The following is a 55,278-nucleotide window of genomic DNA, read 5'->3' as shown; positions in this document are numbered from 1 at the left end:
CCTTTGACCCCTTATTCCCGGTGCGTCGGCAGCGGCGGGTCACTAGCATCAAAGCCTGCACTTTTGTGAAGGAAACCGCCATGGACCTGCGAATCAATGCCCTGCCCAGCCAGGCCCTGACCGGCGTGGGCCAGACCGCCTTCAAGCGACCCGCCGCGGGCGCGGCCGGCGGCGTGGGAGGCGGTTTTGCCGACAACTTCAAGAGCGCGCTCGACTCGGTCAGCAAGGCCCAGAACGACGCCTCGCGCCTGCAGAACGAGGTGCAGAAGGGCAACCCCAATGTGAGCCTGGAAGAAACCATGCTCGCGATGCAGAAGTCGCAGATCGGGTTTCAGGCCACCTTGCATGTGCGCAACCGCATGGTCCAGGCCTACACGGACATCATGAACATGAGTGTCTGAAGGCTCCCCCCGCGCCGCCTGCGGCGTCACCCCCCAGGGGGCGGCACTGGCGGCCCGGCAAAGCCGGTTCCGCGGTGCCCTGGGATCAACTTCCCCTCCGACGTGAGGTGCCTTCACCCAGGATGCGGTGGAACCGGCTTTGCCGGGCCACTCGCATCGCCCCCTGGGGGGTGACGCCGCAGGCGGCGCGGGGGGCATGTCAATGCACCTGTTTGACGTCCATCAGCTGTTCTAAATCGCTGAGCCAGGGCTCGGCCAGCACGCGGATCTCGGCGTCGGCGCGCAGGATGCGGTGCATGATGCGGGTCTTTTCCTTGCGCTCTTCGGGGGCCAGCGACACGCTGCGCGACTTGTGGCGCAGCTGGGCGATGAGCACGGCGCAGGTGCCTTCGAGGTGGACGATCTGGTCCCAGTTTTCGGTCTGGGCCGCTTCCAGCATTTTCTGGCTCGCGTTTTCGATGGCTTTGTAGTAGTCCAGCAAACTGTGCTCCATGGTCAGGCTCCTTGGCCCAGGACGGGATGAAGGTGGGTGGGCCCCTGGCCCTTGATCTGCTTCCAGGATTCGGCCACGGGCTCGATCAGCCGCGCCACCTCTTCCAGTGCTTTTTCGTCGTTGCGCAGGTTGGCCTGTGTCAAGCGCAGCGTGCTGTAGCTGTAGAGCTGGCGCAGGTTGGCGGCGATGTCCCCGCCTTCACGCAGGTTCAGCCCCGCCTTGAGACCTTCTTCCAGGATGCGCACGGCCTTGCCGAGGGACGCGCCCTTGGCCACCGTGTCGCCGCGGCTCATGGCGCCGCGGGCCTCGGCGATCGACTGCAGCAGCGCGTCGTAGAGCAAACCCACCAGCGTGTGGGGGTCGGCGCTTTGCACGCTGGTTTCGACGGCAACGCGTTTGTAGGCGGATGCTGCGCGGGAGTGGACCGAGGTGAACATGGTGTCAATTCCTTGTTGCTGATGCCTTTTTTTATCGGCATCGGCGCCCGGGACTGTAGTACTTGACGTGTTCATTTTCGTCAGCTCTTGTTCCACATCGTGATCTGCTGGCTGACGAAGGCACTCAGGCTGTTGAGCTTGCCCACCGAGGCGTCCATGGCGTTGTACTGGGCCAGCAGGCGCTTCTCGGAGCGCGCGGCTTTGTCGTTGACGCGCTCCTGATTCAGGGTGTTGCGTTTGATGGAGGCCTGGATGGCTTCGGTCTTGTTGGTCACCGTGCCATCGGAGTCGATCAGGCCCTCCGCAAAGGTCTTGATCTTCCATCCGAAGCCGACCGCCGTGGGGTCGCTGCCGGTGGTGGTGAACAGGGCCTTGAGGTCGTCCAGGTTGTCCATCGCGGCGTCCATCTTCGTCGCGTCGATCTCCAGCTTGCCGCCGGATTTCAACTCGATGCCAACGTCGGACAGGCGGCTGTAGGGCGTGCTGCTGGACACTGAGCGCATCATGCCCCGCAGCGCGTTCTGCAGGCCCACCGTGGTGGAGTCGCCTTGCAGGGGGCCGGCGATCTTGGTGGCCTCGTCGTAGCGGGTGGCGGTGGCCAGCGTGGTGTTGAGCGCGTTGTACGCGTCGACAAAGGCCTTGACGTTGGCGTTGATGGCCTCGGTGTTGTTGCTGACCTCGATCTCGACCGGCGCGGTGGTGACCTGGCTGAGCTGCATCGTCATGCCGGTGAGGGTGCCGGAGAGCGTGTTGCTGGCCGAGCTGACGCTCACGTTGTTGATCGTGGCCAGGGCGTTTTCGGCGCTTTGTGAACGCGACATGCCGTTGGCGTTGCCCACGCTGAAGGCCAGGCGCGAGAGGCCGCTGGCATCCGCGTCCTCGCCGTCGTCGTCGGCCACCGTGATGCGGAAGGCGTTTTCCACGCCGGTGTCTTTCGAGCGCATCAGCAGGCGTTCGCCCGAGGCGTCCTTGAGCACCGTGGCGCTCACGCCCGCGTCGGATTCGTTGATCTTGGCTGCGATTTCGGCCAGCGAATCTTCGCCCGCGGCGATGTCGATCGTGACCGGTGTGCCACTGCCGGCGGCAAAGCTGCTGCCGGTCCATTGGCCGAGTTCGATGGTCATGCTGCCCGTGCCCATGGCGGTGCCCGTGGGCACGGCGGTGGAGGCGGTGGACTGGGCTTTGGCGAGGTTCTGCACCGTCATGGTGACCGAGGTGGCCGGTGCGCCGGCCTTGACCGTCACCCCGATGGCGGAGGGGTTGGACGAGGTGGCCTTGACGGCGTCCCAGCCGGTGTTCTTGGACAGCTTGGCCGCCGCATCGCCCAGCGCAGCCACCTGCGACTTGATGGTGCCCATGGTCGATAGCTTGGTCTGGAAGGACGTGGCCTGCGACTTGAGCTGGGTCAGGGGCGCTTTCTCCAGCGCGACGAGCTGCGAGACGATGCTCTGGATGTCCAGGCCGCTGGCGATGCCTGGGGAAGAGATGCTGGCCATGGGGGCTCCTTGTCATCCACGACGGGATGTCCCCATCGCACGCGGGCTGCATGCGATGGGGACATGCCTCGAAAGACAACGCGGCGGGGCACCGGGGTGCCGCCGCCGCCGTCCCGCCCCACCCGGGGGTGTGGCGGATCGGTGTTGTGAATCAACGCAGCAGGGACAGCACGCCCTGGGGCAGCTGGTTGGCCTGGGCGATCATCGCGGTGCCGGCCTGTTGCAGGATCTGGCCGCGCGACAGGTTCGAGGTTTCCACCGCGAAGTCCGCGTCCATGATCCGGCCCCGCGAAGCGGCGAGGTTCTCGGACGACACCTGCAGGTTGGAGATCACCGAGTCGAAGCGGTTCTGCTTGGCACCGAAGGACGCACGGGCGGTCGTCACTTCGTCGATGGCGGTGTCCAGGTTGTCCATGGCGGTCAGCGCGTTCGCACGGGTGCCCACACCGCCGGCCACGACGGCCGTGATGCCCGAACCGGCGGTCAGGTTGGTCGTGTTGATGGCGATCTGGTCGGTGGTCACGTTGTCGGCGCCGACCTGGAAGGTCAGACCGGCGGAGGCGTTCAGCAGGTTGGTGCCGTTGAACTTGGTGCCTTCCAGCACGCGGGTCACTTCCAGTGCCAGTTCCTGGTATTCCTCGTCGAGGTTGGCGCGGTCGGCATCGGAGTTGGAACCGTTGGCCGACTGCACGGCGAGTTCACGCATGCGCTGCAGCGAGTCACCGACCTTGCCCAGTGCGCCTTCAGCGGTCTGCGCCAGGGAGATGCCGTCGTTGGCGTTGCGGATCGCCACGTTCATGCCCTTGACCTGCGCGTTCATGCGCTCGGCAATCGCCAGACCGGCCGCGTCGTCCTTGGCGGTGTTCACACGCAGACCCGAGGACAGGCGCTGCATGGAGGTGGACAGGGAACCGGCCGACTGGGCCAGGTTGCGTTGTGCATTCAGGGACTGCACGTTGGTGTTGATGGTGCTCATCGTTAACTCCTAAAAAATTGAACAAAGTAATCCGGCATTCCTGCCAATCCCAACGCCAGCCAGGAGGCTGGCCGCCATGACCGGGGCTGGCTGCTGCGCGTGCCGGCTGGGTCCTGGGACCTCTGACCGTCTCGCCGCTTCTGCTTGCCGGACGACGAACCTTTTTAGAAGTTCGTTGAGTTCAATTTCGGTGGTCCCGCCATATTCTTTAGCCCTGCAACACATTGAAATGGTTTGAATAGCGTGGGAGGCGCATCCCAGTTCTCGCCTTAGTCGGCGCAGGGCGCGAAACCTTGAGGACCGGTTCAAAGGTCCCGGGGCGGGAGCAGGCCCGCACAGGCAGGACCCGGATGAATACCAACGATGTAGGAAAAAACCTGACAAGGCCGGGGTGTGCGCCTGACAGGCCAAACAGCCATTCGCCGATTCAAGAAATTTTTACGATCGACACAATTGCATACATCGGTCAGCAGATGTAAGCACCCCGCCCGCATCGATGACCCGGAACCGCAAGGAGCACCCCATGGACAGCGAACAACTTTTGGCCGAGATCCGCGAAGCCAACCTGACCTACCTGATGCTGGCTCAGAACCTGATCCGTCGGGACCGCGCCGAAGCCCTGTACCGCCTGGGTCTCACCGAAGAAGCGGCCGACCTGCTCGGCATGCTCTCCACGGCCCAACTGCTGAAGATCGCATCGAGCAACATGTTGCTGTGCCGCTTCCGCGTGGACGACGACCTGGTGTGGAACCTGCTGACCAGCCACAACGTGAAGAAGGTGGACAACACCACCACCACGCAACTGCACGCCTCCATCCTGATGGCTGGGAAGTTTGCGGAATCGATGAGCACGGCTCACTGATTGGTGCCCCCCGCGCCGCCTGCGGCGTCACCCCCCCAGGGGGCGGCGCTGGAGGCCCGGCGGAGCCGGTTCCTCGGCGCCCTCGGTTTGTAGACATCTCTTCTCTCCTACGGAGTTCGCATCATGGCCACCCAGAAAAGCATCTTGAACGAATCGCGTGACATCGAGCGCGCTGTCGCTTTGATCCAGCTGGGTGCGCGCCTGCAGGTGCTGGAGTACGAGACCAGCCTGTCGTACGAGCGCCTGCTGCGCCTGTACAAGGAAGTGGCGGGCAAGAGCCCCTCGAAAGGCCAGTTGCCTTTCTCCACCGACTGGTTCCTGACCTGGCAGCCCAACATCCACGCCTCGCTGTTCCTGAACATCCACGAGTACCTGTCCAAGACCAGCGACCTCGAAGAGATCGACACGGTGATCAAGGCCTTCCGCCTCTACACCGAGCAGATGCAGGCCAGCGTGATCGAGCCCCTGTTGTCGGTGACGCGTGCCTGGCGCCTGGTGAAGTTCGTCGACAACGGCATGCTGACGCTGACCAAGTGCTCCTGCTGCGGCGGCAACTTCGTGACCGAGCCCTACGAGAACGCCAAGAACTTTGTCTGCGGCATGTGCGAGCCACCGGCACGCGCTGGCAAGGGCAGTGCCAGCGGAGGCCTGCGGTTGCACTGATCCCCCCGCGCCGCCTGCGGCGTCACTCCCCAGGGGGCAACGCGAGCGGCCCGGCGAAGCCGGTTCCACCGCGTTCCGGGCTCAGGCACTTCGCGCCGGGGAGCCCTCTCACCACAACTGTTCTCCCTGTTGTCAAGCTTTGAAAAGGACCCCTCCGTGGGTCCTTTTCGCGTTCATGGGGGGCTTCAATCGCCCCTAAAGTTGACCGATAGATAGATCAGTTTCCAGATGCCTTTCCTGTGGCCGGATCGCGGTAGCGCCGCTGGCCAGACCCTCGCGGAACCGGCTTTGCCGGGCCGCAGAGGGTGCCCCTTGAGGGGTGACGCCGAAGGCGGCGCGGGGTGGGCTCATACACAGAGGTCAAGAGCATGTTTGTCATTGTGGGTTTCCTGGTGTCGATGGCCTGCATCTTCGGCGTCTACATCGTGCACGGCGGCAACATCGGCGTGATCCTCAAGGCCTTGCCGTTCGAGCTGATCACCATCCTGGGTGCCGCGATGGGTGCGTTCGTGATGAACAACCAGATGAAGGTGGTGAAGGCGTCGTTCGCGGGCCTGGCCGGCTGCTTCAAGGGCAGCAAGTACACCAAGGCGCGCTACATGGAGCTGCTGGCGCTGCAGTTCGACATCCTGCAGAAAGCCCGCAAGGAAGGCCTGATGGCCATCGAGCAGGACGTGGAGAACCCCAGCCAGTCGCCCCTGTTCAAGAAGTACCCGACCGTGGGCAGCGATCACCACGTGACCGAGTTCATCACCGACTACCTGCGCATGATGGTCTCGGGCAACCTGAACGCGCACGAGATCGAGTCGCTGATGGACGCCGAGATCGAGACCCACCACCAGGAGGCGCACGCCCCGGTGGCCGCCATCGCGCGACTGGCCGGCGGCCTGCCGGCCTTCGGCATCGTGGCGGCGGTGCTGGGCGTGGTCAACACCATGGGCTCGGTGGGCCAGCCGCCGGCGGTGCTCGGCGGCATGATCGGCTCCGCCCTGGTCGGCACCTTCCTCGGCATCCTGCTGGCCTATGGCGTGGTCGAACCCATGGGCGGCCTGATGGAACAGAAGATGGAAGAGAGCGGCAAGGAATTCCTGTGCATCAAGACCACGCTGCTCGCCTCCATGCAGGGCTACGCGCCCAGCACCGCCATCGAGTTCGGCCGCAAGGTGTTGTTCTCCGACGTGCGCCCCAGTTTTGTTGAGCTGGAAGACCACGTGAAAGGCAAGAAATGAGCGCCCCCCCGCGCCGCTTCGCGTCACCCCCCCGAGGGGGCGACATCTCGGTCCGGCAAAGCCGGCCCCTCGCTGTCACTGGGTGGGATGTCGCTCCGGAGCGCGTGACTTGTTCCAGGGCACCGCGGAACCGGCTTTGCCGGGCCGCCAGTGCCGTCCCCCTGGGGGGAAGCCGCGCAGCGGCGCAGGGGGGGGCACACCGTGGCTGACGGAAAGAAACTGCAGCCCATCATCATCAAGCGGGTCAAGACGAGCGGCCACGTGGCGCACGGGGGTGCCTGGAAGATCGCCTACGCCGACTTCGTGACGGCCATGATGGCGTTCTTCCTGCTGATGTGGTTGCTGGGGTCCACCGCCAAGGGCGAGCTCGACGGCATCGCGAGTTACTTCAATGCGCCGTTCAAGGTGGCGCTGATGGGCGGCGAAGGTTCGGGCAACAGCGACAGCATCCTGTCCGGCGGCGGGCGTGACCTCAGCAAGGCGGTGGGCCAGGTGGACGGCGGTGACGCCAAGCGCGCCGAAAAGATCGTGGGCACGCAGATGGCCCGCGCCGAGCTCGCCCAGCAGGACCAGGCGCGCATCGCCGCCCTGCAGAAAAAAATCACCGAGCTGATCGCCAGCAGCCCCGCGCTGCAGGAGTTCGGTGCCCAGATCCGCATGGAGCAGACCGGCGACGGCCTGCAGATCCAGATCGTCGACGACCAGAACCGCCCCATGTTCGATGTGGGCAGCGCGCTGGTGAAACCCTACATGCGCGACATCCTGCGCGAGCTCGGTGCGGCCATCGGCACGGTGGAGAACCGCATCACGCTCTCGGGCCACACCGACGCCACGCCCTACGGCAGCGGCGACCGGGGCTACAGCAACTGGGAGCTGTCGTCCGACCGGGCCAACGCGTCGCGGCGCGAGCTCGTGCTGGGCGGCCTGCCCGACGAAAAACTCGCTCGCGTCGAGGGCCTGGCGTCGAGCCGCCTGCTCGACCCGCAGGCGCCGGGTGCGGCGCTGAACCGCCGCATCAGCATCCTGGTGATGACGCGCGAGGCCGAGGCGCGCATGGAGCCCAAAGGCGACGGATCGTCCGTGCCCCGGCCCCCTGACGCCGCCGGTCCCGCCGCCGTGGCGCCGCCGGCCGCGCTGGCCCCGCCCATGGTGGCGCCCCTGGTGGCGCCGGCCCCGCCGCAGGCCGCCGCGCCGGCCGCTGCCGTCGAGATCCCGGCCGTGCGCTTCCGGCCGCTGGGCCTGCCCGACCTTCAGAAACTTGCCGAAGTGCCGAAACCCCGTGAAGAGGTCGGTGTTTCCCCGCCCCGTTGACCGCCCATCGTTTCCTGCCTGGAGACCCACCATGTCCACCCCGATGAAATTCCTGATCGTTGACGACTTCTCCACCATGCGCCGCATCGTGCGCAACCTGCTGAAAGAAATCGGCCACGCCGACGCCGACGAGGCCGAAGACGGTGTGGCCGCGATGAACAAGCTGCGCAACGGCACCTTCAACTTCGTGGTCAGCGACATCAACATGCCCAACATGAACGGGTTTCAGCTGCTGGCCGAGATCAAGAAGGACGAGACGCTCAAGCACCTGCCGGTGCTCATGGTCACGGCCGAGGCCCGCAAGGAAGACATCGTGATGGCGGCGCAAGGTGGTGCCGCCGGCTACATCGTCAAGCCCTTCACCAAGGCCACGCTGGAAGAGAAGCTGGCCAACATCTTCAAGAAACTGGGCCTTTGAGCCGCATCGGGAGCACCACATGACACCGAGCGCCCCCAACAGCCCAGGCCATCCTGAAATGTTCCAGCAACTGGGCGCGATCACGCGCCAGTTGCACGATGCCCTCAAGGAGCTGGGCTACACCGACAAGCTCAAGGGCTCGGTGGACCAGCTGCCCGACGCGCAGAGCCGCCTCTCGTACATCGCGCGCCTGACCGGCGAGGCCGCCGAGAAGGTGCTCAACCACGTCGAGCTGGCCAAAGCCGAGCAGTCGCACATTGCCGGTCGCGGCCGCCAGCTGGTGTCCACCATCGGCGCGGTGCCCGGCCTGGGCAAGGCCATGCCCGAGCTGCTGGAATGGTCGCAGGACGTGGTCGATCACAGCGAAAAGAGCGACGCCCGCCTGACCGAAATCATGATGGCGCAGGACTTCCACGACCTCACCGGCCAGGTGATCGCGCGCGTGGTGCAGCTCGCCGGCACCATCGAAGAACAGCTGCTCGGCCTGCTGCTGCAGTCCGCCCCCACCGGCCAGCCCGGCCAGGACCGCGCCTACGTGGCGACGGCGCTGGAGGGGCCGGTGGTCACGCCCGAGGGCCGCGCCGATGTGGTGACCGACCAGGCGGGTGTGGACGATCTTCTTGCCAGTCTCGGCTTTTAGCCGAGACTGGCTGGGCCCACCCCCGTCGCTGGCTCACTTCGTGTGGCCGCTCCGCCCCTCAAGGGGCAACACCTGCGGCCCGGCAAAGCCGGTTCCACGGTGTTCTGGGTTCGGGCACTGCGCTCCGGCTGATCCCGGGCGTGTTTTCCATTCTTGCTCTGTGAATAAGGCGGTGGTTTCCCGCCTTATCGCGCTTTAGTTTTCCGACCTGAATTCCACAATCTGACTCAATCCTTTTGAGTCAGATCGATGTCCTCTTCCGCACAAGACAAGAACCTTCCGGCGACCGCGCAGCGCCTGAAGAAGACGCGCGAGCAGGGGCAGATTCCGCGTTCGAAGGACTTGGCCAACCTGTCGGTGCTGGGCGGTGGCGCGGTGCTGCTGATGGTGCTGCTGCCCACGGGCTTCGGGCTGATGCTGGACGCGCTGAACGCGCAGCTGCGCTTCGACCACCGCGCGCTGCTGCAGCCCCAGCTCATGATGGAGCGCCTGACGGGCGGCTTCGGCCACGGCCTGATGGTCTACCTGCCGCTCGGCGTTGCGACGATCGCGCTGGCCGTGGGCGTGTCCTTCGCCTCCGGCAGCTGGGCGCTGAGCACCCACCCCATCGCCCCCGACCTCACGCGGCTCAGCCCGCTGGCCGGTCTGGGCCGCCTGTTTTCCAAGCAGCAGCTGGTCGAGACCATCAAGCTGGTGGTGATGACCGCCATCGTCGGCACCGTGGGGTGGAACTTCCTGTCGTCGCACCTCCAGGCCTTCTCCGGCCTGCTGATGTTGCCGCTGGAGGGGTCGCTGGGGCAGCTCGGGATCTGGATGAAGACGGGCGTGACCATCCTGCTGGTCGTGATCGCGGTGTTCGCGGCCATCGACTTCCCGGTCCAGAAGTTCCTGCACGCCAACCGGCTGAAGATGTCGATGGAAGAGGTCAAGCGCGAGCACAAGGAAAGCGAAGGCGACCCGCAGATGAAGGGCCAGCGCCGCCGCCGCCAGCGCGAGCTGGCCCAGCGCATCAGCGTGGGTGTGGTGCCGCGCGCCGACCTGGTGGTGATGAACCCGACCCACTACGCCGTGGCCATCCAGTACGACGACGCCACCATGAACGCGCCGCGCGTGATCGCCAAGGGCGCCGACCTGCTCGCGCTCAAGATCCGCGACGTCGCCAAGGAACACCAGATCCCGGTGCTGCAGTCGCCCATGCTGGCGCGCGCTCTCTACGCCCACGCCGAGATCGACCACGAAATCCCGTCGGCGCTCTACACCGCCGTGGCCCAGGTGCTGGCCTACGTGTACCAGCTCAGGGCCGCCATGGCCGGCCGCGGCGCCATGCCCGGCGACGTGCCCACGCCGCAGGTGCCGCCCGAACTCGACCCGCACTGGAAAAAGCCCGCGACAGGAGCTGTCTGAATGAGCGCCGCGCCGGGCCGCCCCAAGCCAGCTCGCACCGCAGTGCATAGCACGAAGGTTTACGAATGAACGCCCAACTCAAATTCCTCCAGCAGTTCTTCGGCCGCCACGCCGCCTGGGCCCAGGGCCTGGCGGCGCCGCTGCTGGTGATCACCGTGCTGTCCATGATGGTGCTGCCGCTGGCGCCCTGGGTGCTCGACACCTTCTTCACGCTCAACATCGCGATCGCGCTGGTGGTGATGATGGTGGCGGCCTACATGCGCCGCCCGCTGGACTTCTCGGTCTTTCCCACGGTGCTGCTGCTGACCACGCTGCTGCGCCTCTCGCTCAACGTCGCCTCGACCCGCGTGGTGCTGATGGAAGGCCACACCGGACCGGGCGCGGCCGGCGCCGTGATCGAGGCCTTCGGCCACTTCCTGATCGGCGGCAACTTCGCGGTCGGTTTCATCGTGTTCGCGATCCTGGTGGTGATCAACTTCGTGGTGATCACCAAGGGTTCGGAGCGCATCGCCGAGGTGTCGGCCCGCTTCACCCTGGACGCCATGCCCGGCAAGCAGATGGCCATCGACGCCGACCTGGGCGCGGGCCTGATCGACGAGAAGGAAGCCAAGCGCCGCCGCGCCGAGGTGGGCGAAGAGGCCGAGTTCTTCGGCTCCATGGACGGTGCCTCCAAGTTCGTGCGCGGCGACGCCATCGCCGGCATCCTGATCCTGATCATCAACATCGTCGGCGGTTTCGCGGTCGGCGTGATGCAGCACGGCCTGTCGGCCAGCGAAGCGGCCAGCACCTACATCCTGCTGGCGGTGGGCGATGCGCTGGTGGCGCAGATTCCTTCGCTGCTGATCTCGGTGGCCGCGGCCATGGTGGTCTCGCGCGTGGGCAAGGACGAAGACCTGGGCGCGCAGGTGATGCAGCAGATGTTCATCTCCGCCAAGGTCATGGGCATCGTGGCCGCGGTCATGTTCCTGCTGGGCGTGATCCCGGGCATGCCGCACGTGGTGTTCCTGACCTTCGCAGCCATCTTCGGCGGCCTGGCCTGGTGGCGCACCCGGGTGGACGCCCGCCCCGTGGCCGAACCCGAAGCGCCTGCGGTGCAGAGCGACGGCGAAGCCACCTGGGACGATCTGCAACCGGTCGATCTGCTCGGTCTGGAGCTGGGCTACCGCCTGATCGCCATGGTCGACAAGACCCGCCAGGGCGACCTGCTCACCCGCATCAAGGGTGTGCGCAAGAAATTTGCGCAGGAGGTGGGTTTCCTGCCGCCTGCGGTGCACGTGCGTGACAACCTGGAGTTGCGCCCCAGCGCCTACCGCATCACCCTGCGCGGCGTGGTGGTGGGTGAGGGCGAGGTGTTCCCCGGCATGTTCCTGGCCATCGATCCGGGCGGCCTGGGCACCCCGCTGATCGGCACCCCCACGACCGACCCCGCGTTTGGTCTGCCCGCGCACTGGATCGAAGACAAGCAACGTGAAAACGCGCAGATGGCGGGTTTTACTGTGGTTGATTCCGAGACTGTGCTGGCCACGCATCTTTCACACTTGATGCAAGTCCAGGCAGCCAAGTTGCTGAGCCGGACGGAGACCCAGGAACTGGTTGAACACGTGACCCGCCTGGCCCCGAAACTGATCGAAGAAGTCGTGCCCAAGATGATCTCCGTCGCCTCGTTCCAGAAAGTGCTGCAGCTGCTGCTGGAAGAGTCGGTGCACGTGCGCGACATCCGCACCATCATCGAAGCCCTGGCCGAACACGCCCCCCACACCACCGACCCGGTCGAGCTGGCCCGCCGCGTGCGCATGGCGCTCTCGCCGGCCATCGTGCAGCAGATCTACGGCTCGGTGAAAGAGCTCGAAGTGATCGCCATCGAACCTGGCCTGGAGCGGCTGCTGATGCAGGCGCTCTCGGGCGCCGCCGCCGGCGCACTCGACCCCAACGTGGCCGAGATGCTCAGCAAGTCGGCCACCGACATCGCCAACAAGCAGGAAGAACGGGGCGTGCCCGCCTGCCTGCTGGTGCCCGACGCCATCCGCAACGCGATGGCCCGTCTCCTGCGCCGCGCCGCGCCCCGTCTCCAGGTGCTCGCCCACAGCGAGATCCCTGAAACCCACCTCATCCGCATTGGCCCGATTCTTGGGGAGTTAGCAGCATGAACATCCAGCGATTCACCGCCCCGACCGCCCGCGAGGCCATGGCCAAGGCGCGTCACGCCTTCGGCGACACCGCCGTCATCCTCTCCAGCCGCGCCACCAACGACGGCTTCGAGGTGATGGCCGCGGCCGAAGAGAGCCTGGCCAACGTCTCTCCCTCGGTGCCCAAGGCCCCGCCGGCCGAGCGCCTGCAACCCATCCGCACCCGCGCCGCGGCCCAGATGCCGGCGCCCATGGACGGTTCGGTCGAGAGCGACACCGAGCAGATGTCGATGAGCACGCTGTCGTTCCAGGAGTACGTGCGCGAGCGCATGCTGCGCAAGCGCCGCGCGGCGATGAACGGCGACGACGCGGCCGATGCGCTGCCGCCCGAGCCACGCGCCGCCGCGCCCCGCGCCGCCGCCCCGCGCCCGGCCCCGATCCAGGTGCAGGCGCAGCCCAAGGCCCCGCCCGCCCTGAACGTGCCCGTGCAGCGTTTCAACGACGTGCCCGAACCGCCACCGATCCGCACCCGCGTCCAGCCCGTGCAGGAAGAGCAGCCGTCGCAGCGTTTTGCCGACAACGGCGAAGGCCGCATGGCGGTGGAGCTGTCGGCGCTCAAGGACATGATCGAAGAGCGCTTCAACACGCTCGCCTGGCTCGGTTCATCCAAGCAGGACCCGATCCAGTCCACCCTGATGCTCAAGCTGATCCGCGCCGGCTACTCGCCCACCATGGCGCGCGCCGTGCTCGAACGCGTGCCCTCCGACGCCGGCGCCGCCGCGGCCGTGCGCTGGGTGATGGACGTGCTCACCCGCAACCTCAAGGTGGCCACGCCCGGCGCCGGCCTGTGCGACGAGGGCGGCGTGATCTCGCTGATCGGCGCCACCGGGGTGGGCAAGACCACCACCGCCGCCAAGCTGGCCGCCCAATGCGTGCAGCAGTACGGCGCCGGCAGCGTCGGCCTGATCACGCTCGACACCTACCGCGTCTCGGGCTACGAACAGCTGCGCGCCTACGGCCGCATGCTCGGCGTCGTGGCCCACCTGGCGCACGACCGCGCCGCGCTCCACGACCTGCTCAACCTGCTGAGCACCAAGCGCATGGTCATCGTCGACACCGCCGGCCTGGGCCAGCGCGACCAGCGCATCCAGGACATGCTGGAGGTGCTGGACATGCCCAAGGTCAAGAAGTGCCTGGTGCTCAACGCCGGCGCCCACGGCGACACGATCGACGACGTGCTGACCTCGTTCAAGGCCAGCACCCTGCACGGGGTGGTGCTCTCCAAGGTGGACGAGGCCGTCAAGCTCGGCCCCTCGCTGGACGCGCTGATCCGCCACCAGGTGGTGTTGCGCGGCGTGGCCAACGGCCAGCGCGTGCCCGAAGACTGGCAGAACCCCGACGCGCCCGCGCTGGTGCGCATGTCGCTGGGCACCGACGGCAAGTCGGCCTACGACCCCCTGTCCGCCGACATGGGCTTCTATTACTCGCAAGCCGGTGCCCACGGCCTGCCGCTGGGAGGCGCCCGTGTTTGAAGTGGGTTTCGACCAGGCGGCCGGCCTGCGCGCCGACCCGGTGCGCGGTGGCCCGGCCATGATGCCGGTGGCCAGCCCGGCGCAACCGGCGCGCGCCTACGAGATGCTGTGCACCCTCGCGGCACACCTCAAGGCGATGGGCCGGGTGCCGGTGATCATCGATGGCACGGCCGTTGAAAACACCGATCGCCACCCCGGTGACGGCAGCCACCTCGGCCTGCTGCACGCGCTGCTCGACCCCTCGACGTCCGGTCTGTGCCGTCCGTCCGAAGGCCACGAGTGGCTGGTCATGCCGGGCGCGCTCGGGCTCAAGGCGCTGCAGCAGACCGCGCGCACCGCGGGCGGCACGGTCGCCCTTTCGCGCCTGCTCGCGCCCTTTGCCGCGGGCGGCCTGGTGCTGCTCTTCGCCCCGCCGCACGAGCTGTCGCCGCTGTTCAGCGGCCTGGCCGCGCGCGTGCTGGTGCCAGTGCTGTCGCAACCGCAGAGCAGCATCGAGGCCTACGGCGCCCTCAAGCTGCTCAGCATGGCCGGCGCCACCCCGGTGCTCGCCCCGATGGAGAGCGACGACCCCGAGACGCCGCTGCAGCAGGTGCTCAAGACGGTGGCCGACTGCGCGCAGCGCCACCTCAGCCTGGCCGTCGAGACCTGGACCGAGCCGGTCTGGGGCCAGTGCGTGCTGGAGAGCGCGCTCGGCCGTCCGGTGCGCCAGGACACCTTTCACGGTCTGCGAGATTCCCGTTTCGCCGGCCTGGGCCGCGCCCGCTCGGGCGCGCTTCCCACACTCTGGAGTTGACGATGATGTACACCGCCAAGGGCACCCTGAACCGGGACGACCAGCTGCGCAAATACAGCCCGCTGGTGCGCCGCCTGGCCCACCACATGATCGCCAAGCTGCCGCCCAGCGTCGAGGTGGACGACCTGATCCAGGTCGGCATGATCGGCCTGACCGAGGCCATCGCCCGCTTCGAGCCCTCGCAGGGCGTGCAGTTCGAGACCTTCGCCAGCCAGCGCATCCGTGGCGCCATGATCGACGAGCTGCGTGAGGGCGACTGGATGTCGCGCGGCTCGCGCAAGAGCCAGAAAGACATCGAGCAGGCCGTGCACCGCCTGCAGCAGAAGCTGCACCGCGCACCGCTCGAATCCGAGATCGCCAAAGAGCTGGGCATGGAGCTGGCCGACTACCAGCACCTGCTGGCCAAGGTGCGCGGCACCCAGCTCGTGTACCTCGAAGACATCAGCGGCCGCGACGACGACGAAGAGGGCTTTCTCGACCGCCACATGGGTGACGAAGAAGCCGACCCCTCGGCGCTGCTGCAGGACCACCGCATGCGCATGGCCCTGGTGGCTGCGATCAAGGTCCTGCCCGAGCGCGAGCAGCAGATCATGAGCATGTACTACGAGCACGACATGAACCTCAAGGAGATCGCGGCCGTGCTGGGCGTGACCGAGTCCCGCATCTGCCAGCTGCACAGCCAGTCCATCGCGCGGCTGCGCACCAAGTTGCGCGAACACTGAGCCAGGCCCTGCCGGCACCGCCCGCCCGAACGACACTGAGGAATTCCCATGCTTGAAGCCGAGTTCACCCGCGTGGCCACGATCGACCGCCTGCTCAGGGCGAAGGATTACGACGCGCTGGAGCAGCTGACCCACGAACAGATGCCGCTGCAGCTGCTCGGTGAAGACGCGCTCAACGCGGCCCGCCTGATGAAACTGCCGGCCACGGTGATCTACCTGGCCTCGCTGGCGGTGGAAAACCGCCGCAACCTGCGCCAGTCGCAGGTCTGGCTCGCCGTCTACCAGTCGCTGGCGCGCTCGGCGCCCAGCCCCGAATTCACGGCCATCTCGCCCAAGCATCCGCTGCGCCTGGTCGCCACGGCCCTGATGCAGGCCAGCGACCTGGAACCGGCGGCGCTGAGGAAATGCCCGGGCGCGCTCGACGACTGGTTCCACGCCGTGGAGCTGGCGATCGACCACAAGGGCTTTGGCCTCGTCGACCAGCTCGTGCGCGAGCTGGTGCGGCGCAAGCTCGACGTGGTCGACTGGCTGCGCCTCACCAAGCTGTTGTTCAACCGCCATTCCTTCATCGGCCAGGCCCAGAACATCGAGGCGCTGGGCCTCAGCTACGCCCGCATCCGCAACCACCTGATCAGCCCCCTGCCGGCCGTGCGCAAGGTGCGCAGCCGCCTGGCCCTGTTCGCGAGCCTGTGCCATTTCGTCTCGGGCAACTACCCGGCGGCGGTCCTGGCCGCGAAGGGCGCCACCGCGTCCGACGACCTCATCCACGCCGCCTTCGACACCGCGCGCGCCCACTGTCACGCCGGCGAGCTGCCCGAGACCATCGCCTCGCTGGACGAGCTGGTGGCGCTGATGTGCGCGGCCGACACGGCGGCCTCGCTGAACGAAGACATCCTCGCCACCCAGGACGCCGTGGCCGCGGCCGAACAGCAGCAGCGGGTGTTTGATCCGGGCCAGGCCTCACAGGCCCTGGTCGATCTGCAGGCCGCGCTGTCGGCGGTGGGCAAACGCGCCTTCCTGGTGTCGGGCACGCTGCTGGGCTACGCCCGGGAAGGCCAGATCCTGGCGCACGACAAGGACATCGACGTCGGCATCATCGGCTGGGAAGACCAGTACGAGGTGGCCAACGCGCTGCTGCAGAGCGGGCATTTCGGCATCGACTCGCGCCGCCTGCGCGGCCGCAAGGCCTATCACATCCCGGTGATGCACCAGGCCACCCGCGTGGCCATCGACATCTTCATCTACCACCCCGAAAACGGCATGTGGGTGACCGGCGTGGAGTCCTACTTCGGTTACCTGCAGAAGTTCGCCTTCACCCCCTTCGAGCTGAAGGCGGTGAGCTTTCTCGGCATTGATTTCTACGTGCCGGGCGACGTCGAGAAGAACCTCGCTGAAAACTTCGGCGACTGGCGCCAGTCCGACCCCGAGTACATCTCGCACCTGCAGTCGCCCTCGACGGTCGATGTGGGCGGGCTGGTCTACCAGATCGTCGGTCGGCTGCGCGCGCTGGAAGCGATCCAGGCGAAGAAATACGAAAAACTGAACCGGGTGATCCAGCTCATGGAACGCCACCAGGACCGGCCGGGCGGCATGCGGGCGGACACGCTGGACCTGCTCAAGGGCGTGCTCGACGCCCACCAACCGGCGGAGGTGGCGTGATGGCGGACTTTGCATTTGTGCTGCTCGCGGGTGGCAGCGGCTCGCGGCTCGACTCGCCCATTCCCAAGCAGTTCATCCGCGTGGCCGGCAAGACCATCGTGGAGCACAGCTTTGCCTGTCTGCACAGCTTTGCGCCCGACGCGCGCATCGTGATCACGGTGCCGGCCGATGCGCTGGAGCATGCGCGCGACCTGTTCAAGGGCACGCGCGCCGAGGTCATCGTCGGCGGTTCCTCGCGCCAGGCGTCGTCCTACGCCGCGCTGCGGCACCTGCGCGCCGACCCGCCGAAAAACGTGATCCTGCACGACTCGGCCCGGCCCTTCCTGAGCCACCAGATCATCCACGACGTGGTGGAGGCACTCGCCGCCCACGAGGCGGTGGACGTGGCGATCAAGACCAGCGACACCATCATCGTGGAGCGCGACGGCTTCATCCAGAGCATCCCCAAGCGCGACCACATCTACCGCGGCCAGACGCCGCAGGCCTTCCGCTTCGACGCGCTGATCAGCAGCTACGAAGAGCTGGGCCAGGACAAGGTGGGCGAGTTTACCGACGACTGCGGCATCTACATGGCCTGCCACCCGATGGGCCAGGTGCGCATCGTCAAGGGCAGCTCGGAGAACATCAAGATCACCGACTCCATCGACCTGGTGCTGGCCGACGAGCTGTTCCGCATCCGTCAGCAGCACCTCGCGCCCAACCTCAGCGGCCTCGACCTCAAAGGCAAGAACTCGGTGGTATTCGGCGGCAGCATGGGCATCGGCAAGGCCATCGTGCAGATCCTCGAAGAGGCCGGCAGCACGGTGCACAGCGTGTCGCGCCGCAGTGGCTGCGACATCACCGACCACGCCCAGGTGGCCTCGACCATCGACGGCCTGATGCAGGAGTGGGGCCACATCGACAACGTGATCAACGCCGCCGGTCTGTTGATCAAGAGCCCGCTGGAGCAGCAGTCGCCCGCCGACGTGGCGCAGCAGGTCTCGGTCAACCTGCTCGGCTCGCTCAACGTGGCCCAGTGCAGCCACGCGGCGCTGAAGGCCTCGCACGGCATGCTGCTGCAGTTTTCGTCGTCGTCGTTCACCCGGGGGCGCGCCGACTATTCGGCCTACTCCGCCTGCAAGGCCGCCATCGTCAACCTCACCCAGGCGCTGTCGGACGAGTGGAAGGACGACGGCATCCGCGTCAACTGCGTGGTGCCCGGCCGCACCGACACCTTGATGCGCCGCGCCAATTTTTCCGGCGAAGACCAGCGCACCCTGCTCAGTCCCTACGAGGTCGCGCTCGCGTCCGCCAAGCTGCTCAGCTCGTCCGACACCGGCGTCATCGCCCGGGTCTGAACGTCCGAGCGTCCACCCACTTTCATCAGGAGAACCCCATGAGCCAATGTCCCGTCTGTGGCGGCGAAGAAGACGTCGTGTCCCACACCTGCCGCATCAAGCCTTACAAGGACAAGACCCAGCGCGGGCACCAGTGCCGCAGCTGCGGCCTGATCCGCTATCCCGACAACGTGGGTCACTTCGCCAAGGTCATTGCCAGACAGTCAACGGAAGCCACCCTGCGCGAGCTGCGCAACGCCACCGACGAACGCCCGGGGCGCGAGTTCTTCATGGCCGAGATGGGCATGGAGATCGTGAGCAAGCACAACGCGAGCGTCAGCTTCTTCGGCTCGGGCCTGAACACCGACCACCTGTGGCTCAAGCGCAAGTACCCCGAGATTCAGACCAAGCTGGTCGATCTGGAGAACATGCAGGAGGCCGAGAACTTCGAGGCCATCCCCGTGGCGACCCCGTCGGACGTGGTCGTCGCCTCCGAGGTGATCGAACACTTCACCGAGCCGGTCGAGCACTTCAAGTCGCTGCTGCGCCTGGTCAAGGACGACGGCATCCTGATCTGCAGCTCCAACATTTACGACGGCACCGACGTCAGCCTGCACCAGTACCCGTTCGTCCCGGGTCACGTGGCCTACTGGACGCCGCTCGCGCTGATCAAGCTGGCCAGCGACATGGGCTGCTTCGTCGACTTCCGCACCCCCGAAGTCGGGCTCACGCGCGGCGGTCCGCGCAAGAAATACATCATTTTCTACAAGAGCACCCAGAACATGTTCCGCACCAGCCTGTACTTCGGCACGCACATGCACGCGCCGTCCGAGGCCTGAGCCCGCTGGGGGTGCGGGTGGGTGTGTCGGGGTCTTCTGATCTCCCGGCAACAACGAACGGCCCTCGCGGGCCGTTCGGCACGTTGGACGGTCGCCAAACCCGCTCCGGGTCGATCAAGACAGGCCACTCAGGATCCCGGGGCACCAAGACAAACGCCGGCGAAGGCCGGCGTGATGACAACAACGGTGAAGGCGCGGCGCGTGGGCCGCGTGCGGGTCAGGCGGAGAGAAAGGCCCGACCGGCGCCGCCGGTGGACGGGGCCACGCCGGCCATGCGGCCGTAGGTGCCGGGCGCCTGCTGGGGCAGCAGGCTGCGGACCGCGCGCTGGCTCTGGGCGCTCGCGCGCTGCACGGCCTGGCGCAGCTGGCCGAAGCGCTGGGCGGCGTCCTGCATGTCGCTGCGCAGGGTGCTGCCGGGAATGCCGAACTCGGCGGTTCGGGGGGCGCGCTGCAGCACGGACTGCACGCCCGCGCTGGCCCGTTCGACCGCCTCGGGGTCGCCCTGCAGCAGCGCCTGCTCCAGCCCGTCGAGCCCGGCTTTGAGCGAGGCGATCCAGGGGTGGGTGGGCTGTGCCATGGCGGTCCTTGAAGAAAGAGGGATCAGGCGCGGGTGCCGCCCGAGCTGCTGCTGAGCATTTCAGCGGCGTTGGACAACATCTTGTCGGCGATGGCTTCGGCGTTCACCTTGAAGCTGCCGTCCGCGATCGCGGCCTTCATGGCCTCGACCTTGTCGGCGTTGAACACCTCGTTGCCGCTGCTGCCCGCGGCCGACATGGCCTGGGTGGCCGTGGACGACAGCGTGACGGTGACACCGGCGGGCGCGGGCGTCTGGGCCGCTGCGCCTGCGGCGGCAGCGGCTTCGGGGCCAGCGCTCGGCTTCTCAGCCGCCTTCTGCGGGCCACCGGCCACGGAACCGATGTGGGAGTCCGGGGAAGATGATTCGATTTTCATTTCACTCTCCAAACCCCAATCTCGGGGCCTTGTGAATTGACTATCGGCCCAAAAGCGGGGGTACTTGAGCCCTTTTTTGTGGAGTACATCACAAAACGTCCACCAAAGTGCTCAAAAAAAGAGGTCACAAACGCACGTCGACCGTCTGGCCGTCGCGCACCGTGCCCGTGACCACCCGTCCGCCACCCAGGCGAACCCGCACGCTTTGCCCCGGGATGCCGGCCGTCAGGGCCTCGCCGCTGACCACCACCTGGAAGCCCGCGCCGCTGCTGCTGACCCGGACCTGGGCACCCGGCCCGAAGGCGGGCACCGGCCGCACCATGTTCTGGCGCAGGGCCTGGCCGGGCTGCAGCGCGAGGGCCGCCTGCTGGCCGACCCAGCGGTCCGGGTTGGCGAGCACCGCGTAAGGCTGCTCGGCCCAGTCCATTTCGGCCAGTTCGGCGTCTTCTTGAGTCAGCACCGAGCCGGCGGCCACCGGGCGCTTGAGCACCCAGCCCGGGCCCCAGGCCTTGACAGTGACCGGCATGAACACGTTCCAGCGCACCGCGCCTTCGAGGCAACGCAGGCCGACCCGGCTGCGGCCCCACAGGCGCGTGCCCGGCGGCAGGTAGGGCTCGATGCGGGCGCAGGGCGTGAGCTGCAGGCGCGCGTCGAGCGAGCCCATGATGACCTCGGGGCGCAGCGGGCCCCCGCCGTCCGGGCCGATGGCCGAGGCCAGCGCGGGTTCCACCCAGTCGCGTGCCATCTGCTCCAGCTGGGTCTTGTCGCCCGCCGGGACCTGGGCCTGGGCCAGGCCCAGCCACGCCAGCAGGCCGGCGGCCAGCAGCCACGCGGCACGGGGTCGGGAGAGGGGGGGCGGGATTCGGGTGTTCATGTGGTGGTGGGAGGTGCGGACAGGACCTCAGGGCATCAATGTAGGTGGGGTGCGGTGGGCACTAAGCACCGAAATGCGCACCCATTCCCCGCTTTCTCTGCTCATTGCCCGCCCTCAAGTTTTCCCATACTTGCCTTCATCCCGGTGCGGGCCTGCCGCCTGTGCCGTTCCCATCCACCTGTCTGGAGAACCCGATGCTTGAACAGATGACCGCCCGGCTCGACGGCTACGGCCAGTCGCTGATGCTGCGCTCGCAACGCCAGCAGGTGATCGCCAGCAACATCGCCAACGCCGACACGCCGGGCTACGTGGCGCGCGACTTCGACTTTGCCGCCGCGCTCCAGCAGGCCAGCGGCGAGCGCGCGGTGGCCAGCCAGCAGCTCGCGGCCACGGCCGCCGGCCACATGACGCTCTCGGGCCGCGCCCCCGGCGACCCCCAGCTCGCCTACACGGTCCAGACCCAGCCCTCGCAGGACGGCAACTCGGTCGATCTGGACCGCGAACGCGCCAACTTCGTGGACAACAGCATCCGCTACGAGTCCACGCTGCGCTTCATCAATTCGAACGTGAAAACCATGCTGTCCGCCATCACGGGACAGTGAAGGAGATCCTCATGTCCATGTTCACCATCTTCGGCGTCTCCGGCAGTGCGATCAGCTCGCAGGCCCAGCGCCTCAACGTGGTCGCCAGCAACCTGGCCAACGCCGACGCGGTGGCCGGCCCGGACGGCCAGAGCTACAAGGCGCGCCAGGTGCTGTTCCAGACCGTGCCCATGGGCCAGCCGGGCTCGGCCGGGGTCAAGGTGCAGGACATCCGGGAAAGCGAGGCCCCGGGGCGCCGCGTGCACAACCCGCACCACCCCAGCGCCGACGCCGACGGCTACGTGACGCACTCCAACGTCAACCCGGTCGAGGAGATGGTCAACATGATGTCGGCCTCGCGCTCCTACCAGAACAACGTCGAAGTCATGAACACGGCGAAATCGCTGCTGCTCAAAACGCTCCAGATGGGGCAGTGAAAGGGAGATGAACCATGATGCAGGCCATTGATCTCGGCAACCTCGACAACACCGTGGGCAGCACCACGGGCACCAAGGGCAACAACTCGACCGACCCCCAGGCGTCGCAAGACCGTTTCCTCAAATTGCTGGTCGCACAGATCAACAACCAGGACCCGCTCAACCCGATGGACAACGCGCAGATGACGACCCAGATGGCGCAGATCAACACGGTCAGCGGCATCCAGGAACTCAACGCGACCCTGAAGGGCATGGCCAGCCAGATGGCCTCGTCGCAGGCCATGCAGGGCACCACGCTGATCGGCCGCGAAGCGCTGATCGAAGGCGATGCGCTGGCGTTCGAGGGCAGCACCGGCAAGGGCGCCTTCACGCTCGACGGCCCGGCCAGCGCGGTCTCGGTGGACATCATCGGCAAGAATGGCGCCCTGCTCGACACCGTGAGCCTGGGCGCCATGGACGCCGGGCAACACGGCTTCGACTGGAACGCCCGCGCCATCGACCCCGCCACCGTCGCCCGCTTCTCCGTGCGCGCCAGCCAGGGCGCCGAGACCGTGACCGCCACCGCGCTGCAGCGCGCCCAGGTGGCCTCGGTCGGCCTCACCAACGGCGCCATGACGGTGCAGTTGCAGAACGGCCGCTCCATCACCTACGACCAGATCCGCGGCTTCATGTAAGCCCGCGCCCCTTCACCCCCTTTCCCCACCCCGAGGACACCACCATGGCATTCCAGCAAGGACTCTCCGGCCTGAACGCATCCAGCCGCAACCTGGACGTGATCGGCCACAACATCGCCAACGCCAACACCGTGGGCATGAAGGCCTCGCGTGCCGAGTTCGGCGAAATCTACGCCAGCTCGATCAACTCGTCCGGCAGCGTCAACGCCGGCATCGGCGTGCAGGTGTCCACCGTGGCGCAGCAGTTCACGCAGGGCAACATCACCGTCACCGGCAACTCGCTCGACGTGGCCATCAACGGCAACGGCTTCTACGAACTGACCATGCCCGACGGCTCCCTGTCGTACTCGCGTGCCGGCATGTTCAAGCTCAACCGCGACGGCGACATCGTCACCAACCTCGGCGGCCAGCTCATGGGCTACCCGACCGACGTCAACGGCGTGCGCCTGGGTTTCGAGTCGGCCCCGCTGACCTTGCCCACGGGCGGGCCGATCCCGGCCCGGATGACCACGGGCATTGCCGCTCAACTGAACCTCGACGCGCGCGCGCCGGTCGCGGCCACCGCCGTGCCACCGACCCCGCTGGGCACCTACGGCACCTCCGTCATCGCCTACGACGAGCAGGGCCTGGAGATCCCGGTCAGCCTGGTGTTCGACAAGATCGGCAACAACCAGTGGAACGTCTACACCGGCGTCAACGGTGCCGACCCGGCGCTGTCGGTGCCGTTCGCGCTGAACTTCATGGCCGACGGCAGCCTGGACCCCGCCACGGTGGTTCCGCAGCTGCAGCTGGCCTCGCCCAACGACCCGGCGCAGACCTTCATGGTCGACCTCGACTTCGGCGACACCACCCAGTTCGGTGTCGACTTCGCGGTCAACAACCTCACGCAGGACGGCTACCGCCCTGGCGAACTCACCAGCCTGGGCATCAGCGACGCGGGCGTGATCATGGCGAAGTACTCCAACGGCCAGTCGCAGGCCGCCGGCCAGATCGCGCTGGTCAACTTCCGCAACGTGCAGGGCCTCTCGCCCAGCAGCGGTGGCAACTGGAGCCAGACCTTCGCCTCGGGCGAGCCGGTGCGTGGCGCGCCCGGCGAGGGCAACATGGGTCTGCTGCGCTCCGGCGCGCTGGAGGACTCCAACGTCGACCTGACCGCCGAGCTGGTCAACATGATGACCGCGCAGCGCGCCTACCAGGCCAACGCGCAGACCATCAAGACGCAGGACCAGGTCTTGAGCACGCTCCTGAACATGCGTTGAACGCGCTGAGATAGAGAAGAGACAAGGAGCCCCGCATGGACCGCATGATCTACACCGCCATGACCGGCGCCAGCGCCGCTGCCCACCGGCAGCAGCTGTTGTCGAACAACCTGGCCAATGCGTCCACGCCGGGCTTCCGCGCCGAGCTGGCCACCTTCCGCGCCGTGCCGGTGCGCGGCGACGGCACGGCCTCGCGCGTGTTTGCGCTCGAAGCCAGCGCCGGCCACCTGGACACCGCCGGCCCGATCAACCCCACCGGCCGCAACCTCGACGTGGCCGCGCGCGGCAACGCCTGGTTCGCGGTGCAGGGGCTGGACGGCACCGAGGCCTACACGCGCGGCGGCGCCTTTGAAATCAGCCCCGACGGCAGCCTGGTGAACGCGCAGGGCCTGCCCGTGCTGAGCGACGGCGGCGCGCCCATCACCGTGCCGGCCAACGCCCAGCTCGACATCGGTGCCGACGGCAGCGTCGGCGCCCGCGTCGGCGACGCGCCCCCGACCCGCGTGGGCAAGCTCAAGCTCGTCACGCCCGACGACGACAACCGCCTCCAGCGCGGCGCGGACGGGCTGTTCCGTCCGGTGCAGGGCGACGCGCTCGACGCCGACGCCAACGCCCGCGTGCAGAGCGGCGCGCTCGAAGGCAGCAACGTCAACCCCATCGAGGCCATGGTCGGAATGATCGCGGTCTCCCGCCAGTTCGAGATGCAGATGCGCATGCTGCAGAACGGCGAGACCAACGACAAGACCGCATCGCAGCTGCTCAACATGAACGGCTGATTTCCCCTTTTCAGGAGCACACCATGATCAATTCCCTGTGGATTTCCAAGACCGGCATGCAGGCCCAGCAGACGCAGCTGGATGTGATCTCGAACAACATGGCCAACGTGTCGACGAACGGCTTCAAGCGCGCGAGCGCCGTGTTCGAAGACCTCATGTACCAGAACCTGCGCCAGGTCGGCGGCGCCGACACCGAGCAGAACAACCTGCCCACCGGCCTGCAGATCGGCCTGGGCGTGCGCACCGTGGCGACCTCGCGCTCGTTCAGCCAGGGCAGTCTGCAGCAGTCGGGCAACCAGCTCGACCTCGCCGTCAACGGCCAGGGCTTCCTGCAGGTCGCGCTGCCCGACGGCACCACCGGCTACACCCGCGACGGCAGCCTGCAGGTCGATGCGCAGGGCCGCCTCGTCACCTCCAGCGGCCTGGCCCTGGCCGGCGACATCACCATCCCCGCCGAGGCGCAGAGCGTCACCGTGGGCAGCGACGGCGTGGTCACGGTGAAGATGCCGGGCAACGCCACGCCGCAGCAGGTGGGCAACATCGAACTCGCCAGCTTCATCAACCCGGCCGGCCTGGAGCCCAAGGGCCAGAACCTCTACACCGAGACCGTGGCCTCGGGCAACCCGGTCAACGGCGCCCCGGGCACAGCCGGCCTGGGCAACCTGATGCAGGGCTACGTGGAAACCTCCAACGTCAACGTGGTGCAGGAGCTGGTGACCATGATCCAGACCCAGCGCGCCTACGAGATGAATTCGAAGGCCATCCAGACCTCGGACCAGATGCTGCAGAGGCTGGCGCAGCTGTGAGCACGGTCATGAAGCACCTCTTGCGCCGTTTCGCGCTCCTGCTCTCGCCCGCGCTGCTCACCGCCTGCATGACCAAGCCGGTCGATGTGGTGCCGGTGCGGCCCATCAACTTCGCCCAGACGGCCGCCCCGGCGCAGACCGGCGGCAGCCTGTTCATGGCGGCGCGCTACCGGCCCGCGTTCGAAGACCCGCGTGCCCGCATGCCGGGCGACAGCCTCACGATCCAGATCACCGAGAAGGTCAGCGCGAGCCAGTCGTCCTCGGCCAACATCAACCGCAGCGGCAGCGCCTCGGGGTCGATCTCGGCGATCCCGGGCATCGTCGCCAAGGAGCTGACCCGCGACCGCAACTTCAACCTCGGTGGCGAGTCGGGCAACGAGTTCGCGGGCAAGGGTGACAACGCCAACACCAACGACTTCTCGGGCGTCATCACCGTCACCGTGCAGGAGGTGCTGCCCAACGGCCACCTGCTCGTGGCGGGCGAAAAACAGATCGGCATCAACAGCAACGTGGACGTGATGCGCTTCTCCGGCACGGTGGACCCGCGGCACATCCGCCCGGGCAACACCATCGCCTCGACCCAGGTCGCCAACGCCCGCATCGAGTCGCGAGGACGAGGCGCCGTGGATGAAGCGCTCTCAATAGGCTGGTTGGGACGGTTCTTTTTGAATGTTTTCCCTTTCTGACGCGGCCTAGCATCCACCTCATGAACCCGCAGCACCGCCCCATCCCCCTGCAGACCGGCTTTCGCCGCACGCTGTTCGCGCGCCGTGACGCTCGCGCCACCTGGCTCCAACGCCTGGTGGTCTGGAGCGGGCTGGCCGTGGGGCTGGTGCTGTGGCTGGGCTTCCCGGTCCAGGCCCACGCGATCCGCATCAAGGAGGTCGCGGCGGTGCAGGGCGTGCGCAGCAACCAGCTGACCGGTTTCGGCCTGGTCGTGGGGCTGGACGGCACGGGCGACCAGACCACCCAGATGCCCTACACCTCGCAGGGCATGACCAACTACCTGCAGCAGCTGGGGCTCACGCTGCCGGGCGACGCCAAGGTGCAGCTGAAGAACGTGGCGGCCGTGCTGGTCACCGCGCAGCTGCCGGCCTTCGCCCAGCCGGGCCAGATGATCGACGTCACCGTCTCGTCCATGGGCAACGCCAAGTCGCTGCGCGGCGGCACGCTGATCACCACGCCGCTCAAGGGTGTGGACGGCGAGGTCTACGCGCTGGCCCAGGGCAACCTGCTGGTCGGCGGCGCGGGCGCCTCGGGCGGCGGCAGCAAGGTGCAGATCAACCACCTGAGCGCGGGCCGCATCCCGAGCGGCGCGCAGGTCGAGCGCGTGGTGCCCACGGCCTTCGCGCTGGGCGACACCATCGACCTCGGCCTGAATGCCGCCGACTTCCAGACCGCGCGCCGCGTCGCGCAGGCGATCAACGCCCGCATGGGCACCGGCGTGGCCAGCGCGGTGGACGGCCGGGTGGTGCGCCTGCGCGCGCCGGCCAACACCGACGAGCGCGTGAGCTTCCTGGCCGAGATCGAAGAGATCCCGATGGAGGCCTCGATCCCCGCCGCGCGCGTGATCATCAACACGCGCACCGGCTCCATCGTGATGAACCAGGCCGTGACCCTCGGCCCCTGTGCGGTCGCGCACGGCAACCTCTCGGTCAGCATCAGCTCGACCCCGGTGGTGAGCCAGCCCAACCCGCTCTCGCAGGGCCAGACCGTGGTCGCCGAGAAGACCGACATCAAGATCACCCAGGACGGTGGCGCGCTGGTGAAGATGGACGCCGCCCCGCAGCTCGCCGACCTGGTGCGCATGCTCAACGGCCTGGGCGCCACGCCGCAAGACCTGCTGGCCATTCTTCAGGCCATCAAGGCCGCTGGTGCGATGAACGCCGAACTCGAAGTGATCTAAATGAACACCCCCGTCGCTTGCTCGCTGCGCGTAGCCGCATCCCCCCTCCAGGGGGCAATGCCTGTGGCCCGGCAAAGCCGGTTCCACGGCATTCCTGGCTCGGGCATTTCGCTTCGGAGCATCAAGTGAGCTCGCTGCAGTCCACCACCCAGAGCCTCGCCGTCGACCCCGGCGCGCTGAACGCGTTGAAGTTCAGCGCGGGGCAGGAGGGCGAGAGCGGCAAGGCGGCGCTCAAGGGCGCGGCCAAGCAATTCGAGTCGCTGTTCATGCGCGAGCTGATCAAGAGCATGCGCGACGCGACCCAGAAATCCGGCCTGCTGGAAGGACAGGGCAGCGACCTCGGCACCGACCTGCTCGACCAGCAGCTCTCGGTGCAGCTTTCGGGCCTGCCCGGTGGTTTGAGCGAAGCCATCGAGCGCCAGCTCAGCCGCCAGATGGGCCCCAAGGGCACGGCCGAAGGCGCCGCCCCGGCCGGCACCGGTGCCAGCACCGCCACCGACAACGACACGCCCGTGGAGTTCAAGCCATTGAACCGCTCGGGCCTGCGCGCCTTGCTCAAGTACGCCCCCAACGCCGTGCCCCACACCGCGCCCCGCACCGGGGCCGTGCAGGGCGAGACCGGCGCCGAGCCGGCGAAGGCGTTGCGCCGCAGCACCGTGCCCACCCAGGCGGCGTCGGGCCCGCGCCACGTCGGCTTCGTGGCGCAACACGGCCAGGCCGCCGCCACGGTGGCGCGCGAGTCGGGCATCCCGGCGAGCTACATGCTCGGCCAGGCCGGCCACGAGACCGGCTGGGGCCGCAGCGAGATCCGCCAGAAAGACGGCACGCCCTCGCACAACCTGTTCGGCATCAAGGCCACGTCCTCGTGGAAGGGCAAGGTCGCCGAGGTCACGACCACCGAATACGTCAACGGCGTGCCGCGCAAGACCGTGGCCAAGTTCCGCGCCTACGACTCGTACGCCGACTCCTTCCGCGACTACGCGCGCCTCATCACCAAGAGCCCGCGCTACGACAAGGCCATGGACCAGATCGGCTCGGTGCAGGGCTTCGCCAGCAGCCTGCAGCGCGCGGGCTACGCCACCGACCCGCAGTACGCCGCCAAGCTCAGCCGCGCCATCAACATGACGCTCAGCGTGCAACGCGCACAGAGCTGAGACCGGAAAGCCCACCATGTCCAGCGCCCTCAACATCGGCTCCCTTGCCCTCAACGCCAACCTGTCGGCGCTGCAGGTCATCGGGCACAACATCGCCAACGTCAACACCGCCGGTTATTCGCGGCAGACGGTGGAGATGCGCAGCGCGGGCTACCAGACGCTGGGCGGCAACTACTACGGCATCGGCGTGGAGATCGGCACGGTGGCCCGTGCGCACGACGCCTACCTCACCCGCGAGGCCCAGCTCTCCAGCTCGGTGGCGTCCGCCGACAGCGAGCGCCTGGCGCGCCTGCATCAGCTGGAGAACCTGTTCCCCACCGGCGAGACCGGCCTGGGCGCGGCGATGAACGACCTGCTCAATGCGTGGTCCGACATCGCTTCCTCGCCCACCAACCTGGCCGCGCGCTCGGTGGTGCTCGGGCGCGGCGAAGAAATCGCCTCGCGCCTGCGCGACACGGCCGGCCAGATGGACATGCTGGCCCGCGGCGCCCGCCAGCAGGTGGGCGACACCGTGGACACGATCAACCGGCTGGCCGGCGAGATCGGTCTCATCAACCAGCAGATCATCGAGAACCAGGGCGGCACGGGTGAGCCCAACGACCTGCTCGACCAGCGCGACAGCCTGATCGGCGAACTCAGCAAGCTGGTGCAGGTGAGCACCGTGGGCGCCGACGACGGCAGCCTGAGCGTGTTCGTCGCGGGCAGCCAGCCGCTGGTCCTGGGCACCCGCGCCGCCCGCCTGGCCGTGGTGCCCGACAGCACCGACCCCACCCAGTCCCGCATCCACTTCCAGCAAGGCAACACCTCGATGCCGCTGTCCGACAGCGCCCTGGGGGGCGAGCTCGGGGGCGTCATGCAGTTCATCGGTGAAGACCTGAAACAGGTCACGAACCAGCTCGGCCGCATGGCGCTCGCGCTGAACTCGACGATGAACACCCAGCACGAGCTGGGCGTGGACCTGCGCGGCGGCACCGGCAACAGCTTCTTCGTGCCCGCGGCCGACACGGCCGGCCTGCCCGTGCTCACCAACACCGGCACCGCCGCCCTGCACGCCGAGGTCAGCGACCCCACGGCGCTGCAGCCCTCCGACTACCAGGTCAACATCACCGGCACCGGCGTGGACATCGTGCGCCTCTCCGACGGCCAGGTCAGCTCCTTCGCCGGCCTGCCCGCCGACCTGGACGGCCTGAGCTTCCAGCTCGACAGCGGTGCCGCCGCGAGTGGCGACAGCTTCCTCGTCAAGCCCTTCGCCGAGGTGGCCAAGAACATGCAGATGGCCGTGAGCGCGGCCGACCGCCTGGCCGCCGCCAGCCCGGTGATGGTCACGCCCGGCAGCGCCAACACGGGCGGCCTGACCATCGGCGGCCTCTACGCCTCGGAGCCCTCGGCCAACCTCAGCGACCCGGTGACCCTGACCTTCCTGGCCGACGGCAGCTTCACCGCCACGGGCCTGGGCCCCGGCAACCCGCCGCCCGACAACGTGGGCCCGCCCGCGAGCTACAACTACACACCCGGCCTGCCCCTGCAGTTCAACGGCTGGAGCCTCACGCTGCGTGGCAGCCCCGCCGCCGGCGACACCTTCGACATCACACCCGCCACGGCCACCAACAACTCGCAGAACGCGGGCAACGCCGTCGGCATGCTCGCGCTGCGCGACCTCGCCACCTTCGACGGCGTGTCGCTCTCCAACGGCTACACCGCGGTGCTGTCCGACATGGGCACGCGGGTACAGGGCGCGCAGTTTGCCGCCAGCTACTCGGGCCAGGTGGCCGCCAGCAACGAGTCCGCGCGTGTGGCGGTGTCGGGCGTCAACCTCGACGAAGAGGCCGCGCGCCTGTTGCAGTACCAACAGGCCTACCAGGCCGCCGCCAAATACATGCAGATCGCCCAGGGCATCTTTGACACCCTGCTGCAGACCGTGCGCTGAAGGACAGGAACCCCGCCATGAGAGTCACCACCGCCCACGCCTACGACACCACCATCGCCCAGCTCACCAAGCGCCAGGGGGAACTGGTCGCGCAGCAGGAGCGCATTTCCAGCGGCAAACGCGTGGCCCGTGCCAGCGACGACCCGGTGGCGGCCACCATGTCGGAAGCGGTGCAGAACCGCCTCGCGCGCGTGCAGACCGACCAGCGCGCACTCGATGCGTCGCGCACCAGCATCCAGCAGGCCGAGAGCGCGCTGGGCGAATCGGGCGAGCTGATCCAGAAGGTGCGCGATCTGATCATCGCGGGCGGCAACCCCACCTATGGCCCGGGTGAGCGCGAGTCGCTCGCCCAGGAGATCGCGGGTCTGCGCGACCGGCTGTTCTCGGTGGCCAACCGCCAGGACGGCGCCGGGCGCAACCTCTTCGGCGGGCTCGGCGGTTCGGAGACACCCTTTGTGCAGACCTTCGGCAGCGGCAGCGCCGAGGTGCGCTTCGAAGGCCGGCGCGGCCAGCAGGCCGCGGGCGACAACCAGCTGCCGCAAGCCATGGACGGCGATGCCATCTGGATGCGCATCCCCGCCGGCAACGGCACCTTCGCGCTCGACCTGCCCGCCAGCAACACCGGCACCGTGCGCAGCGACACCGGCCAGGTCACCAACCTCTCGGCGCTCACCGGCCACGACTACCAGATCGACTTCAGCGGCACCGCCGGGGCCATGCAATACAGCGTGACCGACCTGACCACCGGCACACCCGTGGCCGGGCAGACCGGTGTGGCCTACAGCGCCGGTGCGCAGATCGCGTTCGACGGCATGTCCTTCAAGGTCGTGGGCGAACCGGCCGCCGGCGACCGCCTCGACCTCACCTCGTCCAGCGCCCCCACCGACCTGTTCAAGGTGATGCAGGACGCGATGGACGCGCTGCGCCTGGGCACGGGCGAGGGCACCCAGCGCACCCACGACCTGGGCCGCGCGCTGGCCGAGCTCGACGCCGGGCACGACCGCGTGCTGCTGGCCCGCGCGCAGGCCGGCGAGTGGCTCAACCGCGCCGACTCGATCGAGGGCCTGCTCGGCGACCGCGAGGTCGATCACGCCGCCGAACAGTCCCAGCTCGAAGACCTCGACCTGGTCAAAGGCATCTCGCAGTTCCAGAGCCAGCAGCTCGGCCATGAGGCCGCACTCAAGTCGTACGCGCAGGTGCAGCGCCTGTCGCTCTTCCAGTACGTGGGCTGACCAGCCGATGAGCAGCACCATCCTCGACAGCGTCGCCATGGCCTACCAGCCGGTCTGGAACCGGCGGCGCCTGCTCGCGGCGGTGCGACTCAGCGTGAGTCCGGTGCAACCCGGCGCTGTCGATGCCGCGCACCTGATGCAGCTGCTGGGCGACGACTGGCCGGTGGCCGCGCCGGTGCTCATCCTCTCGCTGGGCTCGCCCGAGCTGCTGCACCAGGCGCTCTCCTGCAAACCCGTGCCCAACACCTGGCTCGAAGTGCCCGCCAGTCTGTTCAACCACCCCGAGGGCCTGGCCCTGCTGTCGGTGGCCTCGCGCCGGGGCCACCAGCTGCTGCGCCACGCCGCGCTGTCCGAACTGCGCGGCGAAGTCATCGCGCCACTGGACGCGCGCAGCCTGCTCAGCCTCGACGCCGAAGAGGCGTTCGAGGCGCTCAAGGCCCGCCCCGCCGAAGGCCAGCCCGTGCCGTCCACGCGCACGCCCATCCTGCCCGGCCACCTCTACCAGAACGTCTGCAACCTCAGCCTCGCCGACCATTGCCTCGACGAAGCCGGCGCCTGGGGGCTGCTCGGCTGGCCCGACGACGACGTGCTGCACGCCTGGCGCGCGCGGCCCATGGGCTGCGACGCGGTGGTGATCGGCATGATCCGCCAGGCCATCGACAACGACAGCTCGCTCGACCAGCTGGAACGCTTCGTGCGGCAGGACCCGGTGCTGTGCTACCGCCTGCTCTCGCACCTCAACTCCGCGGCCTTCGGCGGCCGCCACGAAGTGGGCTCGCTGCGCCACGCGCTGATGATGCTCGGCTTCTCCGCGCTCGACAGCTGGCTCGGCCAGCAACTCGCCGGCAGCGACAGCGACAGCGCGCTGCACCCTGTGCGCTACGCGCAGGTGATGCGCTCGCGCCTCGCGCAGCACCTGCTCGAATCCAGCTCCGAAGAAGCTTTGCGCGCCGAGGTCTACACCACCGCGCTCTTCGCCCAGCTCGACCGCCTGCTGCACCAGCCGCTCGCCTCGCTGCTCGGCCGCCTGCCGCTCTCGGGCCGCGTCTCGGACGCGCTGGTCCACCATGGCGGCCCCTACTTCCCGCTGCTCGACCTCGCGCGCGCCCAGGGCGACGTGGAACACCTGCACCTGCTGCCCGGCATCTGCGAACAACACGAAATGAGCCTGGAGCAGGCCAACCGCGCGCTGCTGCGCATGCTCTCGACCAGCCGCGACCACGGGCTCGTCCCGGCAAAACAGCCTGGGTAGGTTGCGCCCCCGCGCTCCGCCGCTGCGCGGGTCGCTGCCCCCCGAGGGGGTGCGAATTCAGCTTGGGGCGGCCCGGCGCTGAATTCAGCGCCCCCGCGCTGCGCCGCTACCATCGGGCCATGGTCACCGCCCAACCCCACCACACCAGCGCCCTCGTCCTGTTTTCAGGCGGGCAAGACTCCACCACCTGCCTCGCCCACGCCCTCGCGCGCTACCCGCGCGTCGAAACGCTGGGCTTCGACTACGGCCAGCGCCACAGCGTCGAGCTGCAGGCGCGCACCGTCGTGCTGCAGAAGCTGCGCGAGCAGTTCCCCGCCTGGGGCGAGCGACTCGGCGAAGACCACCTGCTCGACCTCGCCGTGCTCGGCAAGGTCAGCGAAACCTCGCTCACCCGCGACATGGCCTTCAAGATGGAAGCCAGCGGCCTGCCCAACACCTTCGTGCCCGGCCGCAACCTGCTCTTCCTCACCCTCGCCGCCGCGCTCGCCTACCGGCGCGACATCCAGGTCATCGTCACCGGCGTCTGCGAGACCGACTTTAGCGGCTACCCCGACTGCCGTGACGACACAATGAAAGCGCTGCAGGTCGCCCTCAGCCTCGGCATGGACCACCGTTTCCTGATCGACACCCCGCTGATGTGGATCGACAAGGCCGAAACCTGGCGCATGGCCGAAGCGCTGGGCGAATCGAGCGGCGTGGCCAGCGGCGGCCAAGCCTTCGTCGACCTGATCGTGGAACACACCCACACCTGCTACCTCGGCGACCGCGAGCACCGGCACGAGTGGGGCTATGGGTGTGGGCGTTGCCCGGCTTGCGAGTTGCGGGCTCGGGGGTGGGCGGGGTATCGAGCGGTGCGGTGAACATTGAACGCGCGGCCGGTTTGTTATCTATTTTTTTCCTGACGAATCCGCTTACTAGCCATGACCGCAACAGACGCCACTAGACAACGCATGCTGGAAAAGCTGGCCTGGATGAGACGCAGCACCGAGAGAATTCGAGCCAACCTTAGCAATCCAGCGGATGTTCAAGACCACTTCCTAAGTTTTACCCACGCCTCACATCTGCTCTATTTCTACTTCGCTGGCTGGGCGAAAGGCGCCGGAAAGGCCAGTAACGCCAAAGCACTTATTGAGCTGTACCTTGCCTCTATCGAGCCGAAAGCAGCTGAGGTATGGAGGTGCCTACAAGAGCTGAGAACGGAAGATGTCCACATAAACCCGGTGAGCATCATCAACACCGAGCAGCCAGGAGCTTTGATGCTCGATGGTCACGAGCTCTTGCTCGACGGATACCAACTGATGGCGGGTGAATATCGCTATGTCGTGCAATGCGCTGGGACTACCTTCGACGTACTGGACGTTTGCGAAACCGGGCTAGAAGTGAAACGTCGGTTCTGCGATGAGTTCGACTCTATTTGACCGTTGGTCTTGCTCCTGCGCCACGTCTAGTGGCTACAAGAAGGTGATGCTGCATTGGGTCACGTCCGCCAAAAAAACCGAGACGCGGGCCGCTCGGTTGGCCAGACTGCGGCAGGCCTGCGCTGCGGGCGAGCGGTTGCGGTGATGCCCCTGTCCCGCCGTGAACTCCTGCTCGCGGGCGCCAGCGCCCCCTTTCTCACCGCCTGCGCGACCGACCTGTCGCAGTACAGCGGCGAGCCGCTCCCCACGCTCGCGGCCCGGCTCGGCGTTTGCGCGGCGAGCCACGTCGCCCTGAACGCTGGCCGGCCCGGCGCCCCGGTGTGGGAGTCGGGTTGCGCGTCGGCAAGTCGCTGGCCCTCCGACCCCGTGTTCCAGGCGGCGTCGCTCACCAAACCCGTGATCGCTTTCGCTGCGCTGAAGCTGGTGCGCGAGGGTCGGCTCGATCTGCGCGCGCCGGTCTCGCGTTACCTGCCCGAGGGCTACGCCCACCGCCAGAAGCCGTTCAACGGCCCGGCCGACAACCCCATCGATCGGGTGCCCGCGAGCACCCTGGCGCGCATCCCGGTGGGGACCTTGCTCAACCACAGCTCCGGCCTGCCCAACTGGACGCGAGGCGCGCTGTTGCCCGGGTTCGAGCCGGGCACGCGCTGGCAATACTCGGGCGAAGGCTACGTGCTGCTGCAGGCCGTGCTCAGCGTGGTGGCCGGGCAGGACATTGAAACCTTCATGTCGACCACCGTCTTCGAACCGCTCGGCATGCGGTCCACGCGGCTGCGCCTGACGGACGACATCCGCGAGCGGGTGGTGGACGGCAGCTCGTCGCTGGGCGGGGGCGTCCGTTTCGACATCACCGAGCCCAACGCGGCGGCGTCGCTCTACACCACCGCCGAGGACTACGCGAAGCTGATGACGGCCTGGCTGACCGACGCGCCGCTGCTGTCGTTGGCGCTTGCCCATCCCATCCCCGTGGACCCAGCGCTGGGTCTGGCCTGGGGCCAGGGCTGGGGCATCGAGACCGCCGCCGGTGGCCCCTACCTCTGGCAGTGGGGCAACAACCCGGGGTTCCGTGCCTTTGCCATGGTGTCTGCCGCGTCCGGCAACGGGTTCGTGCTGCTCACCAACAGCGAACGCGGCATGCCGCTGGCCGCACCGCTGGCCCGCGCCACGGTGCCTGCCGAACATGGTGTGTTCCGGTTCCACATGCTGGGCTGACCGACGATCCTGAACCCGACGATGGACAATGCCCCCACCATGCTGACCACCTTCCTCACCATCGCCGTCCTGCACTGGGTCGTTCTCGTGACCCCGGGTGTCAATTTCGTGCTGATCGCGCAGCTGGCCGCGGGCAGCGCGCGCAGCGTCTCGCTCGCCGCCGTGGCTGGCATCACCACGGTCACGCTGACCTGGGCGACGCTGGCGATCCTGGGCATGGGCGCGGTCTTCGCGGCCCACCCGGCGCTGCGCCAGGCGTTCCAGGTCGCGGGCGGCGCCTACCTCTGTTATGTGGCGTTCAAGCTCTGGCGCTCGCCCCCCGTTGACTCGAATGCCGAGGTGAAACCGGTCACGACCAGCCGCCGGGCGGCGTTCCGCATGGGCTTCATCACCAACGTGTTCAACCCCAAGACCGCGCTGTTTTTCGGCAGCGTGTTCGCCACCGCGCTGCCGCCGTCGCCGAGCGTGTGGGTGCTGCTCGCGGCGGTGCTGCTGGTGTGGTTCAACGCGGTGGTCTGGCATGTGTTTCTCGCGCTGGCCTTCTCGCAGGGGCGCATCCAGTCGGTCTACCAGCGCTGGCGCATGGCGCTCAACCGGGGCGCGGCCGGGCTGGTGGGCGCGTTCGGCCTGCGGCTGCTGGCGGTGACGCTGCAGGAATTCCGGGCGCGGGGCTGACAGGCGGAGGCACCATGAACCCCAACGCCGACGTCACCTCGCTGATGCTGTCCGTGTTTTTCGGCGCGCTCGGCGCGGGCTATGTGATGTACGGGCGCAAGCAGCGCGCCCTGCCGCCGTTCCTGAGCGGGGTGGCGCTGATCGTTTTTCCGTACCTCGTCACCGGTGGCCTCATGACGCTGCTGGTGGGCACGGCGATCGCCGTGGTGCCGTACTTCTGGCGCAACTGACAGGACGCATGCATGTTCTCCCACATCTTCATCGGCGTGGCCGATTTCCCCCGAGCGCTGGCCTTCTACCGCGCGCTGATGCCGGTGCTCGGTGTGCAGGAACGTTTCTGTGAGCCCGAGCGGCCCTGGGCCGGCTGGCAGTCATCGCCCGACCCGCGCCCGCTGCTGTTGATCGGCACGCCGTTCGACGGCCAGCCCCACGCGCCGGGCAACGGGCAGATGACCGCCTGGCTCGCGAGCAGCCGCGCCATGGTCGATGAGGCCCACGCGGTGGCGCTGGCGCACGGTGGCCGCTGCGAAGGGCCGCCCGGCCTGCGCCCCGAATACCATGCCCACTACTACGGCGCCTACTTTCGCGACACCGAAGGCAACAAGCTCTGTGTGGCCTGCCACACGCCGGTGTCCCCGCCGGCGGAGCTTCCCTGAATCGCCGGGGTGTGGGTCAATGAATACCGTCGCCGTGCGGATCACGGCTTTTTTCTAGAACTGTCACATGAAGCTGTCACTTTCACGTTGTCGCTGGCCCCTGGTGGCCTGTCTGTCTTCGGCGTTCCTGCTGGGCTGCGCCGGTCCCCAGGTGGCGAAGGAGGCCACGCCCGAATCGACCAAAGATCGGGGCGTGGTGGTCGTGTCGGTGACGCACGATGCGGAAACCGGTCGCCGGGCCAGTGCCCAATTCGTGATCGACAAGGCCAGTGGGCAGTTCGAGACACGTTTGTTGCGTTCGGTGGAACAGGTCATGGGGATTCCCAAGGGCAGCGACTTCGACGACGAGCGAGGCCGCGTCTATGTGATGGACGTTGAACCTGGCGTGCATTCGGTGGATTCGTGGCAGTCCGCGGGTGACTCGGTGCGCATTGCTCCGCGCAACGCGCCCGCGCCGCTGCGCTTCGAGGTCAAGGCGGGTGAGGTGGTCTACATCGGCAACCTGAACCACACCACCGGTCGCAACCTGTTCGGCATGTCGGTGGTCGCCGGGGCGTTGCCGGAGGTGCGTGACCGCCGTGAGCTCGATCTGGCGATCGCCGAGCGCAAGGTGCCGGCGATCAAGGGCCGTGTGCAGGTCAGGCTGCTGCCCCTGGGCCCGTGGAGCGACGCGGCCGTGGACCGGCTGGTTCAAGCGGTGCCGCCCGCCATGCTGGTGCGGCCGGTCAAGCCGTGAACGCCACCGCGTGAACAACGGCAACGGCCCGGTCACACCCAGCCAAAGTAAGGGCGTGTCTGTGCTGCTTGTTCTGTGCGCCATCGGCGCAGCGATACAGGTTGTTGCCCTGGTTGCGCCCGACCCGTCCCGGGGCGCGGGTGTGCTGGCCTTTGCCTTCCTGCCCGTTATCCTGGCCTATCACGCGGTGCTGTGGACGGCCATCGCTGCCGGCCTGCCGTTGGCCGTCGCGTGCTTCTGGCGCCCGAGCGGCGCCCGGATGGTGGTCGGCATGGCCCTCGCCGCGCTCACGGTGGCGAACGCTGTGCCCTTGATCCAGGGGCTGGAGCGGTCCCGCACCGCCAAGGAGCAGGAGGCCACCCGAGACGCGGCGCGGGATGCCGAAGTCGCGACATGTGCCTCGGTGATGGCGCAGCGCGCCGGGGAGGCTGTGGCGTATTTTTCGATACCGCGCAGGGTTGTTGCCATGGGTGGTCCTTACGCGGTGGCGTTTGAAAACGGCTTGCAGGTGCGTCTTCCACCCGTTGATCCGCCCCGTCCGCCACAGATGTTTCAAGAATTTTTCTATGACCACCTGACGGGTTCGACCGTGCGCGTGGTGCTTCGTCCGCCAGCCACCGAACACCTGGGTGCGTGGTGCCAGATGGCCGGTGCCGCGTCCACCCTGCATGCGCAGGCGCTGGAGGGCGATGTGTACCTGCTCGACAGATAGATCGATGCCGCAGCGTACATGGACCGTGAATTTCCGCGGCCGCAGGCACAGGGGGACGGTCTCGCTGCTCCCTCCAGACGGATTGCGCGCTGGTTCCATGCGCACAGCGGGGACCGCACCTACGCCCCGACAGGCGTGAACCCGGGCGCGGGCTATGTGGTCGACGGGCCACCGTTCGCCGTTCTCCAGAGCCCGGTTGCCGATTCGGTGGGCCTCTACCTGTGCAACGCGCCATTGCAGCGCCCGGCGAGCCCGGAACATTTCCTGAGCACCGACCCCGCTTGCGAGGGGCAGGAAAAAGTCGCGCTCCTCGGGCACATCCGTTCCAGCCGCGATGGGCAGGCGCCTCGCTCGCTGCTGCGTTGCGTGGTGACGGTACAGAGCGCGTTGCGCACAGGTCCTCGGCATCTCGCCACGCCCGATGTTCTTGAGTGCCGGGGGCACGCCATCGAGAGCGTTCTGGGGTATGTGGCGGGTTGACGCCGTGCCCCAGCGCGAAGGGGCTGCACGCGTCGGTCCATCCGAGAACCCCGCTCAGTGTGAAGCGCTGGCGTACCCGCGCGGCCCCGGCCAGGTGCCGGTGGCGATGAAGATGCTGCCCATCCAGGTGGGGCGCGCTTCAAACCCCTGAAGGCGGGTGGCCAGTTCGCTCCAGGGGCGGTTCATGCCGTCGAGCGAACTGACCGAATACAGGGCCGCGCCCATCACGAAGAGGTTGACCGGCCAGGCCCACGGCGCCGCCCACTGCAACCCGGTGGCCACCACGCGGGCACCGGGTTTCAGGTGCGCCAGCACGTTGTCGAGCGCGGCCGGGCGGCGCAGGATGTCGTGGGTGAAGTGAAACAGGGCGGCATCGGCCTGGCCCCGCCACCGGGCGTCTTCCGCGGGTGCCTGCTCCAGCGCGACGTGTTGCCAGGCCGCTGCGGCGACACGCTCGCGGGCCTTGGCCATCATTTCGGGGCACTGCTCGATGCCCACGATCCGGCCGCTCGGCCCCAGCCGTGCCATCAGCGGCGCGAAGCTCAGGCCGGTGCCGCAGCCCACGTCCAGCACCGTCTCGCCGGGCTGCAGACGCAGGCGCTCGATGGCTTCGAGGCGCAGGGGCTCAAAGGGCTCCAGTTCGCTGTCATACTGGTGGGCTCGCGCCCGGTACTGCTCCAACGCCACGTGGCGAACCGGCTGTGTGGGTGGGGCTGTGGGCCCGTGTTTGACCATGGTGGACCTCCGCGACGGTGGCCCCCAGCGTACGGCGCGGGGGCCCGATCCACAAGCGTCAATTCATCCCAGGTGTGACCAGGCGTTGATCTCGGTCAAACCACGAACCGGGTGCGGCAGGCCCGGCCGCCGGCCTACGGCGTGATCCGCACCGGGCCTTTGCGCGCCGCCGCCGGGTGCTCGCGCGCGTCGGCCAGCGCCCAGGCGAACACGCCCAGCCCGGCCAGCGCCAGCAGCGCGCCGACCCAGCCGGTGGCCGTCCAGCCCAAGCCGGCCGCGATGGCCAGGCCGCCGAGCCAGGCGCCCAGCGCGTTGGCGGTGTTGAAGGCCGAGTGGTTGAGCGCGGCGGCGAGCACCTGCGCTTCGCCGGCCACGTCCATCAGCCGCAGCTGCAGCGCCGGGCCGATGGCCACGGTAGTGCCGATCAGGAAGATGTTGATGGAGCCCAGCACCACGCTCTGCGCGGTGAACACATAGGCCAGCAGCACCACGATGGACCACACCAGCATGCCGCCCACGGTGGGCATGAGCGCGCGGTCGGCCAGGCGCGAGCCCAGCACGTTGCCCACCACCATGCCCAGGCCGAACAGGGCCAGCACCACCGGCACGCCGGCCAGCGGCAGCCCGGCCACCTCGATCATGGTCGGCTTCACATAGCTGAACACCGAGAACAGGCCGCCGAAGCCGATGGCGCCGATGCCCAGCGTGAGCCAGACCTGCTTGTTGCGCAGCGCGCCCAGCTCGCGCAGCGGGCTGGCGCCGGCGGGCGCGGGCATGACGGGCAGGGTGCGCTGGATCAGACCGGCCGCCAGCAGCGCGATGGCGCCCACCAGCACGAAGGCGGCGCGCCAGCCGAAGTGCTGCCCCAGCCAGGCCGCGAGCGGCACGCCCATCAAGGTGGCGAGCGTGAGGCCGCTCATCACCAGGCCGATGGCGCGTGCCCGCTGGCCCGGCGCGGCGAGCGCGGCGGCCACCAGCGCGGCCACGCCGAAGTAGGTGCCGTGCGGCATGCCGGCCACGAAACGCAGCGCGTTGAGCGAGGCGTAGCCCGGCGCGGCAGCGCTGGCGAAGTTGCCCAGTGCGAAGGCCAGCATCAGCGCCACCAGCAGCGAGCGGCGGCCCCAGGTGGCCGCGGCCACGGCGAGCACCGGCGCGCCGATCACCACGCCCAGCGCGTAGGCGCTGATCACATGGCCGGCCTGCGGGATGGTGACGCCGATGTCGGCCGCGACCTCGGGCAGCAGACCCATGATGACGAACTCGCCGGTGCCGATGGCGAAGGCGCCGATGCCCAGCGCCATCATGGCGCGGCCGGTGTGGGCCATGGGTTCGGGCAGGGCGGGGGTGGACGCGAGGTCGGAGGCGGAGGGGCTGTGCACGGGGAAAGAAGAAAGAGGGGGCGGCCGGCATCGTGACACGGCCGCCCGAACGGCGTGCAAAACCTCAGTAGAAACCCTTAAATGCCAGGTCGAACAGCTCCCTCGCGGGCCGTGCGCGGCCCGCGAGGCCGGTTCACCCGCCTGACGCGTCCGCCGCGCTCAACCCGCCACCAGCCGGTGGCGCGAGCCGCCTCCCTCGCCGGGTTGCAGCGTCCATTGGCGCTGGTGGAACGATGCCACCGTCGGGCGGTGCGCGATCGAGATCAGCGCGCCGTTCTGCGATTGCACCAGCGCCTGCAGCCGCTCGTAGACCGTGCGTTCGGCGGTTTCGTCGAGCGCGCTGGTGGCCTCGTCGGCGAACAGCCAGCGCGGTTTCTTGAGCAGGGCGCGGGCGATGGCCAGGCGCTGCTGTTCGCCGCCCGAGAGTTTTTGCCCCCACGTATCTTGGTCGTTCAGGCGCCCGGTCAGGTCGGGCAGCAGCGCGTCGCGCAGCGCCTGCTGCAGCTCGGTGTCGCTGTAGCGGTCGGCGGCTTCGGGGTAGGCCAGCGCCTGGCGCAGCGTGCCCACCGGAAAGTAGGGCCGCTGCGGCAGGAACATCACGCGCTGGTCGAAATCGGCCGGGCGCTGCACCTCGCCCTTGGCCCAGGGCCAGATGCCGGCGAGCGCGCGGAACAGCGTGGACTTGCCGCTGCCCGAGGGGCCTTTGATCAGCAGGGTGTCGCCGGGCTTCACGGCAAGGCCCTGCGCCGACATCAGCGCCACGCCGCCGGGCAGGGCGAGGTCGAGGTGGTGAATCTGCAAGGCGTCGGTGATGCCGGTGGTGGCCAGCGTTTCTGCGGCTTGCAGCGCCTGGAAGCTGGCTTCAAAGCCGGTCAGGCGGTCGGTGGTGGCGCGCCAGGCGGCGAGGCTGTCGTAGTTGTCGACGAACCACGAGAGCGAGTCCTGCACCCGGCCGAAGGCCGACGAAATCTGCATCAGCTCGCCGAGCTGGATGGCGCCGCTGAAGAAGCGCGGCGCCGCGACGATGAAGGGGAACACCACGGCGGCCTGGCCGAAACCGGTGGTGAACCAGATCAGGCGCTTCTGCGCCTTGATGAGCTGCAGGTAGTTGCCGAGCACGGCGCCGAAGCGCTGGCCGAGCTGCTGGCGTTCCACCGGCTCGCCCCGGTCGAGCGCGATCGATTCGCTGTATTCGCGCACCCGCATCAGGTGGTTGCGGAAGTCGGCCTCCACCCGCTGCTGCTGGAAGTTGAGCCGGATCTGCGGGCGGCCGATGTAGTGCGCGAGCACGCTGCCGATGGCGCAATAGAGCACGGCCATCCAGACCATGAAGCCGGGGATGGTGTGCGAGCCGCCGTTGAAATCGAAGGCGAAGCTGCCCGACAGCGTCCAGAGAATGCCCACGAAGCTCACCAGCGTGACCACCGCGTTGAGCAGCCCCATCGAGAGGCCGAGCGTGGCGCTGGTGAAGAGGTTCAGGTCTTCGGCGATGCGCTGGTCGGGGTTGTCGGGCGGTGTGTCGGCGCCCTGGGCGAAGCGGGTGAGTTCGAGGTGGTAGAAGGCCTGGTTGCCGAGCCAGCGGTCGAGGTAGTGCGCCGTCATCCAGGCGCGCCAGCGCATCTCCAGCAGCTGCCGCAGGTAGAAGCGGTAGACCGCGATGATGATGAAGCCGAAGGCGAGGTAGGTGAAGCGCCCCAGCTCGCGCCAGAACACCACCTGGTCCTTGTTCTGCAGTGCGTCGTAGAACACGCGGTTCCACTCGTTGAGCAGCACCAGCATGTACACCGCGGCCAGGTTGAGCGCGATGATGGCCGCGAGCAGGCCGCGCGCCTTCCACTTTTCTTCGGAGTTGAAGTAAGGCAGGGCGAGGGCGACCACCTTGCCTGTGAAGGCTCGGAAGTTTTGAAGTTTGGAGAGTTGCTGGGTCATCAAAGATCTCTCAACAGGTGGAGCGAAGTGTCTTGAAAACAGGCTGCGGTGGAACCGGCTTTGCCGGGCCACTCGCAGCGTCCCCTTGAGGGGAAGACGCGCGCAGCGCGGCGCAGGGGTGGTTCATCTGTTCGAAATGCCGCTGGCCACATGACCGGCGGGCACGTGCAGCGAGGCCGACTCGATGTGCCCGGTCTGGTCGTCGAAGAAGAAGTCGGGCTCGAACTCGCGCAGGAACTCGCCCTTGGGCAGGCCACCGAGGAACATGGCCTCGTCCACCTCGATGTTCCAGTCCATCAGCGTGCGGATCGCGCGCTCGTGCGCCGGGGCGCTGCGCGCCGTGACCAAGGCGGTGCGCACGTGCATGGCGCTCGTGCCCTCGGCCTGCAGGCGGTGCAGGGCTTCGAGCAGCGGCTTGAACGGCCCGCCCGCCAGCGGCTGGCCGGCGTGGCTCGCTTCGTGGGCCTGAAAGGCCGAGAGGCCTTCGCTTTGGTACACGCGCTCGGCCTCGTCGGAGAACAGCACGGCGTCGCCGTCGAAGGCGATGCGCACCTCGTTCGGGTGCGCGTCGCTCGCGTGCACCGACAACGGGTACACCTGCGCGGCGGGCACGCCCGCGTCGAGCGCGGCGCGCACGTCGGCCAGGTGGGTCGAGAGGAAGAGGTTGGCACGCAGCGGGCGCAGGTAACGCCAGGGCGGCTGCCCGCGCGTGAAGCTGCCGCGCTGGATCGGCAGGCCGTAGTGCTGCGCCGAGCGGAACACGCGCATGCCCGAGACGGGGTCGTTGCGCGAGAGGATCACGACCTCGACCCGCTGCGTGGTGGCGTCGTTGAAGGCCAGCAGCTTCTTCACCAGCGAAAACGCCACCCCCGGCATCGCCGGCACCTCCAGCCGGTCCAGCTGCAGCTTCATGTAAGCCCGGTCGTCCCCGGTTTCAAACAGGTGGTTCTCTTCTTCAAAGTCGAACAGCGCCCGCGAAGAAATCGCAACAACAAGCTGGCCGTCAAGCGTCACAGGCATGGGGAAAGGTCTCCGCAAACAAACAAGAGAAGCGCGAAGCGTAGCCCAATTGCGAGGCAGCGGCAGGGTAGCAGGGGAGTCCGTCCCACCGGGAACGCGGTGGAACCGGCTTCGCCGGGCCACTCGCGTTGCCCCCCTTGGGGGTGACGCGCCCTTAGGCGCGGCGCGGGGGGTTACTTCACGAGTTGGTTCAGCTGGATGATCGGCATCAGCACCGCCAGCACGATCAGCATCACCACCGCGCCCATGACCACGATCAGCAACGGCTCCAGGATGGTGGCCAGGTGCATGGCGCGGCGCTGCACCTCGGCACCGAGCTGGTTGGCCGCGCGCTGCAGCATCACGGGCAGCTGCCCGGTCTGTTCGCCCAGCCGGGCGAACATCGCGACCAGCGGTGGAAAACGCTTCTTGCTCGCCAGCGCCGAAGCCAGCGGTGCGCCCTCGCGCACCAGCACCAGCGCGTCCAGCGCGTCAGCGCGCATGGCCTGGTTGCTCAGGGTTTCGGCGGCGGTCTGCAGCGCCCGCAAGATCGGCACGCCGGCCGAGGCGAGCATGGCCAGCGTGGCGGCGAAACGCGCCGCGTTGTAGCCGCGCGCCAGCCGCCCCACCAGCGGCAGGCGCAGCCAGGCCGCGTCCATGCGCTGGCGCAGCGCCGGCTGCTTGCGCGCCATCGCCAGCGCGAAGCCCCCGAGCACCAGCAGACCCAGCATCAACCAGCCGTAGCTGCGCACGAAGTCGCTGATGGCCAGCATGGCCACGGTGAGGAAGGGCAGGGCGCGCTTGCTGCCCGCGAACACGCCCGCGACCTGCGGCACCACGTAGCTCACGAGGAACACCACGATCACGATCGCGACCAGGGTCACGATGGCGGGGTAGAGCGAGGCGCCGATCAGTTTGTTCTTGAGCGCCTCGCGCGTCTCCAGGTCGTCGGCCAGGCGCTCCAGCACGCTGCCGAGCTGGCCGCTCTGCTCGCCGGCCGCGATCACGCCGGTGTAGATGGCCGAAAACTCGCGCGGGTGCTGGCCGAGCGCGCGCGCGAAGGGGGCGCCCGCGTTGACCTCGGCACGCAGCGAAGCCACCAGGCGGCGCTCTTCGTCTTTTTCCGCTTCTTCCGACAGCGCCGAGAGCGCGCGCTCCAGCGGCAGGCCCGCCGCCACCAGGCCGGCGATCTGGCGCGTCCAGACCGCGAGGCCGGTGGCGTTGAACACGCGGCCGCCCCAGAGCGTGGTGTTCAGCCCCTTGCCCTTGCCGTCGGCGCCCACGTTCACCGCCGGCTCCACCGCCAGCGGCACCAGCGCGCGCGCGCGCAGCAGCCCGCGCGCGGCCTTGGCCGTGTCGGCGTCGATCAGGCCTTTTTGCGTGGCGCCCTGGGCGTCGATGGCTTCGAAGGAATAGGCGGGCATGACGCGATCAGTCTCGGGTCACGCTCAGAACTTCCGCTTCCGAGGTGATGCCCTCAGCGATCAACCGCTGCCCGTCGGCGCGCATCGAGCGCAGGCCCTGCGCGGTCGCCGCCGCGATCAGCTCGCTCTCGGCCGCTCGGTTGTGCACCAAGGCGCGGATGGCGTCGTCGGTGACCAGCAGTTCGTAGATGCCGGTGCGGCCCTTGTAGCCGGTCTGGTTGCAGTGCGCGCAGCCCACCGGTTGCCAACGGCCTTCGCCGTCACGGCGTGAGCATTGGGGGCAGAGCTTGCGCACCAGCCGCTGCGCGAGCACGCCCAGCAGCGAACTGGAGAGCAGGAAGGGCTCGACGCCCATGTCGGTCAGTCGGGTCACTGCCGACGGCGCGTCGTTGGTGTGCAGCGTGGCCAGCACCAGGTGGCCGGTGAGCGAGGCCTGGATGGCGATCTGCGCGGTCTCGAAGTCGCGGATCTCGCCGATCATGATCACGTCCGGGTCCTGGCGCAGGATGGCGCGCAGGGCCTTGGCGAAATCGAGGTCGATCTTGGCGTTGACCTGGGTCTGGCCCACGCCGGGCAGCTCGTATTCGATCGGGTCTTCCACCGTCATGATGTTCTGCTGGGCCGCGTCCAGGCGCTGCAGCGCGGCGTAGAGCGTGGTGGTCTTGCCGGAGCCGGTGGGGCCGGTCACGAGGATGATGCCGTGCGGCTGGTGCACCAGCTTCTCGAAGCGCCCGAGCACATCGCCCTGCATGCCCACGGCTTCCAGCGTCAGGCGGCTCTCGCTCTTGTCCAGCAGGCGCAGCACGGCGCGTTCGCCGTGGGCGCTGGGCAGGGTGGAGACGCGCACATCGACCGCGCGCGTGCCGATGCGCAGCGAGATGCGGCCGTCCTGCGGCAGGCGTTTTTCGGAGATGTCGAGCTCGGCCATGATCTTCAGGCGCGAGATCAGCGCGGCGTGCAGCGCGCGGTTGGGCTGCACCACCTCGCGCAGCGTGCCGTCGACGCGGAAGCGCACGCTCGAATGCCGCTCGTAGGGCTCGATGTGGATGTCGCTCGCGCCGTCGCGCGCGGCCTGCGTGAGCAGGGCGTTGAGCATGCGGATGATGGGCGCGTCGTCGGCGGTCTCCAGCAGGTCTTCGATCGCCGGCAGGTCCTGCATCATGCGGCTCAGGTCGGCGTCGCTCTGCACCTCGCTCACCACCGCCGCCGCGCTCGATTCGCCCTGCGCGTAGGCCGCGCTGATGCGCTGGGTCAGCACCTCGCCGGGCTCCCACTGCATCTCGCTCACGTCGTGGCAGCGCAGGATTTCGCTCAGGGCCGAGAGGCGCCGCGTCTGCGCGGCCTCGTCGGACGCGGCCGTGCTGCTGCCGCACAGGGTCAGGCGCCCGGCGTCTTCCTCCAGCAGCCAGAGGTGCTCGCGCGCGAAGGCGTAGGGCAGCGGGTGCTTCATGGCTTGGCGGTCTCGGGCGCCGCCAGTGACGCAGGTGCCACCTGACCAGGCACTGCCTCCGTTGCGCGCTGCGGCGGCATCACCGGGCCTTCGTTGACCCGCAGCAACACATTGGGGTCGGGCTGGGCGTCTTTCTGCAGCGAGCGCATCAGCTCGTAGCGGTCGAGCGAGAAGCTGGTCGTGGCGCGCGCGTCGCGCAGCACCACCGGACGCAGGAAGACCATGAGGTTGGTTTTCTTGCGGTTGCGGGTTTCGCTCTTGAACAGGTTGCCGAAGAACGGGATGTCGCCCAGCCCGGGCACCTTTTCCTGGTTGCCCGCGTACTCGTCCTGCAGCAAGCCACCCAGCACGACGATGGCGCCGTCGTTGACCAGCACGGTCGATTCGATGGTGCGTTTGTTGGTGATCAGGCCCGTGGTCGAGTTCAGCGACGAGGCCTGCACGCTGCTGACCTCCTGGAAGATCACCATCTTGATGGTGCCGTTTTCGCTGATCTGTGGTTTCACGCGCAGGGTCAGGCCCACGTCCTTGCGCTCGATGGTCTGGAACGGGTTGACCGAGCCGTCGGACGAAGAGCCGCTGCCGCTGTTGGTGTACTGGCCGGTGACGAAGGGCACGTTCTGGCCGATCACGATCTTGGCCTCTTCGTTGTCCAGCGTCAGCAGGTTGGGGGTGGAGAGGATGTTGCCGTCGCCGTTTTCCTGCAGGAACCGAGCGAGGAAGCCCAGCAGGTACACGCCGTTGCGCCGCGAAGCCATGCCCAGGTTGAGGCCGGTGCCCGGTGCGGTGATGTCGGACACGCTGCCCTGCGCGATGGGCAGTGTGTTGGTCAGGATGTTGTTGCCGCCGGTGCCGAAGTTGGTGCCCAGCAGGCCCACCGTGTTCTCGCCGAAGTTGCCCAGCGGGCCTTGCCACTGGATGCCGAACTCGGCCGCCTTGTCGGCGTTGACCTCGGCGATCAGACTTTCCACATACACCTGCGCGCGGCGCGAGTCGAGCTGGTCGATCACGGCGCGCAGCTGGCGGTACTGCGGCTCGGGCGCGGTGATGATGAGCGCGTTGGTCGCCGGGTCGGCCTGGATCTGGCCGCCGGTCGAGGGCGCGGCGCTGCCGCTCACCGGCGCGGTGGCGGGGTTGGACGTGGTCGTGGTGGTGGTGGCGGCCCCGCTGGCGCTGCGCACCGTGGTGCTGCCCGACGCACCGGCGCTCGCGCCGCTGCTGCCTTCGCCGGCCATGGCCGCGCGCAACGTGGTGGCCAGCGCGGTGGCGTCGGCGTTTTTCAGGTAAACGACGTGGATGTTGCCTGCCGCATTGGCGGCGCTGGGGCGGTCCAGCTGGGCCACGAGCGAACGCGCCAGCGCCAGCCGGGCCGGGTTGGCCGCGCGCAGAATCAGGCTGTTGCTGCGCGGCTCGGCCACCAGCGTGGTTTTGTACGAGGGGTCACCGGCCTGACCAGCGGCGGCGCCCGCGGGTTCGATCAGCCTCAGCACCAGCGGCGCCAGATCGACCGCGATGGCGTGTTGCAGCGGAATGATCTCGACATCGGTGGCGCCGGACACGTCCAGCGCCGTGATGATGCGGCCGATGCGCTGCAGGTTGTCGGCGTAGTCGGTGATGATCAGCGAGTTGTTGCCGGGGTTGACGTTGATGGTGTTGTTGGGCCCGATCAAGGGGCGCAGCACCGGCACCAGGTTGTTGGCGTTCTCGTGGTTGAGCCGGAAGATCTGGGTCACGATCTGGTTCGACGACGCGAGCTGGCTGACCGGGCCGGCGTTCACCGGGTTGCCCTGGAGCTTGGCATCGGCCTCGGGCACGATCTTGTAGATGCCGCCGGTGTCCACCAGCGTGAAGCCCTGCAGGCGCAGTGCGGCACCGAACTGGTTGAGTGCCACGGCGGGCGGCACCGGCTTGTCGGTGGCGAGGTTCATCGTGCCTTTGACGCGCGGGTCCACGACCACGTTGCGCCCGGTGATGGTGGCCATGGTGCGGGCCACGGCCTCGATCTCGGCGCCCACGAAATTGAGCACCACCGGCTCGGCATTGCGGCGCTGCTGGGCCTGCGCCAGGGGCGCGGCCAGCGGGCCGAGCACGAGGCCCATGGCCAGTGCGAGCGCGGCGGGAGAGAAGGTCGGTTTCATGTTTTGATCCTATCGCGAAGTCCGGCGCGCAAACTTATCCGAACGTAAGCAGCGAGCGCACGCCTTCGCGCCGCCCGATGATGCTGAGCAGGTTGGCCAGCGCGGTCTCGTTGCCGGGCGCGGCCTGTGCGTCGCCGCGAAAGCGCAGCCGCCCGCCCACCCACTGGCCGTTGCCCTGGAGTTGCAGGCCGCCGTTGAGCGTGGTGAGCGCGAGCGTGGCCTGGTCGCCTTCGGGCCTGGCCCGCAGTTCGACGCGGTAGCTGCCCAGCGGGCGCAGCGTGGACACGCGGGTGGCGAGGTCGCGCGCTTCGATCACGAGCAGCCCCTTCAGTTGAGGTCGCCCGCTGTGCCAGGCCACCGTGAAGCCGGGCGACTGGAACAGCAACTGGCCGTCCAGGCGCAGGGTGTTCCAGGGCGTGCCCAGCCCGACCAGCAACGCGGCGGGCCAGCGGCTGCTGAAGGCAGAGAACACCAGGTCGGCGCTGCCCATGCCCGGGCGCACCGTGATGCCGATGGGCTGCTCGGTGCAGCAGGGTGAACTCAGTCGGGCTTTCAGGACCGGCCCTTGTTGCCAACCCGGCGCCAGCGTCCAGTGCACGCCTTGCGGCAGCGCGGTCTGGCCGCGGCTGCCCTCGCCGCCGCTGAGCAGCAGGTCGCCCCGACCGTTCCACACGGTGCCCCGGGCATTGACCAGTTGCACCCGGCCACCGGAGGCGCTGTCCAGTGCCATGCCCAGCCAGCGCGCGGGCGCAAAGACCAGCACAGCGGTCAGCAGGCCCAGGCCAGCACCCAGCCAGGCCCAGCGGACGGTATTGGGGCGTGCCATCAGTTGCCGGTTCCCAGACCGGGGCCGGAGAGCACGATCTGGCCCGTCCAGCCGTCGGGGTTGCCGCCGCGCTGCATCTGCGCCTGCACCGGCAGCAGCCGGGCGTTGACGCGCACCTGGTGGAGCCACTGCGCCAGCGCGCGCGGGGGTGTGCTGCGCAGGGTCACCGTGGCACGGTCGCCCTGCAGCGCCATCTGCGCACTGGCACCGAGCGCGCGGGTCGCGTCTTCGAGCGCGCGCAAAGCCGCGTCGCGGCCGGGCGGCGGGGTGGCGTTCTGCTTGCGCAGCACCTCGGCGCTGGCGGCCAGGTCTTGCATCTGGCTCAGTGCCTGGTCGAGCTGGGCCTGTTTCGCGGGGGCTTGCTGCAAGGTCTTGAGCGCGGGCGCCAGGCCCACCCACCACAAGAGACCCAGCCCCACGACCCAGGCGGCGATGTGCACCGCGCGTTGCTCGCGGGGCGACATGGCCTGCAGCGTGGTGCCAAGGCGCTGACCGAGGCGGGTCAGGGCGGAGGCCCTCAGGGCTTGATCGGGTGCGGCCATCAGGGGGCTTTCGGTCGGATGCGCAGCGAGCCACCTTCGACGCTGGCCGCCCAGCCGCGTTCGTTGAGCGCTTGCTGCAGGGCCAGGAGTTGGGGCTCGGGGACGTTCCAGGCGCCCAGCCGGGCGTCACCGGCGGAGAAGTCGAGCGCGGTGGGCGCGGCGTCGGGGGCCGCGGCCGCGATCGCCGCCAGCATGGCCTCCAGATCGCTGGTGGAGAGCGTGCCGCTGGCCTGTTGCAGGCGGGCCAGCGCGCGCCGCATCTGCAGCGGCGCGTCCATCACCAGCGTTTCACCGGGGAAGGTCTCTCGCAGGGCCTGCGTCATGGCGGCTTGCTTGGCGGTCATGGCGCTGCGCTCCATCCAGGCCATGGCGTTGATGCCCCCCATCAGCGACAGCAGCAGCGCCGCGAGGCCCCAGCGCGCGGGGCGCCAGGCCGGGGCGCTGCGGAACTGGCGCAGCGACTGGCGCAGGCGCTGGTTGCGCCGCGCGCCGCTGGAGAGGCTGAGGTCGAACTGCGCGAGGTTCCAGTCGGACTGGGCGCAGCGCAGCAACCAGGCCGGCGGTGGCATCAGGTCGAAGCGCTGGTTGCACGCATGTTCGGCCAGCGCGGTGATCGAGGGGTCGGCAAACCAGCGTGTGGTGGCCGGATCGGAGGCTGTCGGCAGGTGCCCGGTGGCGCCGCTGGCCGTGGGTCCGAGGTCCCCGAAGCTCGAATCGCCGAAGGTGCTGGTGGGGCCGAAGGTGCTGGTGCTGCTTTCACGCAGCGGGACGCTGCGCACGCCCAGCGGGTTGGCCGTGGTCAGCCAGACGCAGTCGCCTTCGTCGTGGGCCCAGTGCACGGTTTCGCTGCGATCTCCGCCCCCCGCCGATGTGGGCCAGAGGGCGGGCACGATGCGCGAGACCGGGCGGCCCGCAGTCTCGAGCACCTGCAACCAGGACTTCAGCCAGGCCTTGTGACAGGCCGCCACCCAGAGCGTCTGCCCGGGACGGCCGCCCGGCTCCAGCGCGAAGTGCAGTTCGGCCGGGTCGTTCAGCAGCCGGTCCTCCAGCACGCCGTCCAGTGCGGCCCGCAGCCGAGCCGCAGCCACCTTGGGCAGCGCCACCCGGTGCCAGGACACGGTGCGAGGCGGCAGCACCAGCACCACATCGTCGTCCGCCGGCAACAGGGCCGCGGCGCAAGTGCCGTGGTCCGCCAGCAGCTGGCCGTTGGGCGAACGGGCCCAGTCCAGCACCGAGGTCGGGCTGGCGGCGGCGGTGGAGAATTCGGTCGGGGTGAGGATCAGCACGTCGTGAGGCGGCGGCAGCGTGCGGGGCACGCCGGACAGTCTTTCATTCTAGTGAGATAACCCCGGACAGGCGAGTCGCGCCGGGTCACGGTGCCGCCACCCGTTCGCGCCACAGCACCAGGGTGGTCAGGCCGTTGCGCTGGATCAGCGAGTGCTCTTCGATCAGGGTGTCGTCCAGGCGCAGCCGCACACGCGCCTCGAAGAACCGGCTGCGCACGTCGTGGTTCGCGACGGTCACCGTTTCGGCGGTGGCGCCCGGGATGCGGGCCACAGCGTCCTCCAGCTTGGTGAACGGGTTGCTGGCGCGGCTGGTGAGCACCTGCTGGGCCATGGCCAGGTCCAGGCCCGGCACGCTCGCGCTCAGGGCCTCGGCGCTGGCGGTGTTGAGGTTGAGCCGGCTGCGCTCGGGCAGGACCGTGACGTGTTTTTCCAGGGCCGCGAGGCTGGCCCGGCTCAGGCCCAGCCAGCCCAGCTGGGCGTAGCGCTTGGGCACCAGGGGCGAAGAGGACGGCTCGGGGTCGTCGAGCGCACGCTCGGTGGTGCGCAGCAGGTTGGCGGCCGCGGCCGTCAATTCGGCGGGGGGCAGGTCGAGCAGCGCGTACAGCCGGGTGAACGTGGCCACATCCGGCGCCGACAGCTCCGCCTTGGCCTGTGGCCCGGTGCCGGTGATCCTGATCAGGTTGCGGAAGTTCAGACGCGACTGCTGGTCGATCATCTCGCCCGACAGAAAGGCCGGCATCAGTTCTTCGGCGCTGTTGTTCTTGTCGGCCGCCAGAAAGCTGGAGAGGCGGGCTTCTTCCAGTGGCGTCGCCCAGGGTTCGCCCAGGTGATCGGCCGCACCGGTGTTCTGGTTGCTGCGCGCGTCTTCGCGCAGGATCAGGCGCGCCCAGTCCAGCGCACCGACGAGGATCCAGCTCGCCTGCAGGCGCTGCCGCTCGGCCGCTTCCACCTCGGCCGAACGCCATTGCTGCCACAGCGCCGCCGAGGCCAGCGTGGCCACGAGCGCGACGGTGAGCATGGCGAGGAGGAGGGCTGCGCCCTGTTGGCGCCCCCCCGCGCCGCTTCGCGTCACCCCCCCAGGGGGGCGGCACTGGCCGTCCGGCAAAGCCGGCCCGGCGGTGCCCTGGGGGGACTTCCCCTCGTTCGTGAGGCACATGCGCCGGGCGGTCTTTTGGGGACTCATGTCGCAAGCCCCCCAGCGTCAACCGATCCGCAGCGCGCGAAGGGAGCCAGCCCCAGGGCACCGCCGGGCCGGCTTTGCCGGACGGCCAGTGCCGCCCCCCTTGAGGGGGGTGACGCGAAGCGGCGCGGGGGGTGTTTCATGTCCTCATGTCCTTCCGGCCTGCAGCGTCGGGCGCACCCAGTCGCGCACCAGGGTGCCCGCGAGTCCCTGCCCGGGCGTGAGGGTGAGGACCAGGCGCACGCCGTTGGGGATGCTGCCCTCCGAGACGGTGAGCACGCCTGCGCTTTCATTGCCGACCGAGGACAGCGAGTTGCCCCAGGTTTCACCCCGGTGGTAGAAGAGCTGCCACTGGTCGATGCCTGCGAGCGCCACGGCGCTGTCGCGGCCGTCCGCAGCGCCCGACTCGGCCCACTCGGCCGCCCGTTGCCAGACCTCGGCCAGTTCGTCGCGGCGCTGCACCGGGGCCGATTGCCAGCGCATCCATTGCGCGCCGGGCGCGTCGGCGCGGCCGAGGCGGCTCCACGCGACCACGCGCACACCCGCGCTGTTCAGGCCGTTGTCCCCGCTGTCCCGGCGGGTCATGCGCAGCAGCTTGCCGTCGAATTCGAGGGGATTGAGCTCATCGGTGTAGACCAATGCGTCGAGGTCCGCGTGCCATTGGCCCAGCGCCGCCTGCAGGCGCAGCAGCTCGTCGGCGCGCTGCTGGGTCAGGGTCTGGGTGCGGTTCATGCCATCGATGGAGCGCCAGCTCAGGATGGCCAGCATGGACATCACCGCCAGCGCCACCAGCAGCTCGATCAGCGTGAAACCCGCCTGACGGCGGCAGCGGTGCCAGAAACCGCGTTTCGCCGCCGGGCCGCCCCAAGGCGAAACAGCCCCCTCGGGGGGCAACGAGCCGCGAAGCGGTGGAGTGTGGGGGCCTCGATCCGCCGCCGGGCCGCCCCAAGGCGAAACAGCCCCCTCGGGGGGCAACGAGCCGCACAGCGGTGGAGTGTGGGGGCCCATCAATACCGCCCCATGATGGTGGAAAGGCTCAAGAGCCGCACGTCCACGCCGTCCACCCTCGATTCGACCAGCGCGTCCACGCGGCGGAAGTTGGGGTTGGGTGTGGGCACCACGGACAGCCTCACCTGCAAGGTGCGTCCGGCCTGCTGGCACTCGCTGGTGCTGTCGCCCACGCTGGGCAACTGGCGCGTCAGCCGCAGCCGGATCAACTCGTTTTCGGCGCACAGCTGGGCCAGCCACTGGTCGCTCTGGCGTGCCGCCGCGCGGGTGAGCGCGCCGGTGGCCTGCGAGCCGGCAGCGAGCGCCACGGCCACCACCGCCAGCGCCACCAGAATTTCAATCAGCGTGAAACCGCGTGAGCCTGGGCGCGGGGTCATGGCGTGAGGGGCGCCGCGACGACCGCAAAGGGCGCGAGGCCATCGGTGGCGAGGGTCAGCCGCCGGTCGCCCTGAATGAGCTCCAGGCGCTGCGCCGCGATCAAGGGCTCTGGCCCAAGCACCAGCCCGTCGGCGCCGGGCGGCTGGGTCACCCGCGCACGGGTCTCGGTGCTCAGCCAGGTGCGAGGCCGGGCCAGCGAGTCACGCGCCTCGGCGCGGGTGCTGATGCCCTGAAATTCGAAACCCTCGTCGTTGGCGAGCCAGCGCACCTGCACACCGCTGCTGCGCGACTGCGCCCGCCCCGACTCGAGCAGCGCGGCCAGGCGGATCGCTTCGCTCTCCAGCTCCTTGGCACCGGCGTCACGCAGCGACAGGCTCACCCCCGCCGTCGCCAGCGCCACGATGGAGACCACCACCAGCAACTCCAGCAAGGTGAAGCCCTGGCTCGCACGCAAGGGGGGCAAGGGGTTCTTGACCATTCACGGTAACCAGAGAAACCAACGGCGCGAAATGCCTTCACCCAGCGGGTGCCGACGATCCGGCTCCGCCGGTCGAAGGGCACCGTCCCCCTGGGGGGACGCCGCGCAGCGGCGCAGGGGGGAGCCAGTCACTGCCAGCTGCCCACGTCGGCGTCCTTGCCCTCGCCACCGGTCTGGCCGTCCGCGCCCAGTGACAGCACATCGACTTCGGCGTGCAGGCCCGGGTTCAGGTACTGGTAGGGGCGGCTCCAGGGGTCGGCCGGCAGCTTCTCCAGGTAGGGCCGCCAGTTCGGCGGCACCGGTGCCGCCGTGGGCTTGGCCACCAGCGCGGTCAGGCCCTGTTCGCCGCTGGGGTAGCGCTGGTTGTCCAGGCGGTACAGCTTGAGCGCCTGCATCAGGTTGTTGACGTCGGTCCTGGCGGCGGTCACGCGCGCGTCGTCGGCGCGGTCCAGCACGTTGGGCACGATCAGCGCGGCCAGCACGCCGATGAT

Annotated in this window: 58 protein-coding genes and 1 pseudogene; 37 read left to right on the top strand and 22 right to left on the bottom strand. The window is 68.5% G+C overall.

The features are described 5' to 3' along the window. Window positions 1-80 precede the first annotated feature (80 nt). Complete coding sequence (gene fliE, locus IV088_RS13380) at window positions 81-401, top strand: flagellar hook-basal body complex protein FliE (RefSeq protein ID WP_291102722.1); 321 nt, start codon at window positions 81-83, stop codon at window positions 399-401. A gap of 199 nt (window positions 402-600) precedes the next feature. On the opposite strand, the gene IV088_RS13375 is transcribed toward fliE, so the two are convergent. The 4 genes from IV088_RS13375 to IV088_RS13360 form a co-directional block, all read right to left on the bottom strand. Beyond that, window positions 601-894, bottom strand: coding sequence for a flagellar protein FliT (locus tag IV088_RS13375; protein WP_291102720.1), 294 nt, complete (start codon window positions 892-894; stop codon window positions 601-603). Between the two features lie 2 nt (window positions 895-896). After that, on the bottom strand, window positions 897-1,331 hold the full coding sequence (gene fliS, locus IV088_RS13370) for a flagellar export chaperone FliS (RefSeq protein ID WP_291102717.1): 435 nt from the start codon (window positions 1,329-1,331) through the stop codon (window positions 897-899). A gap of 80 nt (window positions 1,332-1,411) precedes the next feature. Next, window positions 1,412-2,827, bottom strand: a complete 1,416-nt coding sequence (gene fliD / locus IV088_RS13365) for a flagellar filament capping protein FliD (protein ID WP_291102715.1) — start codon at window positions 2,825-2,827, stop codon at window positions 1,412-1,414. 151 nt (window positions 2,828-2,978) lie between these two features. Continuing rightward, window positions 2,979-3,803 (bottom strand): flagellin, encoded by an 825-nt coding sequence (locus IV088_RS13360; RefSeq protein ID WP_291102713.1) that lies wholly within the window; start codon window positions 3,801-3,803, stop codon window positions 2,979-2,981. A 523-nt stretch (window positions 3,804-4,326) separates the two neighbouring features. On the opposite strand from IV088_RS13360, the gene flhD reads away from it, so the two are divergent. The 14 genes and pseudogenes from flhD to IV088_RS13290 all read left to right on the top strand — a co-directional run bounded on the left by flhD (window position 4,327) and on the right by IV088_RS13290 (window position 19,317). After that, a complete protein-coding gene (gene flhD, locus IV088_RS13355; RefSeq protein WP_236964008.1) occupies window positions 4,327-4,665 on the top strand; it encodes a flagellar transcriptional regulator FlhD in 339 nt (112 codons plus the stop codon). 123 nt (window positions 4,666-4,788) lie between these two features. After that, window positions 4,789-5,328 (top strand): flagellar transcriptional regulator FlhC, encoded by a 540-nt coding sequence (gene flhC / locus IV088_RS13350; RefSeq protein ID WP_291102710.1) that lies wholly within the window; start codon window positions 4,789-4,791, stop codon window positions 5,326-5,328. Between the two features lie 368 nt (window positions 5,329-5,696). Further along, window positions 5,697-6,557 (top strand): flagellar motor stator protein MotA, encoded by an 861-nt coding sequence (motA, locus tag IV088_RS13345; RefSeq protein WP_291102708.1) that lies wholly within the window; start codon window positions 5,697-5,699, stop codon window positions 6,555-6,557. Window positions 6,558-6,758: 201 nt separating this feature from the next. Next, window positions 6,759-7,613 (top strand): annotated as a pseudogene (gene motB / locus IV088_RS13340) (flagellar motor protein MotB); the annotation flags it as partial. A gap of 286 nt (window positions 7,614-7,899) precedes the next feature. Then, entirely contained in the window at window positions 7,900-8,286 is a 387-nt protein-coding gene (gene cheY / locus IV088_RS13335) for a chemotaxis response regulator CheY (RefSeq protein WP_291102706.1), read from the top strand. Window positions 8,287-8,305: 19 nt separating this feature from the next. Then, window positions 8,306-8,926 carry a protein phosphatase CheZ gene (locus IV088_RS13330; RefSeq protein WP_291102704.1) on the top strand — a complete coding sequence of 207 codons (621 nt, stop codon included), beginning with the start codon at window positions 8,306-8,308 and terminating at the stop codon, window positions 8,924-8,926. A gap of 249 nt (window positions 8,927-9,175) precedes the next feature. After that, the gene (locus IV088_RS13325; protein ID WP_291102702.1) at window positions 9,176-10,330 is read left to right on the top strand and encodes an EscU/YscU/HrcU family type III secretion system export apparatus switch protein; all 1,155 of its coding nucleotides are present in this window, start codon (window positions 9,176-9,178) and stop codon (window positions 10,328-10,330) included. A 65-nt stretch (window positions 10,331-10,395) separates the two neighbouring features. After that, window positions 10,396-12,477, top strand: coding sequence for a flagellar biosynthesis protein FlhA (flhA, locus tag IV088_RS13320; protein ID WP_291102700.1), 2,082 nt, complete (start codon window positions 10,396-10,398; stop codon window positions 12,475-12,477). Further along, window positions 12,474-13,988 (top strand): flagellar biosynthesis protein FlhF, encoded by a 1,515-nt coding sequence (gene flhF / locus IV088_RS13315; protein WP_291102698.1) that lies wholly within the window; start codon window positions 12,474-12,476, stop codon window positions 13,986-13,988. The genes flhA and flhF overlap by 4 nt, the downstream gene beginning before the upstream one ends. Then, window positions 13,981-14,781 (top strand): hypothetical protein, encoded by an 801-nt coding sequence (locus IV088_RS13310; RefSeq protein WP_291102691.1) that lies wholly within the window; start codon window positions 13,981-13,983, stop codon window positions 14,779-14,781. The genes flhF and IV088_RS13310 overlap by 8 nt, the downstream gene beginning before the upstream one ends. A 5-nt stretch (window positions 14,782-14,786) precedes the next feature. After that, a complete protein-coding gene (locus IV088_RS13305; RefSeq protein WP_291102769.1) occupies window positions 14,787-15,503 on the top strand; it encodes an RNA polymerase sigma factor FliA in 717 nt (238 codons plus the stop codon). A 48-nt stretch (window positions 15,504-15,551) separates the two neighbouring features. Then, a complete protein-coding gene (locus IV088_RS13300) occupies window positions 15,552-17,162 on the top strand; it encodes a hypothetical protein (RefSeq protein ID WP_291102689.1) in 1,611 nt (536 codons plus the stop codon). Next, a complete protein-coding gene (locus IV088_RS13295; protein WP_291102687.1) occupies window positions 17,162-18,499 on the top strand; it encodes a bifunctional cytidylyltransferase/SDR family oxidoreductase in 1,338 nt (445 codons plus the stop codon). The genes IV088_RS13300 and IV088_RS13295 overlap by 1 nt, the downstream gene beginning before the upstream one ends. Window positions 18,500-18,537: 38 nt before the next feature. Next, window positions 18,538-19,317 (top strand): methyltransferase domain-containing protein, encoded by a 780-nt coding sequence (locus tag IV088_RS13290; RefSeq protein ID WP_291102685.1) that lies wholly within the window; start codon window positions 18,538-18,540, stop codon window positions 19,315-19,317. Between the two features lie 217 nt (window positions 19,318-19,534). Here IV088_RS13290 and IV088_RS13285 read toward each other — a convergent pair whose 3' ends face one another. The 3 genes from IV088_RS13285 to flgA form a co-directional block, all read right to left on the bottom strand. Beyond that, entirely contained in the window at window positions 19,535-19,894 is a 360-nt protein-coding gene (locus IV088_RS13285; protein ID WP_291102683.1) for a hypothetical protein, read from the bottom strand. Window positions 19,895-19,917: 23 nt separating this feature from the next. Continuing rightward, window positions 19,918-20,268, bottom strand: a complete 351-nt coding sequence (gene flgM, locus IV088_RS13280) for a flagellar biosynthesis anti-sigma factor FlgM (protein ID WP_291102680.1) — start codon at window positions 20,266-20,268, stop codon at window positions 19,918-19,920. Window positions 20,269-20,392: 124 nt separating this feature from the next. After that, window positions 20,393-21,142, bottom strand: coding sequence for a flagellar basal body P-ring formation chaperone FlgA (gene flgA, locus IV088_RS13275; RefSeq protein ID WP_291102678.1), 750 nt, complete (start codon window positions 21,140-21,142; stop codon window positions 20,393-20,395). A gap of 194 nt (window positions 21,143-21,336) precedes the next feature. Here flgA and flgB point away from each other — a divergent pair, with 194 nt between their 5' ends. The 22 genes from flgB to IV088_RS13165 all read left to right on the top strand — a co-directional run bounded on the left by flgB (window position 21,337) and on the right by IV088_RS13165 (window position 39,035). Beyond that, complete coding sequence (gene flgB / locus IV088_RS13270; RefSeq protein ID WP_291102675.1) at window positions 21,337-21,744, top strand: flagellar basal body rod protein FlgB; 408 nt, start codon at window positions 21,337-21,339, stop codon at window positions 21,742-21,744. A gap of 11 nt (window positions 21,745-21,755) precedes the next feature. After that, a complete protein-coding gene (gene flgC / locus IV088_RS13265) occupies window positions 21,756-22,160 on the top strand; it encodes a flagellar basal body rod protein FlgC (protein ID WP_291102674.1) in 405 nt (134 codons plus the stop codon). 14 nt (window positions 22,161-22,174) lie between these two features. Continuing rightward, window positions 22,175-22,834: a flagellar hook capping FlgD N-terminal domain-containing protein gene (locus IV088_RS13260; protein ID WP_291102671.1), complete on the top strand. Its 660-nt coding sequence runs from the start codon at window positions 22,175-22,177 to the stop codon at window positions 22,832-22,834. Window positions 22,835-22,878: 44 nt separating this feature from the next. Further along, window positions 22,879-24,093 carry a flagellar hook protein FlgE gene (gene flgE, locus IV088_RS13255; protein WP_291102669.1) on the top strand — a complete coding sequence of 405 codons (1,215 nt, stop codon included), beginning with the start codon at window positions 22,879-22,881 and terminating at the stop codon, window positions 24,091-24,093. Between the two features lie 35 nt (window positions 24,094-24,128). After that, on the top strand, window positions 24,129-24,869 hold the full coding sequence (gene flgF / locus IV088_RS13250) for a flagellar basal-body rod protein FlgF (RefSeq protein WP_291102667.1): 741 nt from the start codon (window positions 24,129-24,131) through the stop codon (window positions 24,867-24,869). A gap of 23 nt (window positions 24,870-24,892) precedes the next feature. Continuing rightward, window positions 24,893-25,675, top strand: a complete 783-nt coding sequence (gene flgG / locus IV088_RS13245; protein WP_077331724.1) for a flagellar basal-body rod protein FlgG — start codon at window positions 24,893-24,895, stop codon at window positions 25,673-25,675. A gap of 8 nt (window positions 25,676-25,683) precedes the next feature. Then, on the top strand, window positions 25,684-26,361 hold the full coding sequence (locus IV088_RS13240; RefSeq protein ID WP_291102662.1) for a flagellar basal body L-ring protein FlgH: 678 nt from the start codon (window positions 25,684-25,686) through the stop codon (window positions 26,359-26,361). 20 nt (window positions 26,362-26,381) lie between these two features. Next, window positions 26,382-27,581, top strand: coding sequence for a flagellar basal body P-ring protein FlgI (locus IV088_RS13235; RefSeq protein ID WP_291102660.1), 1,200 nt, complete (start codon window positions 26,382-26,384; stop codon window positions 27,579-27,581). A 125-nt stretch (window positions 27,582-27,706) separates the two neighbouring features. Beyond that, complete coding sequence (gene flgJ, locus IV088_RS13230; RefSeq protein ID WP_291102657.1) at window positions 27,707-28,735, top strand: flagellar assembly peptidoglycan hydrolase FlgJ; 1,029 nt, start codon at window positions 27,707-27,709, stop codon at window positions 28,733-28,735. 16 nt (window positions 28,736-28,751) lie between these two features. After that, window positions 28,752-30,662 (top strand): flagellar hook-associated protein FlgK, encoded by a 1,911-nt coding sequence (flgK, locus tag IV088_RS13225; RefSeq protein ID WP_291102654.1) that lies wholly within the window; start codon window positions 28,752-28,754, stop codon window positions 30,660-30,662. A gap of 17 nt (window positions 30,663-30,679) precedes the next feature. Further along, complete coding sequence (gene flgL / locus IV088_RS13220; protein ID WP_291102652.1) at window positions 30,680-31,894, top strand: flagellar hook-associated protein FlgL; 1,215 nt, start codon at window positions 30,680-30,682, stop codon at window positions 31,892-31,894. Window positions 31,895-31,901: 7 nt separating this feature from the next. Beyond that, on the top strand, window positions 31,902-33,146 hold the full coding sequence (locus IV088_RS13215) for an HDOD domain-containing protein (protein ID WP_291102649.1): 1,245 nt from the start codon (window positions 31,902-31,904) through the stop codon (window positions 33,144-33,146). Window positions 33,147-33,265: 119 nt separating this feature from the next. Next, entirely contained in the window at window positions 33,266-34,006 is a 741-nt protein-coding gene (queC, locus tag IV088_RS13210) for a 7-cyano-7-deazaguanine synthase QueC (RefSeq protein ID WP_291102647.1), read from the top strand. 90 nt (window positions 34,007-34,096) lie between these two features. After that, window positions 34,097-34,564, top strand: a complete 468-nt coding sequence (locus tag IV088_RS13205; protein ID WP_291102644.1) for a hypothetical protein — start codon at window positions 34,097-34,099, stop codon at window positions 34,562-34,564. Then, a complete protein-coding gene (locus IV088_RS13200; protein ID WP_291102642.1) occupies window positions 34,545-34,709 on the top strand; it encodes a YdeI/OmpD-associated family protein in 165 nt (54 codons plus the stop codon). The genes IV088_RS13205 and IV088_RS13200 overlap by 20 nt, the downstream gene beginning before the upstream one ends. After that, window positions 34,709-35,776 (top strand): serine hydrolase, encoded by a 1,068-nt coding sequence (locus tag IV088_RS13195; protein WP_291102640.1) that lies wholly within the window; start codon window positions 34,709-34,711, stop codon window positions 35,774-35,776. Before IV088_RS13200 ends, IV088_RS13195 begins: the two co-directional genes overlap by 1 nt. Before the next feature lie 39 nt (window positions 35,777-35,815). After that, window positions 35,816-36,451: a LysE family transporter gene (locus IV088_RS13190; protein ID WP_291102637.1), complete on the top strand. Its 636-nt coding sequence runs from the start codon at window positions 35,816-35,818 to the stop codon at window positions 36,449-36,451. Window positions 36,452-36,465: 14 nt separating this feature from the next. Next, window positions 36,466-36,681, top strand: a complete 216-nt coding sequence (locus IV088_RS13185; protein ID WP_291102635.1) for a hypothetical protein — start codon at window positions 36,466-36,468, stop codon at window positions 36,679-36,681. 12 nt (window positions 36,682-36,693) lie between these two features. Further along, window positions 36,694-37,107: a VOC family protein gene (locus IV088_RS13180; RefSeq protein ID WP_291102633.1), complete on the top strand. Its 414-nt coding sequence runs from the start codon at window positions 36,694-36,696 to the stop codon at window positions 37,105-37,107. A gap of 67 nt (window positions 37,108-37,174) precedes the next feature. Next, window positions 37,175-37,843 carry a hypothetical protein gene (locus IV088_RS13175; RefSeq protein ID WP_291102631.1) on the top strand — a complete coding sequence of 223 codons (669 nt, stop codon included), beginning with the start codon at window positions 37,175-37,177 and terminating at the stop codon, window positions 37,841-37,843. Between the two features lie 10 nt (window positions 37,844-37,853). After that, entirely contained in the window at window positions 37,854-38,555 is a 702-nt protein-coding gene (locus IV088_RS13170; RefSeq protein WP_291102629.1) for a hypothetical protein, read from the top strand. 18 nt (window positions 38,556-38,573) lie between these two features. After that, complete coding sequence (locus IV088_RS13165; RefSeq protein ID WP_291102626.1) at window positions 38,574-39,035, top strand: hypothetical protein; 462 nt, start codon at window positions 38,574-38,576, stop codon at window positions 39,033-39,035. Window positions 39,036-39,089: 54 nt separating this feature from the next. Here the strand turns inward: IV088_RS13165 and IV088_RS13160 are convergent, their stop codons facing one another. From IV088_RS13160 to gspG, 15 genes are all read right to left on the bottom strand, one after another. Further along, complete coding sequence (locus IV088_RS13160) at window positions 39,090-39,770, bottom strand: class I SAM-dependent methyltransferase (RefSeq protein ID WP_291102624.1); 681 nt, start codon at window positions 39,768-39,770, stop codon at window positions 39,090-39,092. Between the two features lie 134 nt (window positions 39,771-39,904). Then, window positions 39,905-41,095 (bottom strand): MFS transporter, encoded by a 1,191-nt coding sequence (locus IV088_RS13155; RefSeq protein ID WP_291102767.1) that lies wholly within the window; start codon window positions 41,093-41,095, stop codon window positions 39,905-39,907. A gap of 213 nt (window positions 41,096-41,308) precedes the next feature. Next, the gene (locus IV088_RS13150) at window positions 41,309-43,078 is read right to left on the bottom strand and encodes an ABC transporter ATP-binding protein/permease (protein ID WP_291102621.1); all 1,770 of its coding nucleotides are present in this window, start codon (window positions 43,076-43,078) and stop codon (window positions 41,309-41,311) included. Window positions 43,079-43,201: 123 nt separating this feature from the next. Beyond that, a complete protein-coding gene (locus IV088_RS13145) occupies window positions 43,202-44,098 on the bottom strand; it encodes a 5'-nucleotidase (protein WP_291102619.1) in 897 nt (298 codons plus the stop codon). Between the two features lie 173 nt (window positions 44,099-44,271). Then, window positions 44,272-45,501, bottom strand: a complete 1,230-nt coding sequence (gene gspF / locus IV088_RS13140) for a type II secretion system inner membrane protein GspF (RefSeq protein ID WP_291102617.1) — start codon at window positions 45,499-45,501, stop codon at window positions 44,272-44,274. A 7-nt stretch (window positions 45,502-45,508) separates the two neighbouring features. Beyond that, window positions 45,509-46,951, bottom strand: coding sequence for a type II secretion system ATPase GspE (gspE, locus tag IV088_RS13135; RefSeq protein WP_291102615.1), 1,443 nt, complete (start codon window positions 46,949-46,951; stop codon window positions 45,509-45,511). Further along, the gene (gene gspD / locus IV088_RS13130) at window positions 46,948-49,089 is read right to left on the bottom strand and encodes a type II secretion system secretin GspD (RefSeq protein WP_291102613.1); all 2,142 of its coding nucleotides are present in this window, start codon (window positions 49,087-49,089) and stop codon (window positions 46,948-46,950) included. Before gspD ends, gspE begins: the two co-directional genes overlap by 4 nt. Before the next feature lie 34 nt (window positions 49,090-49,123). Then, window positions 49,124-49,915, bottom strand: a complete 792-nt coding sequence (gspN, locus tag IV088_RS13125; protein WP_291102610.1) for a type II secretion system protein N — start codon at window positions 49,913-49,915, stop codon at window positions 49,124-49,126. Then, on the bottom strand, window positions 49,915-50,457 hold the full coding sequence (gene gspM / locus IV088_RS13120) for a type II secretion system protein GspM (RefSeq protein ID WP_291102609.1): 543 nt from the start codon (window positions 50,455-50,457) through the stop codon (window positions 49,915-49,917). The genes gspN and gspM overlap by 1 nt, the downstream gene beginning before the upstream one ends. Next, complete coding sequence (gspL, locus tag IV088_RS13115; RefSeq protein WP_291102607.1) at window positions 50,457-51,773, bottom strand: type II secretion system protein GspL; 1,317 nt, start codon at window positions 51,771-51,773, stop codon at window positions 50,457-50,459. The genes gspM and gspL overlap by 1 nt, the downstream gene beginning before the upstream one ends. Window positions 51,774-51,828: 55 nt before the next feature. Then, window positions 51,829-52,815 (bottom strand): type II secretion system minor pseudopilin GspK, encoded by a 987-nt coding sequence (gene gspK, locus IV088_RS13110; protein ID WP_291102765.1) that lies wholly within the window; start codon window positions 52,813-52,815, stop codon window positions 51,829-51,831. Between the two features lie 255 nt (window positions 52,816-53,070). Further along, the gene (locus IV088_RS13105; protein ID WP_291102605.1) at window positions 53,071-53,817 is read right to left on the bottom strand and encodes a type II secretion system protein J; all 747 of its coding nucleotides are present in this window, start codon (window positions 53,815-53,817) and stop codon (window positions 53,071-53,073) included. 113 nt (window positions 53,818-53,930) lie between these two features. Continuing rightward, window positions 53,931-54,308, bottom strand: a complete 378-nt coding sequence (gene gspI / locus IV088_RS13100; protein ID WP_291102602.1) for a type II secretion system minor pseudopilin GspI — start codon at window positions 54,306-54,308, stop codon at window positions 53,931-53,933. Further along, entirely contained in the window at window positions 54,305-54,787 is a 483-nt protein-coding gene (locus IV088_RS13095; protein ID WP_291102599.1) for a prepilin-type N-terminal cleavage/methylation domain-containing protein, read from the bottom strand. Before IV088_RS13095 ends, gspI begins: the two co-directional genes overlap by 4 nt. A 128-nt stretch (window positions 54,788-54,915) precedes the next feature. Continuing rightward, window positions 54,916-55,278 (bottom strand): type II secretion system major pseudopilin GspG (gene gspG / locus IV088_RS13090; RefSeq protein WP_291102596.1); only part of this gene is annotated, 363 nt, incomplete at its 5' end.

This window comes from Hydrogenophaga sp., assembly GCF_018780075.1.
Lineage (GTDB): Bacteria > Pseudomonadota > Gammaproteobacteria > Burkholderiales > Burkholderiaceae_C > Hydrogenophaga.
This window is presented reverse-complemented; position numbering and strand designations above follow the sequence as displayed.

Coding starts and splice junctions, on each gene's coding strand:
- IV088_RS13330 (WP_291102704.1), top strand. CDS start 8,306: ATGACACCGAGCGCCCCCAACAGCCCAGGCCATCCTGAAATGTTCCAG.
- gspD (WP_291102613.1), bottom strand. CDS start 49,089: ATGAAACCGACCTTCTCTCCCGCCGCGCTCGCACTGGCCATGGGCCTC.
- gspN (WP_291102610.1), bottom strand. CDS start 49,915: ATGGCACGCCCCAATACCGTCCGCTGGGCCTGGCTGGGTGCTGGCCTG.
- IV088_RS13205 (WP_291102644.1), top strand. CDS start 34,097: ATGCTGGAAAAGCTGGCCTGGATGAGACGCAGCACCGAGAGAATTCGA.
- flgG (WP_077331724.1), top strand. CDS start 24,893: ATGATCAATTCCCTGTGGATTTCCAAGACCGGCATGCAGGCCCAGCAG.
- IV088_RS13285 (WP_291102683.1), bottom strand. CDS start 19,894: ATGGCACAGCCCACCCACCCCTGGATCGCCTCGCTCAAAGCCGGGCTC.
- IV088_RS13195 (WP_291102640.1), top strand. CDS start 34,709: ATGCCCCTGTCCCGCCGTGAACTCCTGCTCGCGGGCGCCAGCGCCCCC.
- fliD (WP_291102715.1), bottom strand. CDS start 2,827: ATGGCCAGCATCTCTTCCCCAGGCATCGCCAGCGGCCTGGACATCCAG.
- IV088_RS13200 (WP_291102642.1), top strand. CDS start 34,545: ATGAGTTCGACTCTATTTGACCGTTGGTCTTGCTCCTGCGCCACGTCT.
- IV088_RS13145 (WP_291102619.1), bottom strand. CDS start 44,098: ATGCCTGTGACGCTTGACGGCCAGCTTGTTGTTGCGATTTCTTCGCGG.
- gspF (WP_291102617.1), bottom strand. CDS start 45,501: ATGCCCGCCTATTCCTTCGAAGCCATCGACGCCCAGGGCGCCACGCAA.
- flgB (WP_291102675.1), top strand. CDS start 21,337: ATGCTTGAACAGATGACCGCCCGGCTCGACGGCTACGGCCAGTCGCTG.
- flgF (WP_291102667.1), top strand. CDS start 24,129: ATGGACCGCATGATCTACACCGCCATGACCGGCGCCAGCGCCGCTGCC.
- IV088_RS13150 (WP_291102621.1), bottom strand. CDS start 43,078: ATGACCCAGCAACTCTCCAAACTTCAAAACTTCCGAGCCTTCACAGGC.
- IV088_RS13185 (WP_291102635.1), top strand. CDS start 36,466: ATGAACCCCAACGCCGACGTCACCTCGCTGATGCTGTCCGTGTTTTTC.
- IV088_RS13375 (WP_291102720.1), bottom strand. CDS start 894: ATGGAGCACAGTTTGCTGGACTACTACAAAGCCATCGAAAACGCGAGC.
- IV088_RS13360 (WP_291102713.1), bottom strand. CDS start 3,803: ATGAGCACCATCAACACCAACGTGCAGTCCCTGAATGCACAACGCAAC.
- flgK (WP_291102654.1), top strand. CDS start 28,752: ATGTCCAGCGCCCTCAACATCGGCTCCCTTGCCCTCAACGCCAACCTG.
- flgA (WP_291102678.1), bottom strand. CDS start 21,142: ATGAACACCCGAATCCCGCCCCCCCTCTCCCGACCCCGTGCCGCGTGG.
- IV088_RS13235 (WP_291102660.1), top strand. CDS start 26,382: ATGAACCCGCAGCACCGCCCCATCCCCCTGCAGACCGGCTTTCGCCGC.
- flhD (WP_236964008.1), top strand. CDS start 4,327: ATGGACAGCGAACAACTTTTGGCCGAGATCCGCGAAGCCAACCTGACC.
- IV088_RS13190 (WP_291102637.1), top strand. CDS start 35,816: ATGCTGACCACCTTCCTCACCATCGCCGTCCTGCACTGGGTCGTTCTC.
- IV088_RS13095 (WP_291102599.1), bottom strand. CDS start 54,787: ATGGTCAAGAACCCCTTGCCCCCCTTGCGTGCGAGCCAGGGCTTCACC.
- flgM (WP_291102680.1), bottom strand. CDS start 20,268: ATGAAAATCGAATCATCTTCCCCGGACTCCCACATCGGTTCCGTGGCC.
- IV088_RS13305 (WP_291102769.1), top strand. CDS start 14,787: ATGTACACCGCCAAGGGCACCCTGAACCGGGACGACCAGCTGCGCAAA.
- queC (WP_291102647.1), top strand. CDS start 33,266: ATGGTCACCGCCCAACCCCACCACACCAGCGCCCTCGTCCTGTTTTCA.
- cheY (WP_291102706.1), top strand. CDS start 7,900: ATGTCCACCCCGATGAAATTCCTGATCGTTGACGACTTCTCCACCATG.
- IV088_RS13240 (WP_291102662.1), top strand. CDS start 25,684: ATGAAGCACCTCTTGCGCCGTTTCGCGCTCCTGCTCTCGCCCGCGCTG.
- IV088_RS13215 (WP_291102649.1), top strand. CDS start 31,902: ATGAGCAGCACCATCCTCGACAGCGTCGCCATGGCCTACCAGCCGGTC.
- flgL (WP_291102652.1), top strand. CDS start 30,680: ATGAGAGTCACCACCGCCCACGCCTACGACACCACCATCGCCCAGCTC.
- gspM (WP_291102609.1), bottom strand. CDS start 50,457: ATGGCCGCACCCGATCAAGCCCTGAGGGCCTCCGCCCTGACCCGCCTC.
- IV088_RS13160 (WP_291102624.1), bottom strand. CDS start 39,770: ATGGTCAAACACGGGCCCACAGCCCCACCCACACAGCCGGTTCGCCAC.
- gspI (WP_291102602.1), bottom strand. CDS start 54,308: ATGACCCCGCGCCCAGGCTCACGCGGTTTCACGCTGATTGAAATTCTG.
- motA (WP_291102708.1), top strand. CDS start 5,697: ATGTTTGTCATTGTGGGTTTCCTGGTGTCGATGGCCTGCATCTTCGGC.
- flgC (WP_291102674.1), top strand. CDS start 21,756: ATGTCCATGTTCACCATCTTCGGCGTCTCCGGCAGTGCGATCAGCTCG.
- IV088_RS13290 (WP_291102685.1), top strand. CDS start 18,538: ATGAGCCAATGTCCCGTCTGTGGCGGCGAAGAAGACGTCGTGTCCCAC.
- flhA (WP_291102700.1), top strand. CDS start 10,396: ATGAACGCCCAACTCAAATTCCTCCAGCAGTTCTTCGGCCGCCACGCC.
- flgE (WP_291102669.1), top strand. CDS start 22,879: ATGGCATTCCAGCAAGGACTCTCCGGCCTGAACGCATCCAGCCGCAAC.
- IV088_RS13325 (WP_291102702.1), top strand. CDS start 9,176: ATGTCCTCTTCCGCACAAGACAAGAACCTTCCGGCGACCGCGCAGCGC.
- IV088_RS13300 (WP_291102689.1), top strand. CDS start 15,552: ATGCTTGAAGCCGAGTTCACCCGCGTGGCCACGATCGACCGCCTGCTC.
- gspE (WP_291102615.1), bottom strand. CDS start 46,951: ATGAAGCACCCGCTGCCCTACGCCTTCGCGCGCGAGCACCTCTGGCTG.
- IV088_RS13180 (WP_291102633.1), top strand. CDS start 36,694: ATGTTCTCCCACATCTTCATCGGCGTGGCCGATTTCCCCCGAGCGCTG.
- IV088_RS13155 (WP_291102767.1), bottom strand. CDS start 41,095: ATGGCCCACACCGGCCGCGCCATGATGGCGCTGGGCATCGGCGCCTTC.
- IV088_RS13165 (WP_291102626.1), top strand. CDS start 38,574: ATGGACCGTGAATTTCCGCGGCCGCAGGCACAGGGGGACGGTCTCGCT.
- fliE (WP_291102722.1), top strand. CDS start 81: ATGGACCTGCGAATCAATGCCCTGCCCAGCCAGGCCCTGACCGGCGTG.
- IV088_RS13260 (WP_291102671.1), top strand. CDS start 22,175: ATGATGCAGGCCATTGATCTCGGCAACCTCGACAACACCGTGGGCAGC.
- fliS (WP_291102717.1), bottom strand. CDS start 1,331: ATGTTCACCTCGGTCCACTCCCGCGCAGCATCCGCCTACAAACGCGTT.
- flhC (WP_291102710.1), top strand. CDS start 4,789: ATGGCCACCCAGAAAAGCATCTTGAACGAATCGCGTGACATCGAGCGC.
- IV088_RS13295 (WP_291102687.1), top strand. CDS start 17,162: ATGGCGGACTTTGCATTTGTGCTGCTCGCGGGTGGCAGCGGCTCGCGG.
- IV088_RS13175 (WP_291102631.1), top strand. CDS start 37,175: ATGAAGCTGTCACTTTCACGTTGTCGCTGGCCCCTGGTGGCCTGTCTG.
- flhF (WP_291102698.1), top strand. CDS start 12,474: ATGAACATCCAGCGATTCACCGCCCCGACCGCCCGCGAGGCCATGGCC.